The organism is Clostridium cadaveris, from assembly GCF_020911725.1.
GTDB classification, from domain to species: domain Bacteria; phylum Bacillota; class Clostridia; order Clostridiales; family Clostridiaceae; genus Clostridium_X; species Clostridium_X cadaveris.
In genome coordinates this window covers 232,501-290,171 of record NZ_CP076620.1, presented here as the reverse complement: position 1 = coordinate 290,171, position 57,671 = coordinate 232,501, and the positions used below count along the sequence as shown (strand labels likewise).

At 32.3% G+C, this 57,671-nt stretch carries 52 protein-coding genes, 1 tRNA gene, 2 rRNA genes, 1 pseudogene and 1 other annotated feature (1 of these 57 running past the window's edge); of the genes and pseudogenes, 8 read left to right on the top strand and 48 right to left on the bottom strand.

What is annotated here, in order from left to right:
- Positions 1-274 precede the first annotated feature (274 nt).
- From KQH81_RS01335 to KQH81_RS01300, 8 genes are all read right to left on the bottom strand, one after another.
- A complete protein-coding gene (locus KQH81_RS01335) occupies positions 275-1,777 on the bottom strand; it encodes a phytoene desaturase family protein (protein WP_178311726.1) in 1,503 nt (500 codons plus the stop codon).
- A gap of 94 nt (positions 1,778-1,871) precedes the next feature.
- Positions 1,872-2,888 carry a sensor histidine kinase gene (locus KQH81_RS01330; protein ID WP_178311724.1) on the bottom strand — a complete coding sequence of 339 codons (1,017 nt, stop codon included), beginning with the start codon at positions 2,886-2,888 and terminating at the stop codon, positions 1,872-1,874.
- Positions 2,885-3,556, bottom strand: a complete 672-nt coding sequence (locus KQH81_RS01325) for a response regulator transcription factor (RefSeq protein ID WP_178311721.1) — start codon at positions 3,554-3,556, stop codon at positions 2,885-2,887. The genes KQH81_RS01330 and KQH81_RS01325 overlap by 4 nt, the downstream gene beginning before the upstream one ends.
- Positions 3,557-3,726: 170 nt before the next feature.
- Positions 3,727-4,608: an anti-sigma factor domain-containing protein gene (locus KQH81_RS01320; RefSeq protein WP_180269215.1), complete on the bottom strand. Its 882-nt coding sequence runs from the start codon at positions 4,606-4,608 to the stop codon at positions 3,727-3,729.
- An 11-nt stretch (positions 4,609-4,619) separates the two neighbouring features.
- Entirely contained in the window at positions 4,620-5,273 is a 654-nt protein-coding gene (locus KQH81_RS01315) for a sigma factor (protein ID WP_027640239.1), read from the bottom strand.
- Positions 5,274-5,379: 106 nt separating this feature from the next.
- Positions 5,380-5,727 (bottom strand): hypothetical protein, encoded by a 348-nt coding sequence (locus tag KQH81_RS01310; protein ID WP_051196393.1) that lies wholly within the window; start codon positions 5,725-5,727, stop codon positions 5,380-5,382.
- A gap of 109 nt (positions 5,728-5,836) precedes the next feature.
- Complete coding sequence (locus tag KQH81_RS01305; protein ID WP_099335964.1) at positions 5,837-7,150, bottom strand: hypothetical protein; 1,314 nt, start codon at positions 7,148-7,150, stop codon at positions 5,837-5,839.
- Position 7,151: 1 nt separating this feature from the next.
- The gene (locus tag KQH81_RS01300; protein WP_027640242.1) at positions 7,152-7,712 is read right to left on the bottom strand and encodes a sigma-70 family RNA polymerase sigma factor; all 561 of its coding nucleotides are present in this window, start codon (positions 7,710-7,712) and stop codon (positions 7,152-7,154) included.
- A 239-nt stretch (positions 7,713-7,951) separates the two neighbouring features.
- Here KQH81_RS01300 and KQH81_RS01295 point away from each other — a divergent pair, with 239 nt between their 5' ends.
- Positions 7,952-8,203: a kinase to dihydroxyacetone kinase gene (locus KQH81_RS01295; protein WP_099335965.1), complete on the top strand. Its 252-nt coding sequence runs from the start codon at positions 7,952-7,954 to the stop codon at positions 8,201-8,203.
- A 1-nt stretch (position 8,204) separates the two neighbouring features.
- Positions 8,205-10,013 (top strand): glycerophosphodiester phosphodiesterase, encoded by a 1,809-nt coding sequence (locus KQH81_RS01290; protein WP_099335966.1) that lies wholly within the window; start codon positions 8,205-8,207, stop codon positions 10,011-10,013.
- 98 nt (positions 10,014-10,111) lie between these two features.
- Here the strand turns inward: KQH81_RS01290 and KQH81_RS01285 are convergent, their stop codons facing one another.
- The 14 genes from KQH81_RS01285 to KQH81_RS01225 all read right to left on the bottom strand — a co-directional run bounded on the left by KQH81_RS01285 (position 10,112) and on the right by KQH81_RS01225 (position 23,420).
- Positions 10,112-12,739, bottom strand: coding sequence for an LPXTG cell wall anchor domain-containing protein (locus KQH81_RS01285; RefSeq protein WP_180269216.1), 2,628 nt, complete (start codon positions 12,737-12,739; stop codon positions 10,112-10,114).
- Positions 12,740-13,096: 357 nt separating this feature from the next.
- A complete protein-coding gene (locus tag KQH81_RS01280) occupies positions 13,097-13,567 on the bottom strand; it encodes a dihydrofolate reductase (protein ID WP_027640244.1) in 471 nt (156 codons plus the stop codon).
- A 38-nt stretch (positions 13,568-13,605) separates the two neighbouring features.
- Positions 13,606-14,133 carry a GNAT family N-acetyltransferase gene (locus KQH81_RS01275; protein ID WP_099335968.1) on the bottom strand — a complete coding sequence of 176 codons (528 nt, stop codon included), beginning with the start codon at positions 14,131-14,133 and terminating at the stop codon, positions 13,606-13,608.
- Between the two features lie 196 nt (positions 14,134-14,329).
- Positions 14,330-14,455, bottom strand: coding sequence for a hypothetical protein (locus KQH81_RS17560; RefSeq protein WP_268254219.1), 126 nt, complete (start codon positions 14,453-14,455; stop codon positions 14,330-14,332).
- Positions 14,456-14,469: 14 nt separating this feature from the next.
- Positions 14,470-14,760 carry a hypothetical protein gene (locus KQH81_RS01270; RefSeq protein ID WP_230028731.1) on the bottom strand — a complete coding sequence of 97 codons (291 nt, stop codon included), beginning with the start codon at positions 14,758-14,760 and terminating at the stop codon, positions 14,470-14,472.
- A gap of 475 nt (positions 14,761-15,235) precedes the next feature.
- Entirely contained in the window at positions 15,236-15,577 is a 342-nt protein-coding gene (locus KQH81_RS01265) for a zinc ribbon domain-containing protein YjdM (protein ID WP_027640246.1), read from the bottom strand.
- An 88-nt stretch (positions 15,578-15,665) separates the two neighbouring features.
- Entirely contained in the window at positions 15,666-16,859 is a 1,194-nt protein-coding gene (locus KQH81_RS01260; protein ID WP_027640247.1) for a M20 family metallopeptidase, read from the bottom strand.
- A gap of 91 nt (positions 16,860-16,950) precedes the next feature.
- Complete coding sequence (locus KQH81_RS01255; protein ID WP_027640248.1) at positions 16,951-17,796, bottom strand: MetQ/NlpA family ABC transporter substrate-binding protein; 846 nt, start codon at positions 17,794-17,796, stop codon at positions 16,951-16,953.
- A gap of 13 nt (positions 17,797-17,809) precedes the next feature.
- A complete protein-coding gene (locus KQH81_RS01250) occupies positions 17,810-18,487 on the bottom strand; it encodes a methionine ABC transporter permease (RefSeq protein WP_027640249.1) in 678 nt (225 codons plus the stop codon).
- On the bottom strand, positions 18,480-19,493 hold the full coding sequence (locus tag KQH81_RS01245; protein ID WP_027640250.1) for a methionine ABC transporter ATP-binding protein: 1,014 nt from the start codon (positions 19,491-19,493) through the stop codon (positions 18,480-18,482). Before KQH81_RS01245 ends, KQH81_RS01250 begins: the two co-directional genes overlap by 8 nt.
- Before the next feature lie 45 nt (positions 19,494-19,538).
- Positions 19,539-19,804 (bottom strand) — a binding site (T-box leader).
- A 319-nt stretch (positions 19,805-20,123) separates the two neighbouring features.
- A complete protein-coding gene (locus KQH81_RS01240) occupies positions 20,124-20,513 on the bottom strand; it encodes a DUF3887 domain-containing protein (RefSeq protein ID WP_230028726.1) in 390 nt (129 codons plus the stop codon).
- Positions 20,514-20,584: 71 nt separating this feature from the next.
- A complete protein-coding gene (locus KQH81_RS01235; protein WP_230028724.1) occupies positions 20,585-21,343 on the bottom strand; it encodes a YhfC family intramembrane metalloprotease in 759 nt (252 codons plus the stop codon).
- Positions 21,344-21,365: 22 nt separating this feature from the next.
- Positions 21,366-22,670, bottom strand: coding sequence for a sensor histidine kinase (locus KQH81_RS01230; protein ID WP_099335970.1), 1,305 nt, complete (start codon positions 22,668-22,670; stop codon positions 21,366-21,368).
- Positions 22,671-22,715: 45 nt separating this feature from the next.
- The gene (locus KQH81_RS01225; RefSeq protein ID WP_230028722.1) at positions 22,716-23,420 is read right to left on the bottom strand and encodes a LytR/AlgR family response regulator transcription factor; all 705 of its coding nucleotides are present in this window, start codon (positions 23,418-23,420) and stop codon (positions 22,716-22,718) included.
- Between the two features lie 516 nt (positions 23,421-23,936).
- Here KQH81_RS01225 and KQH81_RS01220 point away from each other — a divergent pair.
- From KQH81_RS01220 to hydF, 4 genes are read left to right on the top strand one after another with little or no spacing between them, the layout of a single operon-like run.
- On the top strand, positions 23,937-24,185 hold the full coding sequence (locus KQH81_RS01220; protein ID WP_230028720.1) for a TM1266 family iron-only hydrogenase system putative regulator: 249 nt from the start codon (positions 23,937-23,939) through the stop codon (positions 24,183-24,185).
- 2 nt (positions 24,186-24,187) lie between these two features.
- Complete coding sequence (hydE, locus tag KQH81_RS01215; RefSeq protein ID WP_074845765.1) at positions 24,188-25,318, top strand: [FeFe] hydrogenase H-cluster radical SAM maturase HydE; 1,131 nt, start codon at positions 24,188-24,190, stop codon at positions 25,316-25,318.
- 16 nt (positions 25,319-25,334) lie between these two features.
- A complete protein-coding gene (gene hydG / locus KQH81_RS01210; protein WP_230028718.1) occupies positions 25,335-26,708 on the top strand; it encodes a [FeFe] hydrogenase H-cluster radical SAM maturase HydG in 1,374 nt (457 codons plus the stop codon).
- 20 nt (positions 26,709-26,728) lie between these two features.
- Entirely contained in the window at positions 26,729-27,925 is a 1,197-nt protein-coding gene (gene hydF / locus KQH81_RS01205) for a [FeFe] hydrogenase H-cluster maturation GTPase HydF (RefSeq protein ID WP_230028716.1), read from the top strand.
- A 120-nt stretch (positions 27,926-28,045) separates the two neighbouring features.
- Here the strand turns inward: hydF and KQH81_RS01200 are convergent, their stop codons facing one another.
- The 10 genes and pseudogenes from KQH81_RS01200 to KQH81_RS01155 all read right to left on the bottom strand — a co-directional run bounded on the left by KQH81_RS01200 (position 28,046) and on the right by KQH81_RS01155 (position 38,086).
- Complete coding sequence (locus tag KQH81_RS01200) at positions 28,046-29,356, bottom strand: 2-hydroxycarboxylate transporter family protein (RefSeq protein WP_230028715.1); 1,311 nt, start codon at positions 29,354-29,356, stop codon at positions 28,046-28,048.
- A 162-nt stretch (positions 29,357-29,518) separates the two neighbouring features.
- On the bottom strand, positions 29,519-30,196 hold the full coding sequence (locus tag KQH81_RS01195; protein ID WP_230028714.1) for a response regulator: 678 nt from the start codon (positions 30,194-30,196) through the stop codon (positions 29,519-29,521).
- Position 30,197: 1 nt separating this feature from the next.
- Positions 30,198-31,793: an ATP-binding protein gene (locus KQH81_RS01190; protein ID WP_027640260.1), complete on the bottom strand. Its 1,596-nt coding sequence runs from the start codon at positions 31,791-31,793 to the stop codon at positions 30,198-30,200.
- Between the two features lie 182 nt (positions 31,794-31,975).
- The gene (locus tag KQH81_RS01185) at positions 31,976-33,289 is read right to left on the bottom strand and encodes a M18 family aminopeptidase (protein WP_230028711.1); all 1,314 of its coding nucleotides are present in this window, start codon (positions 33,287-33,289) and stop codon (positions 31,976-31,978) included.
- An 11-nt stretch (positions 33,290-33,300) separates the two neighbouring features.
- A pseudogene (locus KQH81_RS01180) lies at positions 33,301-33,909 on the bottom strand (amino acid permease); the annotation flags it as partial.
- Between the two features lie 3 nt (positions 33,910-33,912).
- The gene (locus tag KQH81_RS01175) at positions 33,913-34,836 is read right to left on the bottom strand and encodes a sensor histidine kinase (RefSeq protein WP_407647324.1); all 924 of its coding nucleotides are present in this window, start codon (positions 34,834-34,836) and stop codon (positions 33,913-33,915) included.
- A gap of 20 nt (positions 34,837-34,856) precedes the next feature.
- On the bottom strand, positions 34,857-35,600 hold the full coding sequence (locus tag KQH81_RS01170; protein WP_230028709.1) for an ABC transporter permease: 744 nt from the start codon (positions 35,598-35,600) through the stop codon (positions 34,857-34,859).
- 12 nt (positions 35,601-35,612) lie between these two features.
- Positions 35,613-36,377, bottom strand: a complete 765-nt coding sequence (locus KQH81_RS01165; RefSeq protein WP_230028707.1) for an ABC transporter permease — start codon at positions 36,375-36,377, stop codon at positions 35,613-35,615.
- The gene (locus tag KQH81_RS01160) at positions 36,370-37,293 is read right to left on the bottom strand and encodes an ATP-binding cassette domain-containing protein (protein WP_230028705.1); all 924 of its coding nucleotides are present in this window, start codon (positions 37,291-37,293) and stop codon (positions 36,370-36,372) included. The genes KQH81_RS01165 and KQH81_RS01160 overlap by 8 nt, the downstream gene beginning before the upstream one ends.
- A 100-nt stretch (positions 37,294-37,393) precedes the next feature.
- Complete coding sequence (locus tag KQH81_RS01155; RefSeq protein WP_230028703.1) at positions 37,394-38,086, bottom strand: response regulator transcription factor; 693 nt, start codon at positions 38,084-38,086, stop codon at positions 37,394-37,396.
- 161 nt (positions 38,087-38,247) lie between these two features.
- Here KQH81_RS01155 and KQH81_RS01150 point away from each other — a divergent pair, with 161 nt between their 5' ends.
- Positions 38,248-38,544, top strand: a complete 297-nt coding sequence (locus KQH81_RS01150; RefSeq protein WP_230028701.1) for a GNAT family N-acetyltransferase — start codon at positions 38,248-38,250, stop codon at positions 38,542-38,544.
- 296 nt (positions 38,545-38,840) lie between these two features.
- Here the strand turns inward: KQH81_RS01150 and hcp are convergent, their stop codons facing one another.
- The 11 genes from hcp to KQH81_RS01095 all read right to left on the bottom strand — a co-directional run bounded on the left by hcp (position 38,841) and on the right by KQH81_RS01095 (position 52,266).
- Entirely contained in the window at positions 38,841-40,478 is a 1,638-nt protein-coding gene (gene hcp, locus KQH81_RS01145) for a hydroxylamine reductase (RefSeq protein WP_027640269.1), read from the bottom strand.
- 238 nt (positions 40,479-40,716) lie between these two features.
- Positions 40,717-40,792: transfer RNA gene (locus tag KQH81_RS01140), tRNA-Lys, on the bottom strand.
- A gap of 5 nt (positions 40,793-40,797) precedes the next feature.
- Positions 40,798-40,915, bottom strand: a 5S ribosomal RNA gene (rrf, locus tag KQH81_RS01135).
- A 133-nt stretch (positions 40,916-41,048) separates the two neighbouring features.
- Positions 41,049-43,952 (bottom strand): 23S ribosomal RNA (locus tag KQH81_RS01130).
- Positions 43,953-44,721: 769 nt separating this feature from the next.
- Positions 44,722-45,540 carry an undecaprenyl-diphosphate phosphatase gene (locus KQH81_RS01125; RefSeq protein WP_027639824.1) on the bottom strand — a complete coding sequence of 273 codons (819 nt, stop codon included), beginning with the start codon at positions 45,538-45,540 and terminating at the stop codon, positions 44,722-44,724.
- Positions 45,541-45,748: 208 nt separating this feature from the next.
- Positions 45,749-46,474: an ABC transporter ATP-binding protein gene (locus tag KQH81_RS01120; RefSeq protein WP_407647323.1), complete on the bottom strand. Its 726-nt coding sequence runs from the start codon at positions 46,472-46,474 to the stop codon at positions 45,749-45,751.
- Entirely contained in the window at positions 46,467-47,315 is an 849-nt protein-coding gene (locus KQH81_RS01115) for an ABC transporter ATP-binding protein (protein ID WP_027639822.1), read from the bottom strand. Before KQH81_RS01115 ends, KQH81_RS01120 begins: the two co-directional genes overlap by 8 nt.
- A complete protein-coding gene (locus KQH81_RS01110) occupies positions 47,308-48,396 on the bottom strand; it encodes a branched-chain amino acid ABC transporter permease (protein WP_230028699.1) in 1,089 nt (362 codons plus the stop codon). The genes KQH81_RS01115 and KQH81_RS01110 overlap by 8 nt, the downstream gene beginning before the upstream one ends.
- A gap of 6 nt (positions 48,397-48,402) precedes the next feature.
- Positions 48,403-49,296, bottom strand: coding sequence for a branched-chain amino acid ABC transporter permease (locus tag KQH81_RS01105; RefSeq protein ID WP_027639820.1), 894 nt, complete (start codon positions 49,294-49,296; stop codon positions 48,403-48,405).
- Between the two features lie 87 nt (positions 49,297-49,383).
- Positions 49,384-50,565 carry an ABC transporter substrate-binding protein gene (locus tag KQH81_RS01100; protein WP_230028697.1) on the bottom strand — a complete coding sequence of 394 codons (1,182 nt, stop codon included), beginning with the start codon at positions 50,563-50,565 and terminating at the stop codon, positions 49,384-49,386.
- 321 nt (positions 50,566-50,886) lie between these two features.
- Positions 50,887-52,266 carry a radical SAM protein gene (locus KQH81_RS01095; protein WP_027639818.1) on the bottom strand — a complete coding sequence of 460 codons (1,380 nt, stop codon included), beginning with the start codon at positions 52,264-52,266 and terminating at the stop codon, positions 50,887-50,889.
- Between the two features lie 218 nt (positions 52,267-52,484).
- On the opposite strand from KQH81_RS01095, the gene KQH81_RS01090 reads away from it, so the two are divergent.
- Positions 52,485-53,399, top strand: coding sequence for a hypothetical protein (locus tag KQH81_RS01090; RefSeq protein WP_178312341.1), 915 nt, complete (start codon positions 52,485-52,487; stop codon positions 53,397-53,399).
- A gap of 32 nt (positions 53,400-53,431) precedes the next feature.
- On the opposite strand, the gene dhaS is transcribed toward KQH81_RS01090, so the two are convergent.
- The 5 genes from dhaS to KQH81_RS01070 form a co-directional block, all read right to left on the bottom strand.
- Complete coding sequence (dhaS, locus tag KQH81_RS01085; protein WP_051196351.1) at positions 53,432-54,004, bottom strand: dihydroxyacetone kinase transcriptional activator DhaS; 573 nt, start codon at positions 54,002-54,004, stop codon at positions 53,432-53,434.
- A 170-nt stretch (positions 54,005-54,174) separates the two neighbouring features.
- Entirely contained in the window at positions 54,175-54,291 is a 117-nt protein-coding gene (locus tag KQH81_RS17705) for a hypothetical protein (RefSeq protein WP_407647348.1), read from the bottom strand.
- Positions 54,292-54,350: 59 nt separating this feature from the next.
- A complete protein-coding gene (locus KQH81_RS01080) occupies positions 54,351-56,396 on the bottom strand; it encodes a sensor histidine kinase (RefSeq protein ID WP_230028695.1) in 2,046 nt (681 codons plus the stop codon).
- The gene (locus KQH81_RS01075; protein WP_230028693.1) at positions 56,371-57,069 is read right to left on the bottom strand and encodes a response regulator transcription factor; all 699 of its coding nucleotides are present in this window, start codon (positions 57,067-57,069) and stop codon (positions 56,371-56,373) included. Before KQH81_RS01075 ends, KQH81_RS01080 begins: the two co-directional genes overlap by 26 nt.
- A 141-nt stretch (positions 57,070-57,210) precedes the next feature.
- Positions 57,211-57,671, bottom strand: partial view of an ABC transporter substrate-binding protein gene (locus KQH81_RS01070; RefSeq protein WP_230028691.1) — the 3' portion only. Its footprint extends 1,117 nt past the window's final position; the window shows 461 of its 1,578 coding nt (coding positions 1,118-1,578); its start codon lies off the right edge, out of view — the gene reads right to left on this strand; it ends in the stop codon at positions 57,211-57,213.

Genomic DNA, 57,671 nt, shown 5'->3' with positions numbered 1-57,671 from the left:
CTAAGTCGATGTAGCTTTTGTTAATATAAATTTCCACCTCCTAATCGTTTAAATCTTTCACATGTAATTGTTATCATTACGTTTGTAACAATAATAACTTATACTTCTTCACTTGTCAACATTTTATTTCTATTCGAAGATTATTTTTCTTTCATATGAAATATATTTATGTATTGTATAAAAAACAAAAACTTAAAACTCACACATTTGTTGACTTTAAATTTGCTTAACTCCCTGTTCCGAAAAAAAAGATAGACCTCTTTCAGTCTATCTTCTATCTTTTATATTCATATTCTTCATTCATTACCATGTCAGTTAAAAGCTTAGTTCCTTCTGTTATTATTGAAACGCCATTGCCTGGATGGGTAGATGCTCCTACAAAATAGAGCCCTTTAATCTTTTTAGATTTCATATGAGGTCTAAGGTATATGCTTTGAGTAAGTTTATGACTTAGACCGAATGCACTTCCGCAATAGCAGTTAAATTTATCTTTCATCTGAAGAGGTGTTAAGTAGTCTTCATACTCTATGTTGTATTCGATATCTTGAAGCCCATCAACTCTTCGAACTTGGTTCATGACTTTATTTCTGAAAGACGATATGGTTTCATCATCCCACATTTGCTTTCCACATTGAAGGTTTGGTACACGTACCATTATGTTTAAAACTGATTTTCCTTTGGGACATAGAGTGTCATCTATGGCACTTGGATAGTATAAATATAATGCTGGATGTTCAGGCAGTTCACCAATAAAAGGTGCTTCTAGTTCATCTTTAAAATATTGGTTTATATAAATATTGTGTACCCTTAAAGTATCATACTTTTTCTTTAGTCCTAGATAAATCATGAATACCGAGCAAGAGTATTTCTTCTTTTCTATGTGGTTTGTTGAGTACAGATTTCCTTCATCTATAGGTAGCCTAAATAAATTTCTTATGGCATAAGGAAAATCCGCATTACATATTACAGTATCTGTCCTATATATTTTTTCCCCAGCCTCTACACCAATTACTTCATTACTCTCTATCATTATCTCTTTGACATTGACATTCCGCTCAATTTTACCACCCATTTCAATTATTAGCTTTTCAAGTGCTTTTATGTAACTGTACATTCCACCTTTTATATAATATAGTCCATATATATGACAAATTGTTGGAATCATGGAGTAAAGATTTGACGTTTTATATGGATCAATTCCCATATACATAGCTTGAAACATCAGATAATTTTTAAATTTCTCGTTTGTTATGAGACTGGACAAATATTTATCTGTTGATTTTAAAGGCCTCATTTTTATAGCTTTGCTTATTACTGATGGAGTAATTATCTCACCAACCCTTGCCATTGGTTTCGTTAAAAAGTTTTCTTTTGTCATCATATACTTATTTAATGACTTGAATAAAAAGTTCATATACTCTTGAGATAAACCTTCTTGTAACTTTTCTAGAGAAATGCTCATATCTCTAAAGTCACTGTAAAATTCATAGTTTGTGTCGTCGTAATAGTTAACTTTGTATATGGGGTCAAGCTTTATGATCTCCATGTAATCCTCATAATTTTTCCCAACAGATTTAAAAATCTCTGTATATATATCTGGAGTCATAACTATACTGGCAGTCAGATCAAAGCTGAAGCCTCCCCCCTCCTTGATATTCACAACTCCTCCTATAGTATTTTCTTTTTCAAGTATAGTAACCTTACATCCCCTATTGAGAAGCCTTATAGCAGAGCATAATCCCCCAATTCCAGCTCCAATAATAATCACATTTTTCATATCAGTGTGCACATCCTTACAATATGAATATTTTATAAGATTATTATTCGCTAGATTGGCTAATTTATTCCACAAAGCCTTTTACTTCTTTTATTTAGTAACTATTTCTAATCATGTTTGATATAGGGAAAATCATTTTCACCTTTGTTCCTTTCTGCTTTTCTGATTCTACATGGATTCCTATTCCAAGTTTTTCACACAAACTTTTACATAAGTATAATCCCATACCTGTACTTTTACCAAAATATCTTCCATTTTCTCCTGTAAATCCCTTTTCAAACACCCTGTCTATGTCATTATCAGGTATTCCTACTCCATTATCTTCTATAGTAAGAATTAAAGAATTTTGGTATTCTTCAGTGTAGATTGATATGAATGGATCTTGAGTACTAGAATATTTTATAGAGTTGCCCACAATCTGATTTAGTATGAATTCGATCCATTTGCTGTCACTGTATACTGTCTTATCTAAATTTCTCATATCAATCTTTATTTTCTTAACTATAAAATCTCTATAATTTCTCTTAACAACATTTCGTACTGATGCCCCAATGTCAATCTTTTTTATTATGTAGTCTTTGCTTACATCTCTGCTTCTTGAATAATACAACACCTGTTCTATAAATCCTTCTATTCTATCCATTTGTATATCGATTTTGCTTGTTACGGGACTCTTGTTATTTTCAATTATCAATTTAGCAGATGCTATAGGCGTTTTTATTTCATGAACCCATGTCTCTATGTATTCTCTGTAGTCTTCTTGCATTTCTCTATAGAACTTCACGTTCTCATGCATATCTCTTCCCACTTCTTTGAAAAGTTCATTAAAAATTCTTCCTTCTATAAAATTTGCTTCATCCAATACTTCTGGAATTAAATACTTCTTATCTAATCCCTCTAAAATCTTCTCAATATGATTATAATATCTTTTATATTTAATAGCTTCCCATAACATATATGATAAAAGTGGTATGAACCATATACAAAATATTACTAATATAACTACATAATTTACTTTTATGACATTCATTACCCAGGAAATAACTACAAATAACGTCAAATTTATCACTATAATAATTAATTTGTCTTTAAAATATTCTACTATCTTCATGGCATTACGTACCCTAAGCCCCTCCTTGTTTCTATAGGATTGCCTACTCCAATTTCCTCAAGTTTTTTTCTAAGTCTTGTTATATTTACCGACAAAGTGCTATCATCAACAAAACATTCATCCTTCCAAAGATGCTCCATAAGATCATTCCTAGATATGATTTCTCCTTTTCTGCTTATTAAATAAGAAAGTATCTTTATTTCATTTTTAGTAAGTTCCAAAGTTTTGCTCTCATATGTTATGCTTGCATTTGAAAGATTTACTATAAAATCACAATAACTCAAAGTATTTGATGTATTTATTGATCCTCCTGCCCTTTTCAATATAGCTGCAATTCTTGCTAGAAGTATTTCAGTATTATAAGGCTTTGTTATAAAATCATCTGCGCCTAAATTCATGCTCATAAGCTCATCCATATCGCTATCTCTGCTAGTAACTATAATTATAGGAATTTCCGACTTTTTTCTAATTTCCTTGCATAGATAATATCCATCAAACACAGGGAGATTTATATCTAACAATATTAAATCGCCTTTTTCGTTTTCTATGTATTCAAGAATATTTTCAAATTCCCATGGTACTTTAATATCGTAACCATATTTAGATAAAAAGTTTGCAAGCTCTTCTCTTATTGCTTTATCATCCTCCACTATAATAATTTTTTCCATAAATTATTGCTCCTTTCATAAAGCCTATAGGCACAAGGGGATTTCTTCCCCTGTGCCTTTGTAATCATTTATTATGATATAAATATTTTATATCATACCTCAATATTTATTTAGAGAATTTTATTACTTAAACATTACATTTTTGTAATTTTAACATAAGATTATAGATTCTAATCATCTTGTTCACTTGCATCATCATCTGCATCATCTACCTCATCTTTATCGTCAGAGTCATCATCCTTATCATTGCTGTCCTCTATTTTGTCCTCAAGTTCATCCTGAATTTCTTCTTTCATTTCCTCATTAAGATACGGCGTGTTGGAATATTCCTTCAGAAGCTCCACAAGCTCAGGTACTGAAAGCTGTTCTAACTTTTCTTCTAGTACATCATCATCAAGTTTCAACATAGCTTCGTATTTTCCGAGAGAAACACCCTTTTCTTCTGCTATCTTTAGGTCATCCTTATTTCCTTTTAGATACATAACTTTGAAGTTTTGAAAATTATTATTTAAAACGTCTTTTATCTTATCCTCAAATTCCATATCTTCTTTAGAATTTAAAAATGTAAATCCAACTATTACTGAATCTTTATTTGTTATGTCAGACTTATTTAGGATAGTATTTCTCAAAATTCCACTGCCTTCTGCTAGCGTTTTTCCTTTAAGCTCATCTAAATCTAAGGCCTTACCATCCTCATTCAATCCTTCCGCTTTAACTATGGTTTGATTTTTGTCTATCTTAATTGATAAACTTGGATTGATATCAAAAGTTATCATAGCATATCCCTTTGCCATAGGGCTAACCCCCTTTAGTAATGGAATCATCATTAAAACTACTGCTGCCGCTGCTGCGATAAAAGCCATTATACGCTTTTGGGGATTTTCTTCTTTTTTCTCTAATGATCTACTCTCTACTATATCTTCTTCTGTAAAAAAAATCTTTTGACCAATTTCCAGCCCTGGTTTATTCAGAATTTTTGCTATAGTTCCATCTTCTTTCATGACCAAGGCATAAGTCTCTTTTACCTCCATAACCATACCTTTGAAATACATATTAATACCTCCTAGCATCTAATCCAGAGCCTTAAATTTCTATAATTTCTATATAAAATAATAACTACAGATAAAATAAATTCCTTGCTTCTTTTAATAACTTTTTCCGTAACAAGGTATTTTAACGAAATTCGCTTTATAGGAAGTCTTTTTTTAGTAAATATAAAATTCGTCATAGGTTCATCCTTACTTACCTTTTTCGATATCCCTATGGCATTTTTTCTTGTGTCCTCGTGTTTTGGTGATTTGTCTGCCAAATCTTCTAAAGTAATGTTAAAATCCTTTAATTCTTTTTTGAATTTTTCTATTTCTTCTTTTAGTATCTCATTATCCTCTTCAGATTCATCTTTTCCTTCTATTTCAATTCCCATCTCAGCAAGCTCATCAAAAGATATATTTATGTTGTTCTTTTTCTCTTTTATAATGTGATTCTTTACTCTACTAGATATAACAAGCTTTGCGAAAGACGAAAATATTCCTTTCTCCTCATCGTATCTCTCTACAGCTTCTGTAAAAGCCAAAAGTCCTACAGAAAATTCTTCATCATTTTCTATAGATACATATCTTCCTGTAGTTTCACTTATTGTCTTAAGAATAAGAGGCATGTATTCTTCTATTATTAAATTAACCTCATCATTGCCTAACGGCTTATTTTCAAATGCCATTAAGACTCCTCCTAAAAAAATTTGTAATCTATTAAAAATAGAATCTATATATTTATAGTAAACAAACTCTAGAAAATAATCTAGAGTTTGTTTGAATAAGGGAATTCTAGTCATTATCATATTTATCATCTATATCATGAAAATCATCGTTATCATCTACGTTGTCATTCTCATCATGATCTTCATCATCCTTATCATCTTGATCTAAATCATAGTCATCATCTGTGTCATCCCAGTCATCGCCATATTTTGCTTCTAATTCTGCATCCCAATCATCGCCATATAGTTCATCTAGCTTATCATCCCAATCTTTTCCGTAAGTCTTTTCAAGATTAGTTTTTATTTCCGCTAACTTTGCTACGTCATTTTGTGAATTTTTGTTTATTGCTGATGCCGATACAGTTGTTCCTCCTAAAAGTGCTGCTATTGCTACTATAGACAATATTTTTTTCATTTTGCTTTCCTCCTAATTATTCTGTCCAATTTCTTTTTCATTATTAAATACAAGGAGGACTTAATTTTTAGGTGCTTTTTTAATTATTTTTAGAAAAAATTTTTTAATTTTATTTAACTGTAAACTTCCAGTTTCCATTCCTTATTATAGTTATATTAACTATTTTCATGTCTAATTTGCCAATCAATTTTTCTTTAACAGAAAGATCCTCATAATCTACTCCCATTTTAATCTCTGTGTCATTAGGACCTGCTCCTATAGCCCATCCCTTTCTTCCAATGCTCATAATAGATATAATAGTGTCTTTCTTTCTATATTTTGATATATCAACAGTTAATTCTATTCTACCCTTTGTTCCTTCTATAGATTTTAAAAGTGCTTTTTCATTAAGCTCTTCTATGAATATATCCTTATTAATCTCTATTGTTTCTCCCTTCTTTGGTATAGGAATCTTCAAATTTACTGGATTTTTAAGCCTGTAATCAAGGATAATTTCACTAATATTGATCTGTAAAGGTTCTTTAACATCTTTTCCTACATAAAATTCCTTACCACTTCCATCAAACGGTGATGGTTGTAGCTGATAATTCTTACTGCTATTATTTCCTATAACATTGATATTTTCCTTATTATATCCTATATAATGTGCTCCATTTTGCTTTGTTTCCTCATCACTCCAGAAAGTTATATATGTGTTACTTTGAAGATGGTATTTATTTGCACCTATTAATATATCTTTGTCCGTATTATTTCCTCCAACCTCATCATAACTATTCTTCTCATCTGCTTTTACAAGTTTTATATCTGTTTCATGTCCATTAAATACTAAAGTAAATTCTTTCAAAAGCTCTTCAGTTTGAAAGGAAGTTGTTATAAAAGAATATTCTCCTCCTCCACCCTCTGCTCCTCCAGTAGGTCTTATTGTTTCTCCACCTAATGTCTTTATATAAATCTCATATCTTTCCTTCTTATCATATTCCTCTTTAGTTAAATTAATGTTACCAGTTCTATTCACCCATACTCCTACCTGAATGGATTTCTCCTTTGCAATAACACTCTTTATAATTATCTCTTCCTTTTCATTTTTAACGCTGATAGGCTCATTTAATACATAAAGCTCTTCCGTTGTACTCACAAGCCCTGCTCCCGCATTAAAGAATAGTTTATTCTTTATAGCGGCTATAACTTCTCGCCCTTTGGGCGATATTAATGTTCCCAATATAACAAAAGCTATCATAGCTACAGTTATCTTTTGCTTTCTACTCCAACCATTTACCTTCTTATATTTCTGTATACTGCTCTTAACTCTCTTTTTAAGCTTTTTCTTTTCTATATCATTCATGACAACTTCTGCCTCATCGCTCACATCAAATTCCACATCATTCAATAATTCATAGATGTCTTTTTCATTATTCAAACTCATGCTATCCCTCCTTACTTATATTTTCAAACTGTTCCTTCAACCTTTTCCTTCCTCTGCTTACCCTTGTATTTATATTGCTGACAGTAAGCCCTAGCGCATCTGATATTTTCTGTCCGCTATATCCAAATAAAAATTTCATGACAAAGATACTCTTATCTGGCTCCTTTAATTCATTTATGAGCTTCATAACATTTCTTGTTTCTATACCTTTTATGATGTTTTCTTCTAGATTTTCTCCGTTTGAAATACTGTTGTCTATTATCTCAGTATTTCCCTTTTCCGTACTGTATTTTCTGTAATAATCTATAGCTTTATATTTGCTTATGCCGCCAATCCAACTCTTGAAATTATCATTGTTTCCTCTAAATTTATCTATATTATTCCATACACTTAAAAAAACATCTGATATACATTCTTCAATTATTCCTTCATTTTTAAGAGGCTCCAGTACTCTTCTAACGATTCCATTAACAAGAGAACTGTATATATCAATTATATATTCCAGTGATTTCTCATCTTTACGCCTCATCTGGGTGAGAAAATTTTCTCTATCTATTCTCATATCTTGTCTCCTTTCTGAGATCTCTACTATATACAACGAAAGCTTTAATAAAAGCTTACACTAGTTATAAAAGAAATACTAAGTAATTTTTATGTAAGTTAAGAATAGCTTAAGTGAAAAAATTAATGAGTTAGTGGTATAATTTCTTTGAAAAGATCTTAAAAAACATTTATTTATTAATAATTTTCAACTCAAATAGACTATAATAAAAATATACAAAATATAAAAGGAGGATAACTATGCTTGAATATAAATTTGATACACAGTTATTAATTGAAGGAAAAAATCTATCAGAGGACGACATTAATGAATATATTACTAAGAATATAGAGGGCGACTGTCTCCTTGCAGTTGGTGATGATGAACTTATTAAAATTCATTTTCACACAAATACTCCTTGGAGAGTGCTAGAATATTGTGCTTCATTAGGTGAAATTTATGACGTTGTTATAGAAAATATGGAGCGCCAACAAAATGGATTAAAGGGCTAATATGAAAAGCATAACTCATGATATAAAAAATACACTAAAGAGTATCATATGGAATTGGAGAGTTCTTCTTATATTTGAGTTCCTATATAAAATACTTGGAGGTTTAATACTCTTTCCAATACTTCATATTTTCGTAAATTTCACGCTAAAAAGAGCAAAAACACCATATTTAGACTTAGAGACATTGAGCACTTGGCTATTGCATCCATTTACTATTCCGGTATTGATATTCTGCTTACTAATATTAGGTGTCTACATAATGTTAGAAATGAGTGTTATGGTTCAATACTTCTATAGTTCAAATCACAAAGAAAAGCTAAGCCTTTGTCAGCTATTGAAGATTTCAATAAATAAATCACTTCATGCCGCAAGACCTCAAAATTGGCTGTTATTGTTCTTTGTTATGATTTTATTTCCAATAACATCATTTACCTTAACCCCAGATACTTTGATCAATCTTCGTATTCCCGAATATGTTGTTGATTATTTTAGAGAAAGTGGCGGAATATATATCATCTATACTTTAATTGTAGTAATTGTCAATTTTATTGTATTTTACATGATTTACAGTATACCTATATTTATCTTAGAAGATGTGTCATTTTTAACTGCTTGTAAAAAAAGTTATGGTATGATGAAAAATAAATTTTTTAAAACATTATTTAAATACTTATCATGGATAATAGCTATACTATTGATTTTTCTTCTTATTTGCGGAATATTTCTTTTGTTTAGCATAATAAAGTTTAGATATATAGATTACAATGATTTTTCGGAGCAAAACTTTTTGATTAACTACATTCAGTTAAAGCAATATGCAACATTTATCTTCCGAATAGTAATATTCTCAGGAAGCTTTGCATTTATTATGAATAATTATTTACACCATATTGGTTATAATATTGACTTTAAAAAAGTAGAGAAAAAAAAGCCTAGAGTTTCAGTGGTTGTACTTAGTGTTGCTGAGCTTCTCCTTATGTTTACAGCTATAGGTTTTTATATAGATTATCATGGAAACGCATTTGAAATGTTCTCTTTAATTAGTCAAAAACGTGACATTGTGGCCCATCGTGCTGGCAGCTTATTTGCACCTGAAAATACACTGCCAGCATTAGAGAAAGCTATTAAAAGTAATGCAGATTATGCTGAGATAGATATCCAACAGTCTAAGGATAAAGAGCTTATTATTCTTCATGACACCAATTTCAAACGTACTACTGGTGTAAATAAGAATGTCTGGGATGTTACTTACGATGAAATAAAGACATATGATGCTGGCAGTTACTATTCCCCAGAGTTTGAAAATACGAGAATTCCAACTTTAGAGCAGATGATACAAAAGGCAAACGGAAAAATCAAATTGATGATAGAATTGAAGATTAACGGTCATGAGAGTAATCTTGAAGAAGATACTATAAATCTTATTAAAAAGTATAATTTTGAGAATCAGTGTGTCATTGCTTCTATGAATTTAGAGGTGTTGCACAAAATAAAAGAGCTAGACAAAAACATAAAAACAGTTTATATAACACCGATTATCTTTGGAGAGTACTATGGAATGAAAGATGTTGATATGTTCAGCATTGAATCAACTTTCATAGATAGAAATGTCATCTTTAGAATACATTCCAATGATAAAAAAGTCTTTGTATGGACAATAAATGAAGATGAAGCTATGAAAAAACTATTATCTTTACCTATTGATGGTATAGTTACAGACAATCCAGAACTAGCTGCGTATTATAGATCTGAAGGAGGCAGTGATCCTTTCATTTCTGCTTTAATGGAGGTCTTATTTCCTGATTATTAAAATTTAAAAAGAATTTTTTATTTAAATCAAATCTATCTACATTCCCTACAAAAAAGGAGCTACTGCATTAATTATTTAATGCTATAGCTCCTTTTCAATTAAGATATCTTTTTCTTTCTTAAAAGGAAAATACCTGCCGTTAAAACTCCAAAACCTAATATTTCTATTAACGAAGACATAAGGTCTCCTGTTTGAGGAAGTTTATTAATGTTTTGTCCTTTATCTAATGCTTCATCATTAGTAACTCCTGAATTTCCTCCTGCTCCTGGCTTTTCTGCTTCACTAGGCTTGCTTCCTGATCCATCATCTGGTTTTGCTCCTTCGTCAGGCTTGCTTCCTACACCATCTTCTGATAGTTTCTCATATATAATTTGGAATACCCTATCATTTTCTCCTATTGTTTCATCTTCTATTTTAAATTCAGGCACTTTATCTATGCGATATCCCTCAATTTCTTTCATTGGAAACTTAATTGCAGATAATAAGAACCATTCATAACCTTTATATTCTTCTGAAGGTGCAATTTCATTTCCATTTTTATCAATATATTGAAAAGTTACATTTTTTATAACTGGTTTCCTTAATCCACTTTCGCCTTTATTTACTACTTTCACTTCTACATATTGAGATTCAAAATTTTCTCCATCTGGTGCAACTTGAATTTTATATATACGATCTGTAGCAATATTTCTTGGACAAATAATTTCTAAAAGCTGATGATTTCCATTGCCAGTTATACCCGTTCCATCCATTGCCACCATTATAAAATGATCTATACTGTCGTAAGCTGGAATATTATAAATTGGCCACTCTACTCCATCTTCATCTATGATTCGTACCTTTGTTTTCTTTGCATCTAAATTAGTTCCATAAAGGTGAACTTGAATCTTTTTACTTTCTTGATTGATTGGGGTTTCTACATAACTTGGATTAAACATATCTGGAAGTACTCCGTAAGAATTAATTTTCATATTTCCTAGTGTTATATCATTTACATTTTTATCTGCCGGAAGTACAGAAACCATTGATAGTTTTGTAATATTCATATAGTCTAGTCCTTCTTGAACTACTGTACCATTTAAAGATAGTTTTAATAACCAACATTGAGTTTTATCTCCAGTGTTCTCTGGTACTTGGAATACTAAAACAGGAGTTTCTTTAGTTCCTTCCACTTTAACCTTAATTTCTTCATTAATTTGGCAAGTTCCAACATTTAATACCCTTCCTAAAATATTAGCTGATTCCAAATTATATCCATTCAATTGGATTCTAACTTCTCCACCTTTACTTGATAATACTTCATCTGTCAATATATCCATACTAAACACAACTGGACCATCCTTAATATGCCATTTTAAAGGTTTTACCAATTCATTATTTTTGGTTTGCAGTGCCTTCTTATCAACTACAATATTTTTGCTACCCAAAAGTGGTTCATATTTATTCTCCAATGTAATAATTACTTCATTTCCAGCAAACTCTATTTTGTCATTTTTTCCAAGTGGCTTCTCATTAAATCCATATGTTAATTTAATTTTTTCTTTTAATTCTGCTTCACTTCCAGTTGCATTTTCAACTTCTTGATCAAAAACCATAGTAATCACAGTTCTATCTGTATTAATATATAATGCCGTAGGTTTTAAATCTATTTCTTTTCTATTATCCTCATCTTTTAGCGGCATAACTATTACTAAAGTTTTTACTGAATTTACCATTTCATTATTATCTTTTATTCCAACTTGAATCTCATAAGTAACAGCTTTTGATGTTTTATTTTCTGGCAGTGTTAGAATTGCCTTTCCACTATATTCATCTATAAAAATATCAGTCACTACAACATCTTCTGAAGGCAATGTTTTAATTATAATATTATCATAAGAAAGATATTGTCCTTTAAACTGTAGCTGATATGATAATCCTGATACTCCAAGTGGTATAGCTTTTAATTCCGTCACCGCAGCTCCCTCAATTTTATTTGCTGCAACTGTGGCAAAAATTGTTGTATCAAACCAGCTATTTTCCATTCCCTTTGGAGTAACTTTAACTGAATATTTTCTTAATTCTTCACTTTTATTTTCTGGAAAGTTAATTTTAAAACTCTGAGTTTTATCTGTTTTCTTTGTAAACACAGCTTTTAATTCCTCATTTTCTTCAACCTTTACTGATATTTCTTCAGTAAGGCCTCTTCCATAAACTACAAATTCAACCTCTCCACCTTTACTACCAAGAGCAGTTTCAGATTTTGATTTAAACATATAAATTTCTGCATTGCTTTCTGGTTTTGGTATTTCACCTACATTCCCTGTTCCCTTTACTTCAACGACCTTACTATTTCCATAGGAATATCCACTTCCACTTTCATCAAAAAGAACATTATAGGTTACAGCCTCAACTCTTTCCGGAAAAATAATTGTTACAATTTGCTGTTCATCTTCACCTACAACCTTTACATTGACGTCATTTACCACACTATTGTTAGCTATAACTTTTACTAAAGTTTGATTTTTAACTAAGTTTTCTCCTCCAATGATATATTTCATTGTTCTTTCAGAGGTTAATTTAGAAGCATCTTCATAAACCTGCCAAATCTTTGATACTGCATATGTACTCTCAGCTACATTATGTATGCCTTCCTCACTGATGCCCATAGCCATAACACTAACAGCGCTTTGAGTAAACAACATAGTGGCTGCTATTAGTGATGAAATTATTTTTTTCCCCTTCATACCATTTCCCCCTATATGTAATTTATACCATAAATGGTTCATAATGATATTATCATGTTTTTTTTTGATATTCCAATTGTTTTTTTTAATGATTAAATTTTTTATATAGAAATTCTCTATAGTTGTTTCTCAAAATTACTGTACAATGAATTAACATATAAAAACATAAGCTGTCTCACTAAATCGCAAATGATTTTGGCATCAAGCTGCTAATCCGCAGTATATAACTGAGAATATATTTACAGCCAACGCAAAACTGCCAGTATAAAAAATTACTGACAGAAAAAGCTTTTATTTTTTAATTGTCTACTTCACAAAGAGCGATTCACATTAAACAACTTTTCACCTCTTAATTTTTTAACGCTTTCTCGTAAATGTCATATAAGTATATGGAATCTCTCCATAAAAATGTTCATCAATGTGTTTGTCAAAATCCTCTTCATTAAAATCAGGAAAATAGGTATCCCCTTCAACAACCTTATCAACAAGAGTGATATACATTTTATCAACAATGTGGATTGCTTCTTCGAATATCTTTTCACCACCAGATATATATACGTCCCTGTCTCCAGCAATGTCTAAAGCTTCTTTCAAAGATTTAGCTGTTATAAGATTTTCACCTTCGTAAGTTTTGGTAGTTGATAGAACTATATTAATTCTATTTGGAAGAGGTTTTCCGATTTCTTCGTAGGATCGCCTCCCCATGATAACAACATTATCAGTTGTCAGCTCCTTGTAACGTCGCAGCTCCCCTTTTATATTCCATGGGATTCTCCCCTTATTTCCAATTACATTGTTTTTAGAATGTGCAACTATTAATGCTATCATTATATTTACCTTTCTAAATTAATCATTTCAATTTATTATTATAGAACATACTCCAACTGGCAGTCACAAGGCTCTCTTTTCATATGTTCTTCATTATATTCGGTTGCTTCGACACAGCCCATGGCTTTGTAAAACATTTGGGATTCTACTGCAGAATGTGCTGATATATAAAGTTTTGATGCACCTTGTTCTTTTGCCCATTTAGCTGCCATATCAAATAGTTTTTTACCAATATCTTTTCCCCTAGAATCATAGGAAACATGGATACTTGAAAGGTCTAGATACTCCCTGTTTGAACCCAAAGGAGTACTTTCAACTGAAGCAAAGCCTTTCAACTTTCCATCTACAAAAGCTCCAAGGACAACTCCATAAGTTTTTATAGTATTTTTTAGATATGACACTAAGATTTCATATTCATCTTTACTCCATTGATCAATAAACGGATCATCTACTATTACCCATTGCCCATCTATTTTTCTACGACACTTTGTCACCTCTTGATATCTTTCAAAAGCTGAAAACAAATCTAAGTTCATTTCATCAATAATAATCTTTCTGTATTCCATAAACCATTTCCTTTCGATGATTTGTCTATTAAATTTCTATGCACTAGTTACATATTCTATAACATCCATAAATGACATCTGCAGAGTTTCTGGAATGTCTCTCCTTGATGTGAACCCCCCCTTAAGATTCTTCTCAATTATATACTGTATATACTTTTATATTTGAATATCTAAGGTATAGTTCACAAATAAATTTTCATATAAGCTTATTATCAAATACATTTGCTGTTGATAAAAATATTAGCTTTCCTCCTGTTTTTTCTTCTATATACTGTGCAGCTTGCTTATGACACGCTTTTTGAGCTTCATAATCTCCTCGCAAACTAGAAATAATTATCAGTTTTTAAGTATAGTTTTTTGTTTATGATATTCAACTATTTCTCCAATGAAAAAGGAAGTAAGAGTTCCTAGTACACTTAGTCTAGTTACAAAATTAATTGAATAACCTCTCTCAAGAATCCAAAAAATATGTCTAAGTGCTTCGAGTATTAACATAATTAGAGAAGAAACTATAGCAAGAAGAATACATATTTCTATGGATGGATAACAAAGTCTCCTTTGAGTAACTCTACCTAAGATATATCCAAAGATAAATATACCTATAAAGTAGTAAAGAGTAACAATCATTATAGAAAAACAAGGTAGTACTTCACAATATCTAGGAAAGTAGTATGAATTAAGAAAATACATTAAAGTAACGAAAAACGAGTAGATTAAAATGGAATGTAGGCTTTAAAAATTGATTTCATATTGTTCTTCCTTACTTAAACGATATTTTATCTTCATATGCTTTCATCTCCCTCTGTAATATATTATACATCAAATATTTTTCAAACATAATTTCTATATCAATATTTAAAATTTATTACTATAATATTTTTTATACTCACCATATTAAAATTACACTATAAATCTCAATCCTACCTACAATAAAAATAACAGAAATATTCCTCAAATCTTTTTTTAATAAGGATATTATAAAAAAAATCACATGTATGATTATATTATTAATCTACATGTGATTTAACTTGAGATTTTAACTTAATTAGATACTTTTGTACCTAGAAATGGAAACCTCGATTTTGCTCTTCTATCTTTTTATTTATATCTTTTTAACGAACTCAGATTTTAGAGACATAGCTCCAAAGCCATCTATCTTACAATCTATATTGTGGTCCCCATCAACTAGACGTATGTTTTTTACTTTTGTTCCCTTCTTTAAAGCAGAAGTTGCTCCCTTTACTTTTAGGTCCTTTACTATAGTTACAGAATCACCATCATTTAATATGTTGCCGTTGGCGTCTTTAACTATTCTTTCATCTTCACTAGGTTGGTTTTCTCCATTAGCTGACCATTCATGGGCACACTCTGGACATACAAATAAGCTGCCATCCTCATAAGTATACTCTGAATTACATTTTGGGCAATTTGGTAATTTATCCATATTTAATTCCTCCATCTTTTGCTTGAATCTATATTATAACAAATTTCAAAGGAAAATAAACATGAAAATTTTATCTATATACCATTGTCTATATTTGAGAAATCAAAGTTTTATGCTGCTCTTTTATTGATTTTAAAAGTTCTGAGTCTAGTATCAAATCTAGTGCTGTAAGGGACAATATCTTAGCTCCTAAGGTGCAGCTTTCTAGTGCCTTAGGCTTTATACACTCTTCTCTAAATTCTACAGTATGTCCTCCACATTTGACTTCTGTAACCCTCAAAGTCGGGTGAATTGTTGGAACTACTTGAGATACATTTCCTACATCAGTTGACCCAATTCCTGATTCCTTATGGTCAAGGGTTTCTCCAAAGTATTCTAAATGCTTTTTATATACTTCATCAAAAGCAGGAGTTGGAACTAGATTATCTACTTTGTTTTGATAACGGATGACTTTTCCCTTTGCTCCTGTTAATAATCCTGCTCCCTCTACTATTCTTTCTACCTTTGCAAATACATCGTTTAATGTGTTTCTTGAAGCAGACCTTAGATAGAAGCGCGCTTTTGCATAATCAGGAACTATATTTGGAGCACTTCCTCCATTTGTTATTATCCCATGGATTCTTACATCACTTGGAAGGTGCTGACGAAGTGCATTAATTCCATTGTACACTTGAATTACTGCATCTAAAGCGTTGATTCCTTGTTCCGGAATTGCTGCTGCATGAGCAGGCTTTCCGAAGAATTCTATATCTATAGGATCATTTGCAAGAGAAGTTCCTGTAAGCAGATTCAATGTTCCTGGATGTGCTATAAGGGCAGCATCAACATCTTTAAAATATCCCTCTCTCACAAAGCTCTCCTTTGCGCTTCCTTCTTCTCCTCCCTCCTCTCCAGGAGTTCCATAAACCCTTACTTCTCCGCCAATTTCATCTATAACTTTTGATAAGGCAACACCTGCAAAGGTACTTGTTGCTCCTATTATATTATGGCCACAAGCATGTCCTAATCCCTCAAGAGCATCATACTCTGCTAAAAAAGCTATAACTGGTCCTGGCTTGCCAGATTTCTTCACTGCTGCAAATCCAGTTCTGTGTCCTGCTGCATTATCTTCTATTTTAAAGCCCTCTTCTCTTAATTTATCCCCTAATACTTTACATGCAAAGAATTCATAGTTTGATACTTCTGGCTTTTCCCATATAGCTTTTGAAATATTTTCATACTCCTTCTTATGCTCTTCTATATATTTTATTATTTTATCTTGAATTACCTTTATATCTGCCATCTTATTTTCCCCCTAGACCTTTTTATTATCCACATATAATAAAACACTTAATCTACAACTTTTATATTTCAAAATATTCAAATCATTTATTTTAAAATACTGGAATACTTTGTCCACCAAACACCTTATTTATTATGTCCCTAGTTGCCTCTGAAGTATAAACTTCCTTTACCTTTTGAAGAACTTCATCATTTATATTTTCTTTTCTTACCGCTATAACATTGTAGTAATTTTCTGCTGTAGGACCATCTATATTTTCCACAGCTATTGCAGAATCCTTCAGTGTAAGTCCTGCTTGATAAGCAACACCATTGTTTATAATTGCAAAATCTACATCATCTAAAGAACGTGGTATCTGTCCTGCAGCCATTTCTACTATACTCAAATTGTGAGGATTCTTTTCTATATCCTTAACTGTTGGAGTAAGATTTAATGGATCTTTAAGAGTTATAAGTTCTAAGCTGGATAATAATTGAAGTGCCCTTCCTCCATTAGTAGCATCATTTGGTATTGCTACCTTCGCACCATCCTTAACCTCTTTTATATCCTTTATTTTGTTCGAATAAGCTCCCATTGGTGCTATAGACGTATAGTTTAAAATCTGAAGATCCATGTTGTGCTTTTTATTGTAGTCCTCAAGATAAATCTTAGTCTGGAATGCATTAAGATCTATTTCTCCATCATTTAAGGCTTCATTTGGTTTTATATAATCTGAAAATGAAACTATATCAAGTTTTATGTTGTACTCTTTTAATCTCTCATTTACATCATCCCAAACTCTATAGTCTGTTCCATTAACTCCAAGCTTTAATACTGTAACATCTCCATCTTTTGTTCCTAATATTTTAGTTTCTGGAGCTTTCCCTCCACATGCTGTCAATGTTAATCCTAATGAGCATACTGTTATAAATTTTAATAAGTTCTTTATTCTTTTCATATTTCTTCTCTCCTTACTTATTGTGATTACATTTTTTATATAGGCTGTCGCCAATTCCTTGTACTATATATACAAAGATTAATAAAATTACTATTGTTACTATCATCACATCTGTCTTGAACATCTGATAGCCGTATCTTATAGCAAAATCTCCAAGACCTCCTCCTCCTACAGTTCCCGCTATAGCTGAAAAGCCTAAAAGCGATACCAAACATAAAGTGATGGCTTGAATTATTCCACCTAGTCCTTCTTTCAAAATTACCTTGAAAATAATCTGCAATTCTGAAAATCCCATAGCTTCATAAGCCTCTATTATTCCCTTATCAACTTTGATTAGTGCTAGTTCTATCTGACGTGCCATTGTTGGAATACACACTATGGTAAGTGGAACTATTGCTCCTTTAACCCCTATGGTTGTCCCAGATATTGCCCTTATAAGCCCTGGTATAGCAGCTATAAGTATTACAAATGGAATTGAACGTATTGTATTTATGAGTTTTGATAAAATTGAATATAAATATTTGTTTTCTAGTATGTGGTTCTTTCCTGTAACCAGCATAATAACCCCTAGGGGTAATCCTATCAGCGTTCCATAAAGTCCTGCACTTCCAACCATAATTAAAGTTTCCTTTAAGGCTTTTATTAAATCCGGTGTAAGTTCTATTACATTTGGTATTAATTCATTAAACATTTGCTACCACCTCAACCTTTGCTCCATTTTCACTCAAATAATCTATTGTATCTTTAACTTCAATTGATGTTCCTCTTATCTCAACTATTAGGTTTCCTATCATAGAGTCACATAATTTTTCTATGTTTCCATATAGGATGTTTATAGTTCCCTTTGACACCTTCATAGCATTTGATATAAGCGGAGTGTCCGTTATATCTCCAGCAAAGCTTATCTTGAACAAGTTTTTCTTTGTGTCTTGAACTTTTTCTAAAAATTCGTCTGTATGCATTGTCTGAGCTATGAATTCTTTTGCTATCCTTGTTTTAGGATCTGAGAATATTGAAATTAAATCACCTTTTTCTACTACCTCTCCCTTTTCCATGATTGCGACCTTATTACAAATGCTCTTTACAACTTCCATCTGGTGAGTGATTATCACAACAGTTATTCCCATTTGATCATTTATCTTTTTTATAAGCTTTAAAATCGATTTTGTAGTGTTTGGATCTAGAGCTGAAGTTGCCTCATCGCAAAGAAGAATCTTTGGATTTACGCTTAGAGCTCTTGCTATGGCAACTCTTTGCTTTTGTCCTCCACTTAGCTGGCTTGGATAAGCTTCCACTTTATCTTCTAAGTCGACTATTTTTAGAAGTTCTATAACTTTCTTATGTATTTCCCTTTTGCTTAGTCCTGTATGATTTTTAAGGGGAGCTGCTATATTTTCATATACGCTTATACTATTCATCAAGTTGAAATGTTGAAAAATCATACCTATATCTTTTCTCACTTCTCTAAGTTCTTTCTTTCCTAAGTTTATAAGCGACTTTCCCCCAACTACTACCTCCCCCTCATCTGGTTTTTCTAAAAGATTGATACACCTTATAAGAGTACTCTTTCCTGCTCCGCTATACCCTATGATTCCGTATATATCTCCTTCTTCAATATTAAGAGTCACATTTCTTAATGCATGTACTTCTCTACCATCTGCTTTAAATGTTTTGTTGCAATTTTGTATTTTTATCATGCTGATATCCCCCTTTTGAAAATAAAAAAAGCTTTCGTCCCTATACAAAAGGACGAAAGCTGTAAACTTCGTGTTACCACCTTAATTCATCAATATCTCACAATATTAACCTCTTCGAGTACCATCATACTCTATCGCTTTAACGGGCGAACTCGTCATAATTTAAAGATATTATCCCAAATGAAGGGTAATATCAATTCAACTATGCAACTCCAAGACCATTTTCAGTAGTTATTATCTTTATCCTGTTTCACTAAATCAGGACTCTCTGTGAAAGTTTTAGTACTTACTTTTCTCTTCATCGTCTTTATCTTAGTACAAATAATACTCTTGCATATCTCTTTAAGTCAATGTTTTTTATTTATTTTGTAACATCGCATAATATCATATATAAATCAAAGACTTATTTTTGTAAAATACTACGAATTTTCTTTTTTATTACCATCTTTATCAAAATTTCTTTTCAATGCTCGCTCTGTGGGAAAAATGGAACCAACTAAGAAAATAAGTTGTATAATGCAAATATTCTATATCCAAAACCCCATTCTTATATCACCCCTCATATAAACATTGCTAATCACAAAATCATACAATTGTTAGTAAGAATTCAATATATATTTAAGACATTATCTATTTTATAAAGAGACCTATTATCTCCATGTCAGTATTGTAGTTCACAGAAAGCTGCATTTTGCTATTTTCATATTTAGCAACAATTACAACTGATGCGGTATTATCCTTACCAGATACAACCTCTTTAGATATGCTGTCGTAGTCACCTAATTTTTCAGATATAGGCTCCCATGCACCCTTTAACACTTCTGGAGAAATCTTGTCTTTTGTACCTTCTACAACTTTTGCGTTAATTTTGTCATACTCTTTGTCATTTAAATTTTTTAATACCTCTTCAGCTGATACCTTTAATTTTGCCTCATCAAATTCAGAATTAAGTTTTGATCCACATGCTACAAGTCCAAATGCAATTCCAATAATACATATTATAGCCATCAATTTTTTCATAACTCATCTCTCCCTCTCTCAATTAGTTAATAAGATTTTTCTTCTCTTTCATATCTATCATTTGATTGAAATCATTCTTCTAATAACCTTCTAGACTTGAAAATCCATACTACCGATAGTATTGCCATAATTCCTATAAAAACTTCTATCCCTATAACACTCACCCCAAACACACTGGTCAATATGACTATTGGAGAGTCTACTAACATGTGTAAAAATACTGCAAGTACCACATATTTGAAGCATCTCTTCTTCACTGCATACAATACTAAAATACTAAATCCAATTTGAATTATCATGGCGAAAATTCTTTCAATTCCCCCCATAAGTATCAAATATGGCGATGTGTTTAAAAACTGATTCTTTATTGCCTCTGTGACTCCAATGCTTAAATAGCTACCATTATTTATGCTCAAAGCTACGACTAAATTATTTATATTTGTAACGCCACAGATTAACATAGCCTCTATTCCACCATGACCTATCCCATAAGCTACTCCATCTACAAATCCAAACTTTCCCTTAAGTGCTGTTGAAAAAGCAAGATATCTGCCAAGCTCTTCGGCAAGTCCCGCTGTAAGTCCTAAAAATATTCCGTATGTCCAAGGATTCATACTTATATTTATAAACCACTCCATTGACGGAAAAACCTGATTTAAAAGAGGAACCCTTATTAAATACTGGAATATTATAAATACTGCTGCACCCATTAATGCTGATTTAATAACTTTTTTCTTCTTAAAACTTAGATATATAACAAGTCCTATTGGGATTCCAAAGCTTATAACTAAATTTATGATTATGACTATAAAAGTAGATATTTCTATCATAAAAACACCTCTTTCATTTAATTTATTCCTCTATAGGTATAAATAAATTCACTTTGAACTCATCTTCTTCTCTTTCTATTCTCATATGCCCATCGTACTTTTCAAGTGCCATCTTTACATTTCCAAGACCTAATCCTTCATGTTTTTTCTTGCTAGACATTAGCTTTTCGCTGCCATCTAAAGTCTTATCGTTACAAGAATTGATTATTGATATTACTATAAACTCCTGAACCTTATTTGCTTTCAATAATATATAAGGATTCTGCTTGACATCTTTAGCTGCAGCTATGGCATTATCCAGCAAATTTGCAAAAATAGTGGTTACATCTATCTCCCTCATGAAATCCAAGGAAACATCATTAAGCTTACAGCTCATGTCTATTCCATATGTGTTTCCAAGCTCTACTTTATCGTTTATCACTATATTTAATACCGAATTAGTGGTGTAATAATCTTGATTAAAAGAATTTAAAAGTTCCATGATATCATCACTATATTTTTTACCTTTATAATGTTCTTCCATATCATAAAGCCGTTCCATAGACTGAAGATGATTCTTCATATCGTGAATAATCTTTCGTGAGCTTTCATACTTTTTCTCTAAATTATTGTAGTACTCATACTGAAGATCTGCCTTTTGTTCATACAATGCAATTTCATTCTTAAGATCATTATTTTGCGATATAGTTTGAAATAAATAAGTTAAATATACGTTTAAAAATAAGATAAAAATTATATTAATAACTATAAGTGCAGTCAAAATAGGATACATTATATACTGAGTTAAAGTAAGCATAACCATTATATTTAAAAAGCTGAATAGAGGAAGAAATATAAAATTAAACACTTGAACCTTATTTAATCTTTTAATCTCCTTCTTTCTAAAGAATTCTAAAAATAATCGATAACTGCATAGAACTATAACTTGGGCAGTGACCAGCATCAAGCTAGAATACCACGCATTTTTGTAGTAAAAGGTATCACTCCACATAAAAACCACATTAAATATTGGAACTACTATAAATTCACAAATACCTATACACAAAGAAAATAAGCCATAATATATCATATACATCTTTTCTTTATTAAAAAGAAAGTGCCCCATAAGAACATTTAATATACACATCATCACTGTCTTTTGAATTGGATAGTTGAATATGCTGACAGATGTTACAAGCAGTACATGTATCAAAATCATAATTCCGTATACCCATTTGGTCCTATATATATTTCTCTTAAGCTTTCTCATAAAATTAAAGCTAACAAAGGTTGTACATATGCATGTAAGAAATGATATGCATAGGATTACAATTAATTCATAAAACACTATTCTTCCCCCTTAAATCTTCATACTTAAGCTTTCTGCCTTTCATCATCCTATTAAATGCTCTAAAAATATATTGAGCTGCTCTCTGAAATAAGGTGACTTTTTCTGAGATAGGGGTACCATCTTGCCATTAGTGATTAGAATGTCATAACCTTTTACCTTTTTCACATGAAATAGATTTACACAAAAACTCTTATGAGGCATTATAAATCCATACTGTTCCATATCATTAGCTATATCATTTATCTTTTTCCTCAAAGTATATCTACCCTTTTGAGTTTCCATATATATTCTTCTATCACTGTACTCAAAATAATATATTTCTCTAGCTTCAATCCTCACTATGCCCTCTTCTGTAGAAAACTCCAACATATCTTGTATAGTCTCCACTTCATTTTTGTAGGATATAACTTCATGAATTTCATTTAAAACTTCTTCTCTTTTGATAGGCTTCTCAAGATATCCAAAAGCATGAAGAGAAAATGCATATTTTCTATAATCAGAAAAGTTTGTCACATAAATTATATAAACTTTCTTATCATAGCTTCTTATACACTTTCCAGTTTCTATACCATTGATTCCTTCCATATCTATATCAAGAAATATTATGTCATAGTATTTCTTCTTCTCTATCAGAACTTCTCCGCTGTTATAGGTATCTATAAAGCAGTCATTTAATTCTCCTTTTATTATTTCTTTCATATTTTTTATTACATTCATGTCATCATCACATATAGCTATCTTAAGCATGCTCTCACTCCATTTAATAAATTCTACCGTAGATTTATGATTTCATTATATTTGCACAAATTCTAGAATACAATAGACTTTGCATAATATACAGAATTACTGCATAAGTTACAGCACGAGTTATTTACCGAATATAAAACCTTACCTTAAAAGGTTAACTTTTCATTTGAAGCTAGTCATGATAGATTATATAATATATAATATAAATTATGGTAAATTATATTCAATTATTAAGAGATACGTCTTTTTATGATTGTTTATAATTTTCAAAAACAACTTTAATCTAACAGAAAAGAGAAATCTAATCTGAAAGAAAATAATTAATGGCTTTAATTTTTATAGCATGTTAGTTATATTAATTAATATGAAGTATGGTTGATTTTATCAGCTTTATTTTTCATAGAATTAATATTGGTTAATAGCCTAGTTTTCTTTTAGAACGTAAGAAAACTAGGCTTTTTTATTTGGATTAATTATTGGAAATGTTAGATTTTAAAAATAAGGGAGGCGAATATTATGAAAAAGATAGCTGTAATAAGCGCAATTTTAGAAGATCCTTCAGTCTGTCAGAAGGAATTTAACGAAGTTGTTGCGACTTTTAGGGGGAATGTACGAGGCAGAATGGGTATCCCCTTCGAGGAAGGAGTTTCTGTTGTCTCTATAACTGTAGTCGGTAAATTGAACGATATTAATAGTCTTACAGGGAAACTTGGAAATATACAAGGGGTTACGGTAAAAACTGCTATATCAAAAATGGAAATTTAAATATGGGAGTGATTAATATTAAATCAAAAGAAATCATTGATAAACTATCCAAAAGCAACAATGCTTCAAGAGAAGAACTTTTGTTTTTAATTGACAATTTAAACAATGAAGATAAGGAATACCTTGTGGAAAAGGCTCATGAAACTCGAATGAGGACATATGGAGACAGCGTTTATATGAGAGGTCTTATAGAGTTCACAAATTTTTGTAAAATGGATTGTGTGTACTGCGGTATTAGAAGAAGCAATAAAAATGCAGATAGATATAGATTAACCTACGAAGATATAATGGAATGCGCTGATATAGGTGATAAATTAGGTTACAAAACTTATGTGCTTCAAGGCGGTGAAGATCCTTACTTTACTGATGAAAAAATGGTTGAAATTATCAAAGGCATAAAAGAAAGATACCCTAATAATGCTGTAACATTATCTTTAGGCGAAAGAAGCTATGAGTCCTATAAAAAAATGTTTGAGGCAGGTGCCGACAGATATCTTTTGAGGCATGAAACTGCAACAAAAGAACTTTATGAATCTTTGCACCCAGGAGCAAACTTTGAAAACAGAAGAAATTGTTTGAAAAATTTAAAGGAAATCGGATATCAAATAGGTGCTGGGTTTATGGTTGGAATACCAAATCAGACTAATGATGATTTGGTAAATGATTTAATATTTTTAAAAGAATTAGATCCTCATATGTGCGGAATTGGGCCATTTATTCCTCATAAAGACACTCCGTTTAAAAATGAAACAGCAGGAACAGTAGATAAAACTACAACAATGCTGGCTTTGACAAGGCTGCTTCTTCCCAATGTTTTATTGCCTTCAACTACTGCTCTTGGAAGTATTGATCCTACAGGCAGAGAAAAAGGAATAAAAGCAGGTGGAAATGTTGTGATGCCTAACTTGTCACCAACTAGAGTCAGAGAAAAGTACTCCTTGTATGATGGAAAAATATGCACTGGTGATGAAGCTGCCGAATGTAGAATGTGTATAGAAAACAGAATAAGGAAAGCCGGCTTTAGAGTTGAAGTAACAAGAGGTGACAATGTCCTTTGGGCAAAATCAAACAAAGTAAATGAAACTAGCAAAAATAAGGTAAAAGTTCATAACCTTATAATTAATAAGTTATAAAAGGAGATTTTGAATTATGTTTATAGATCATGAGTATATAGAAAGAATTTTAGACGAAGCAAAATCAGCCACTAAAGAGGATATTCAAAACATTTTAGAAAAAGCTAAAAAGAGAAATGGATTATCTCACGAGGATATAGCTGTTTTACTTCAAGCAGATGATAAGAATTTAAAAGAAATGTACAAGATAGCTGGAGATATAAAAAATTCTATATATGGAAAACGTGTTGTCATCTTTGCTCCACTTTATGTTAGTAATTACTGCGTAAATAACTGTGTTTATTGTGGTTATCAGCGTTGTAACAGCTTTAAGAGAAGAAAACTTACACAAGAAGAAGTTAAAGATGAAGTTAAAATACTTGAAAAAATGGGACATAAGAGATTAGCTTTAGAGCTTGGTGAAGATCCTGTTAATGCTCCAATCGACTATGTCTTAAAGTGTTTAGACACTATATACAAAACTCAAAATAGTAATGGAGAAATAAGAAGAGTCAACGTAAATATAGCTGCAACAACAGTTGAAAATTACAGAAAGCTTAAAAAAGCTAACATAGGCACATATATATTATTCCAAGAAACCTACCACAAACCTACTTATGATAAAATGCATCCAAAATCCATAAAAGGAGATTACAACTATCATTTAACTGCATTTGATAGAGCTATGGAAGCTGGTATAGACGATGTTGGTGGAGGAGTGCTTTTTGGTCTTTCCGATCCTAAATTTGAAGTTCTAGCTTTAATGATGCACAATGAGCATTTAGAGGAAAAGTTTGGTGTTGGCTTTCATACAGTTTCTTTCCCAAGATTAAAGAAAGCAAAAGGAATGGATTTAGAAAGTTTCCCAAATTTATTAGATGACAATATGTTTAAAAAAATAGTAGCAATTACAAGAATAGCAATACCATTTACAGGAATAATAATGTCTACCAGAGAATCTGCTGAGATGAGAAGAGAATTATTAAAATACGGAGTTTCTCAAGTAAGTGCTGGTTCAAGTACTGGTGTTGGTGGATATAAAGAAAGAGAAGAAGGCAAGGAAGATGAACAGTTTAAAACATCAGATGAAAGAACACCATTGGAAGTTCTAAAATCTCTTTTAGATGACGGCTATATTCCAAGTTACTGCACTGCCTGTTATAGAAAAGGAAGAACTGGCGAAAGATTTATGAAACTTGCAAAGTCAGGAAATATCCAATATGTCTGTGAACCTAATGCAATGATGACATTGATGGAATTTGCTTTAGATTATGGCGACAAAGAAATATTAGAAAAGTCCGAAGCCCTAATCAAAAATGAGATAAACAATATTAAAAGAGATGATGTTAGAGAACTTGTAAAAAACAACCTTGAAAAATTAAAAAAAGGTGAAAGAGATCTTTATTTGTAATATGAAATAGGAGGTTCCCTATGAATACAGCTCCAAATTCAAACAGAAAACATATAGCTATATATGGAAAAACTAATTCAGGAAAATCTTCCTTGATGAACAGATTGTTGAATCAAGAAATATCTCTAGTTTCCGAATTAGAAGGTACTACTACAGATCCAGTCTTTAAGGCAATGGAGCTTATCCCAGTAGGACCAGTATTATTTATAGATACTGCAGGGCTAAATGACAACAGTGCTCTTGGAAAAATGAGAGTAAAAAAAACCTTGGAAATTTTAACGAGAACAGATTTAGCCCTCTATGTAATGGATAGCACTGATTTAGATTTTAGTTCCTATAAAGAAATGAAGTTAAAGTTTAAAAAGTACAATATTCCTTATATAACAGTTATAAACAAAATAGACACACTACATCCCGAGGAATTAAAAAAAATAAAATCACAATTCCAAGATGCTGTTTTTATATCCACATATGAAAATCAAGGTCTTGAAGAACTAAACGCATTAATTATAAATAAATTAGAAGATGCAGAAAGTGAAATTCCTATACTTGGAGATCTAGTTCCATACAATGGAAAAGTAATATTAGTAGTTCCAATAGACTCGGAAGCTCCAAAAGGTAGAATAATACTTCCACAAGTGCAGTGCATAAGAGATTGCCTTGACCATGGAATAAAAAGCTATGTTGTAAGAGATACCGAACTAGAGTCAGCTTTAGAAGATATCAAAGATGTTGATTTAGTCATAACTGATTCTCAAGTTTTTAAAAAAGTAGATGAAATTGTACCCAAAAATATGAAGCTTACTAGCTTTTCCATGTTATTTGCAAGACACAAAGGAGATATTAATGCCTTTGTAGATGGGGCAATTAAAATTCGAAATTTAAATAGAGATTCTAAAATACTTATCTCTGAAAGCTGCTCACATAATGTATCACATGAGGATATAGGAAGAGTTAAAATCCCTAAGATGTTAAACAAATATACAGGGTTTGATCTTCACTATGAATATAGAGTTGGTCATGATTTTCCAGATGATATAGAAAAGTATGATTTGATAATTCATTGTGGAGCCTGCATGATAAACAGAAAAACTGTATTGAACAGAGTCAAGCTATGCAAAGAGAAGGGAATTCCTATAACAAACTATGGTGTTTTAATAGCATATTTGACCGGAATCCTTGATAGAACTATGTTAATTATGGATAACAATATTTAAATGCAAGGAAATGTTAACTATTTACACTAGCAATTGATCTTATATCAATAAAAACTGTACCTCCAAATTCAGATAAAAAAACTGGCTTTTAGAGGTACAGTTTAGTTTTATACTATAATTTTACATCATAAATATCCTCAATAGGAAACTTGATAAAAGCATCATAAAGGCGCCGCCTATTCTAGATGAAATCTGTCCAAAAGGCATTAGTTCCATTCTATTAGCTGCTGATAATACAGCAACATCTCCTGTTCCACCCATGTTTGCCATGCAAAGTCCAGCGGTAACAGATGCCTCTATTGGATAGAAACCAACAAGTTGACCAACTACTGCAGTTCCTATTATAGCTCCTATTACAGTAACCAGTACAAGTATTACATATATTCCAGAGAATGCTTCAGCAATCTGTCCTAAATTTGTATAAGTTACTCCAACTCCAACTAAAAGTGCTGGTGTCAAATTAGTCATTATAAATCTAAACCATTGATAGCAACAAATCTCAAACTTTTCAGGCATTAGTCCTAAAACTTTGATAGCTGCAACTGATAAGATCATCCAAGCATAAGCATGAATTGATGGTACAAATTTAGCGATAATTGTCCCAACACAGAAGAATACAGTGGCAATCAAAAGACCCTTACCTAAATTCTCAAATGTAACTAGTGCTTTATCTTTTAAATTTTCTTTTTCACTGTCAGATACATCATTTTTTACATTTCTTAAAAGCTGTCCTTCTCCAGATAGCTTTGGCATTTTTTTGCCTATCTTATTTAGTAACCCACCTAAAACTATAGCTACTGCATTTCCAAGCGCAACTGCGGGAACCATAACTGACAACAATTGTTCAGCACTTTGCCCAGTCTGACTTGCAAAAATTTGAGATAAAGGAACTGCACCTGCACCCATTCCTCCTCCCATTATTGGAATTGAGATAAAGAACATGGCTTCCTTTCCACCATATCCAATTAAGCTTCCAACCAAGTAAGTTAGTCCTAGCGCTGCTATAACTCCACCTATTATTGCTGGTAAATATCTTAAGGCAGCATTTATTAAAATTTTTCTGTTCATTCCCAAAATACTTCCTGTAATCAATGCAGCTATATAAAAATCTAAAAATCCATTATTTTTCATAAAGTTATTTACAATTGATACTGTACCTTCATTTATTATTCCAAAATAGACTAAAGCTGCTGATCCAAATATTACGACTATAGCTCCTCCACCTAAATAACTTCTAACTATAGGCATTCTATTTCCTATTTCATTAAGAATCGTACCTACAACTATCATAAAAGCAAATGCTCCTATCATTCCTTTAGGAAGTGTTCCAAACATTACAGAAACTATCACTACAATTGCAAGAACTCCAAACATATACCATGGCATTCCAAACAATTCATATGTGCTTTTCTTCTCATTGACATCAATCATCTTATTACCCCCATCTATTGTTGTTTTAGTAACACTAATTGTTTTATGTATTTATTGTAAACCTATTCATAATTAACTAACATATTAAATAACTTTTTACATAATAAAATAAATAAAAAAAGTTTTGTTATGATTTTAACAAAACTTTTCTTAAATACATTTTCAGTTTTCACTTAATTTGCAATATTTATATGTAGGTCGTCCTACTGTACCATATTCCAATTTTAATACTACCTCATTAATGTTTGTAAGATACTCCATATATTTTCTAACCGTTACTACCGAAATCCCTAAATCATTAGCTATTTCCTCAGATACTATTATCTTTTCTTCACTGCTTTTAATGTAGTTTCGTATATGCTGTAACGTTCTTTTATTCAAACCTTTTGGTATATTCATATCAGTTACAGACCTTCCAATGGTCTTATCAATATCATGTTGAGTCATTAATTTTTCACTTCCATGAAAAATCTGAAATCTATTTTTATAAGCATCTAAAGTATTCTTAAATCTTTCATATCTAAATGGCTTAATTAAATAATCTACTGCTCCAAATTTAAATGCTCTATCTATCATTCCAATATCATCTGCTGCTGTTAAGAAAAAAGCATCAACAAGGTTTCCATTCTTACGAATTTCTGTAAGAAGATCAATACCGTTTATTATAGGCATATAAACATCCAATATCAAAAGATCTACTTTTATAAACTTTAATTTCTCCATGGCCAAACTTCCATTAGAAGCAGTAGCTTTTACATTAAAGCCATCAATACTTTTAACATATTGACATATAATATCCATAACCATAGGATCATCCTCAACAATCATTACATCAATCATTTTAAATCCCCTCCTTAGCATTATATGGTATTATTACAGTAAATTTTGTGCTTACATTCTCAATAGAATCTACATATACATGACCCTTAAAATTGTTTATTGCTTGTTGTACTAAGTATAATCCTGTACCTCTATCGTCACCCTTTGTAGACACACCTCTTTTAAACATATGGTCTTTAATGTCCGCTGAAATTCCTGGTCCATTATCCTCAACTTCAATTTTGATATTTGTATCGTCTTCATATATAAATATTTTAATCCATCCTTCATTTTTCACGTCTTGTTTCAATGAATCTAATGCATTATCTATAAGATTTCCTATTATAGTTACCAGCGAATGACAAAGGACCCTATTGTGTATCTTATTGATATAGCTCTTGTTATATATATTTAAATCTATATTTTCTTCTCTACACTGATATATTTTTCCTATTATTAATCCACTAATAACTTCATCATTAATATTTTTCATAATATACTTTAATGTAGATTTTTTATTTTCCTCAATTTCTATTATGTAGTCTATAGCTTTTTCTACTTGCCCCATCTCTAAAAGTCCCATTATTACCTGAAGTTTATTAGAAAATTCATGATTATTCGCACGTAGAGCTTGTATCATCTGTTTTGCCCCCGTCAATTCTTCACCTAAATGTATTAATTGAGTTTTATCTCTAAAGCTAGCAACAGCTCCAACTACCTTTTCGTTTTCTATTATAGGTATTCTATTAGTGATTATAAGTTTGTCATTTATGGCCTGTTCCATATTATATTCTGCCTCTCCCCTATAAATAACACTCATTAATCTTGTATGGGGGATTACATTTTCTACAGATGCGCCTTTAATTTTTTTATCCGTAACTCCAAATAAATTTCTTGCACTTTCATTCATTAAAGTTATTTCACCTTTATTATTTATAGCCACTATACCTTCACGAATAGCTTCTGTTACGCTGCCATGTTCTCTATATAACTGAGCTAATTCTTCCGGTTCCATTCCAAGTAATATCTTTTTTGTATTTTTGGACAAGATTACTCCGCAAATGCTTCCAACAAACACACCTGTTATTAAAAATATCAATGACATGATGAATACTTCCTTTTGCTTTTCTCTAAAGGCTGTACGCATTGATCCTACTACTACATAGCCAACTTGAGTGTTTTCTTTATTAAATATGGGGACAAATCCTCTTATTGATATTCCCAAAGTTCCTTTATTTTCAGTTATATACTTTTGACTTTTAGTAATTACATCGATTTCATCTCCGCCAACCATTTTTGTTCCAATAAGCTTTTCATTGGGATGAGAATATCTTATTCCATTCATATCACATACTACAATAAAATCTATATATACTACATGTTTTGAAATATTGTTAGCTAGACTTTGAATTTCTCCTTTATATTCATTTCCCTCTAGCTCTTCGTGAACCAATGAGGTCTGAGCCACAGTGTCTCCAATATTCAACAAATTCTTTTCTAAATCATTGAAGTTCTTCTTCAAAATAAGTTTTGTTGTCAGTCCTGTAGTAATAATCGTAGAAAGTAATATGATAAAAATTATAGCTAGAGTCATCTTCGTCTGAAACTTAATCTTCATTGTTATCCTCTGATTTCGTAATTAATTATATGTTTCTTTAAATAAAAATAACATATAAAATACCATGTTATATAATATAAATTATACCATACTTTGTAATAAAAAAATAAACCCGAATACCAAAGTACTCAGGTTTATTCCACAGTTCGTCATATATAAATAAGTTAATTTAAAGATTAAACTTATTTAATTATAGAATATTGTCCATCTTCGACAGCCTCTATACATGAGTTATAAAAAGCTTCTACAGCTTTTACCATGTATTCAAGGTCTTTAGCCCCTGCAGTTTCATAAGTTGAGTGCATTGCTAATTGAGGCAGTCCAATATCTACAGTATTTAAAGAAACTTGTGAGTTTGATATATTTCCTAAAGTTGATCCACCTAACATATCTGAACGATTAGTGAAACTTTGGCATGGAACACCTACAGATTCACATATATTCTTGAATATTGCAGATGAAACTCCATCTGTAGTGTACTTTTGATTTGCATTGTATTTTATTACAATACCTTCATTCATATACACTCTATTAGTCGGATCTGACTTTGAAGGATGATTTGGGTGAACAGCATGAGCATTGTCAGCTGATAGCATGAAGCTTGAAGCTACTGTAGTATAATAGTCCTCCTCACTTCTTCCCATAGCCATATTTATTCTCTTTAATGTATCATATAAGAAAGTTGAGGCAGCTCCCTGTTTTGTTCCACTTCCCACTTCTTCATTATCAAATACACAATATACAGATGCACTATTTTCTGACTGTCCCTTTAAGAAACCTTGAAGAGATGTAAATGCGCACTCTAAATCATCTAGCTTTGCACATAATATAAACTCTTCGTTTAATCCAGCAACTGTTCCATTCATTCTGTTATATAAGAATAAATCTGTTCCCAATATGTCCTCTACTTTAACTCCTGCATTTTCTGCTACTAATTTTAAGAAAGAATCTTTTGCATCGTTGCTACCATAAAGAGGAAGCATGTCCACTTGTGCATTATAAGCATAGCCATCATTAGCTGTCCTATTCATATGGATAGCTACGTTAGGGATTACAACTAAATCCTTATCTATATTTACTAGATGAGTTTTAACTCCGTTTTCTCCCTTAACTAATATTCTTCCTGCGATTGATAATGGACGGTCAAACCATGTTGAACATAGCATTCCACCATATCTTTCAGTGTTTAATTGAACGTATTTACTATTTACCTCAAGCTCTGCATTTTCCTTAATCTTAAAAGTTGGTGCATCACTGTGGCTAGCTACTATATGGAAACTCTTGTAAGCCTTTGAAGGTATCTTAAAAGCTATTACAGAAGATAGGTTTCTAGTAACATAATACTTCTTTCCCACTTCTAAACTCCAAGTTTTTCCCTCCAAAAGTTCTACAAAACCTTCGCTCTTTAGCTGATCCTTAATTGCTTCTATAGCATGGAAACAGCTAGGAGACTTTTCAATAAAATTAAATAATTCTTTTACGTACTTTGAACTCATAATCTTACCTCCTATTTTGTAGATTGAACTGTATTTTTATTCTTCCTTTCCTTTTCAGCTAATTTAGGCATTATTAAACCTAAGCTTATTAGTATAAATGGTGTTACTATATTTAATACTAATTGGAATGGATCTTTTGAGTACATACCGCCTATACATGCAAACGCTGTAAATACAAAACACCATGCACCAAGTATCATCCCTAGAGTTCTGCTCTTAGTAAAACGATATTCAGCCTTAAATTTATCTCCAGCTTTCTTTAGTGCAATGTATGCTGCAAATACCCATAAGTAACGTAATGGCATACATACTGCATTTAATTTAACTAACCACTTAACCATAGCATCAACGCTTCCAATTCCAAAAGCAGGTATTATGATTAAGATAGATACGATCAATGCTATAAGTTTGTTTCCATTAACATATGAACCGTATTTATTTTGAACAAACATCTTTTCAGGGATGTATTTTCTATCTGTGCTATCAAGTAAAATACGTAAAGGTGCATCTATTGATAGTATCAAAGTATAGATCTGTCCAATAAAGTTAGTTATAGCATATATTATAACAAATAAATTACCAACATTATAGTATCCGCCTAATTTTTGGAACGCATAATATCCTCAATTTGTTATATAATTATTCACTTTTTTCCTCCATTTTATTTTTATATATAGCTTTTCTCCTACCTTTTCAGCCCATATTTCATGACCCATTTTTTCTACTAGGCTTTTAGTTATAGCCAGTCCAAGTCCTGTATTCTGACCTGTTCTCATTCTATCTGCTGTAAAAAACCTATCAAATATTTTCGGAACATCCTCATCTTTTAAATCACAAACATCGTTAGAAAATTCTGTTAATACATATTTACCTTCATTTTTTAGAACTATACAGAATGAACTTTTTGCATATTTTAATGCATTTTGCATCAAATTAGTAAAAATTCTTGCAATTCCCTGCTCATCTCCATTTATAAAACCTATATTTTCTTGTATATTTATTTTTGGTTCTAACCCTTTATTTTTTAAATCATCATAAAATAATGCTATAATTTCGCATAAATTTTCACTTAAATTTATATCTTCCATAATCATTCTATACTCATCAGCTTGAATTCTAGATAAATCATAAAAATTTGATATAAGTTCTTTTAATGTCGTAGAACGCCTCTCTATTATACTCATATATAGTTTCTTGTCGTCTTCATCAGTGTCATCATCCTCCAGAAGCTGCATATATCCCATTATAGACGTAAGCGGTGTTCTTAAATCATGAGACATATTTGCTATAGACTGTCTCAATTCTAAGTCCTTTTCCTTATATTTAAATTCTATCTCCTTCTTAATCTTTATAGCATTATTGATTTCCATTATAAGTCCCTCTAAATTTTTATTTGGATAAGATATTTTAAGTAGTTCATTAGTATTACGTTTATTTATTTCAGATAAGCTCTCTTTTAATTTATTTATTTCTCGTTTTCTTAAAATTAGAAGGTTTATAGTAATACAAAGTAATGCTATTAAACCTATTATAATAATATTTTGCATGACTAAAACCTCCATAAAAATCACTTTACTTCCGAATTTCTAAATATTAAATATCCAATAAAATTGAATATGATAGCCGTTACTATTCCAACTATAGCTACATTGATTAGTTCGTTGTTTCCTAGAGTATAATCGTTGAATATCTCTATTTGCGTATATAAAAGATACTCATTCAATTTGCTGAATTTGCTCCATATAGATATAGATAAAAACATTATAAATTTTTTAGATGCTAGAATAACTATGATGTAAGTAAATATTCCCGAAGTATTATTTTTTAGTATAACGCTTAAAGCATTAGCCATAGCTAATCCACCTAAAAATACAGGTATTATAGCTAGTAGCCTTTTTAAAAACTCATAGAATAAAGTATTGTCATATCCATTTTCCCATTTTAATAAAGAGAATCCTATGAGAAATGATATAAAAACTACTGCACAAACTATAAGTGCCAAAATTATTTCTGATATACATTTGCTCAAATATATTTTCCCTCTCGATATATTTGAGGAAATCACATTCTTAAGTGTACCTTCTTTATATTCATCTTCAATGAAAACTGAAAATACAAATACTAAAATCAATATTATTTCTACGCCCTTAGGTATCACATTAATTAAAACATATTCCTTAGATGCAGGATCATTTCCTATAGAGAGAAAAAACTGTACTAATATTGTAAGAAAGCCTATTATTCCAGCTGCCAAATATCCAAATGGCCTATGAATAAATCTATATAAATCCGCCTTAACTAGATTAATCATTTCTCTTCCTCCTTACTTAATTTCCTGTTTATTGAAAATAAACATCCCTAGAAGAGTAAATAATGTAGCATAGATTAACCCAGTAACAATCACCGGTATATAAGTACTTTTCTCTGCAAACGCATTTCCTACATAACCTATATTATAAGTTATTAAAAGCCTCTGTATCCATTCAACCTGCGGTGCAATGGTCTTTTTGAGGAGAAATATAACTACAGATATTTGAAGTATTATAAAATAATATATAACTGATACTACAGACTCATTTTTTATTAATACACTTAGAAAATTTATTAATGCTATCATTCCAACATAACCCACCGATACTACAGCGAACCTCATTAAAAAATCTCTAACTAGAGAAATGCTATATTCATTTCCTGCTTCAATAGTACTGATCATTAAAAAGAAAGCTATAAGGCTTACCACTGACACTATGAAAGCTAATATCACTTGTACTATAAATCTGCTTAAAAATATCTTATATTTATTTACATTAGAGGATAATAAATTCTTTATAGTTCCTGCTTTCAAGTCATCTGTCATTACAACTGAAAACAGCATTAAAATGTAAGTAATAAACGGAAATCCAAACCCTGCAACTTTGATAAAGGCTTCTCTAGAATACCCCTCTTTAGCTACTATAACATCTACGATTAAGTTTCCTTGAGATGAATATATAACAAAAGCCATAGCCGATATTAATGCCCCAATTACAACATATATAAATGGTCTTTTATAATATTTATAAAGTTCTGCTTTTATAAGCTTAATCATTTTTCTCCCCTCCTACAAGTTCTAGGAAGTACTCTTCTAAACTGCTTCCTACTCTTTCTAAAGAGGATACCATTACCCCTGCATTTAATAATGCCTTATTCACTACATGAGGCTCGTCCAAATAAGCATATACCTTTATTAAATTATTATTTAATACTTCATAGTCTTTGCACTTTAACTTTTCTTCTAATATAGCAGCAGCACTCTCAGCATCATCCACTTTTATGGATAAGCAATGCTTGCATCTCTCCTCTAATTCTTGAGCTGATATCTCTTGTACTAATTTCCCATCATTAATAAAGCCATAACAGGTAGCAAGCTGTGAAAGTTCTCCTAAAATATGACTTGATATTAAAATGGTGGTATTCCTAATCCTATTAAGCATCAAAAGTAAATCTCTTATCTCCTTAATTCCCATAGGATCTAATCCATTTATAGGCTCATCTAAAATTAAAAAGTCAGGACTACCCATTATAGCCAATGCCAATCCTAGTCTCTGCTTCATACCAAGAGAAAAGCCTTTAAACTTCTTCTTTCCTGTATCAATCAACCCTACAAGCTTTAATGCTTCATCTACGCAATTCTTATCTACTATTCCTCTTTGGATTCTGTAATACTCTAAATTTTCTTTAGCTGTTAAGTATGGATAAAACGCAGGAGTCTCAACGATGCATCCAACCCTCGTATGCATCCTTATCCTATCTGGTTCATTATTAGCATCAAACAGTTCAAAATCTCCACTAGTTGGACTAGTTAATGATAGTGCCATTCTTATAAGTGTTGTCTTTCCTGCTCCATTCTTTCCAACTAATCCATATATGTCACCTTTTTTAACTGTCATACTAACATCAGTTACAGCAAGTTTATTTCCATAATTTTTGCTTATATTCCTAGTAGCAAGTATATTTTCTCTCATAAAAATCTATCCTTTCTTAATTACTTAGTTTCTTTCTATAGGTCTATTCTAAAGGCAATAGACCAAGATACCTTAAAGAAAACATTAAGAAAGTCTTAAATTACTCCGCAAGTTTAAATCCTATTCCCCATACAGTTTTTATATAATCATTTTCTTTATCTATAGAAGCTATCTTATTTCTCAAATTACTTATATGTACATTTACTGTATTATCATCGCCCAAAAATTCATCATTCCATACATGTTCAAAAAGATTTGCTCTAGTAAATACCTTCTTAGGATTACTCATCAAAAGCTCCAATATTGCAAATTCCTTGGCTGTAAGCTGTAGTTCTTTGCCTCTAACTGCAACTCTGACTTCCTCCATATCCAATTCTATTTCTTTATATTTAAGTGTTTTCTTAACCTCTGCTTTAGAAAACTTGGTATACCTTCTAAGCTGTGCCTCAACTCTTGCAACAAGCTCTAAAGCATCAAATGGCTTGGTCACAAAATCATCTGCTCCAAGTTTTAAAGCATTTACCTTATCTTCTGAGCTTGTCTTAGCCGAAATTACTATTATAGGCATATTCTTTTTCTTTCTTACTTCCTCTATGATTTCCTCTCCAGTCATTCCGGGTAGCATCAAATCTAGTATCACCAGTTGAAAGTCAAACATATCAAGACACATCCTTGCTTCTGTACCTGAAAATGCCTGTCTCACATTAAAGCCATTCTTCATTAGAATCTTATTTATAAGTCTATTTATATCCTGATCATCCTCAACAACTAAAATATTTAACTCCTTAGACATCCCTTTACCTCAATTCCGTTTTATTCTACACATCAATTATAGCCAACATCTCTTAAAATTGAAAATAATTTATATTATGTCTGTCCAATAGTTCGAGGACCTAATATCTTTTATTAAATACGAAATTAGATAACTCTTAATTTTAAGGAAGGGGTATAGTAATGGATAGAATTTATTTTGAAAAATTTCTTTCTAATGATGATTTAACAGAAGCAGAAATCGAGTATATGTTATTACCTAACTATTGGAGACAAGGTTATGGAAGTGAAATTACAACGAAATTACTGAAAATTGCTAGAGAAGTAGATAGTATACAAACACTTGTAGCCAATGTGAAACCAGATAACATAGGTTCGAAAATAATATTATTAAAGACTGGTTTTGCACACTGCAAATTTTTCGAAAATCTTGATAATGGCTCTCCCGTAGAAATGTTTAATAAAAATATTGTACACTAATATTAGATGATGATATACGTTTATTGAGCAAAACATATCGTCTCCAAACTGCAAAACAATAATATCAAATTTAAATGAAAAGTATTTTTAGAACTCAATATTTTTATGATTTATAGACAATTACAAAAGCCAGAAATACCTCTAAGTGTATTTCTGGCTTTTCTTAAATTTCATTTTATAATAAAGTAAGCAATATTCCAAAAGTTACAGTCATATATTAAAATTTCTACGAAGTCAGAAGTAGAAATCTCCATAACTTTTCACTATTAACTGCTCAACTTTTAATTTATTCTCTATTATCCTAAGAAAATCTCTAAATCATTTTCTACATTAGTTATACCAGCGATACCAAAATTCTCTACTAATACTTTAGCAACATTTGGTGATAAGAATGCTGGAAGCGTTGGTCCTAGGTGAATATTCTTTACTCCTAGATATAGCAATGATAATAGTACAATTACAGCTTTTTGCTCATACCACGCTATATTAAATGCTATTGGAAGTTCATTTATATCTTGAAGTTCAAAAACTTCCTTTAGTTTTAATGCTATTAATGCAAGTGAATAAGAATCATTACATTGTCCTGCATCTAAAACCCTTGGTATTCCATTTATGTCACCTAAATTTAATTTATTATACTTATATTTTGCACAACCAGCTGTAAGTATTACTGTATCCTTTGGAAGGGCCTTTGCAAAATCTGTATAGTAGTTTCTTGATTTTGCTCTTCCGTCACAACCTGCCATAACAAAGAATTTCTTTATAGCTCCTGACTTAACTGCTTCCACTACTTTGTCTGCTAGTGCAAATACCTGATTATGAGCAAATCCACCTATGATTTCTCCTTTTTCTATTTCTGTTGGAGCTTTACATCTCTTTGCATGTTCAATTATCATTGAAAAATCTTTATCGTCTTCACTATTTCCTTTTATATGTGTACATCCCTCGAATCCTGCTGCTCCAGTTGTATATAATCTATCCTTATAGCTGTCCTTAGGTGGAACTATACAGTTTGTTGTCATAAGGATCGGTCCATTGAAGCTTTCAAATTCCTCTTTTTGTTTCCACCAAGCATTACCATAGTTACCTGCAAAATGAGAATATTTCTTGAAAGCTGGATAGTAATGAGCTGGTAACATTTCTGAATGAGTGTATACGTCAACTCCTGTGCCTTCTGTTTGCTTTAAAAGCATTTCTAAATCCTTTAAATCATGTCCTGATACAAGTATTCCAGGATTGCTTCTAACCCCTATATTAACCTTAGTTATTTCAGGATGTCCATAAGTTCCTGTATTAGCACTATCCAATAATGCCATACCGTCTACCCCAACTTTACCAGTTTCTAATGTTAAAGCTATAAGTTCGTCTATAGTTAAGCTATCATTTAAAGTTTTAGCTAATGTTTCTTGCATGAATGCATTTACATCTTCATTATCATATCCTAAAGCATTCGCATGTTTCATATATGCAGATAGTCCTTTTAATCCATATATAATAAGCTCTCTAAGGCTCCTTATATCTTCGTTCTTTGTTGACAGTACTCCAACAGCAAATGATTTTCTATCCATTTCTGACTTTGTAATAGCATTATATAATGCTGCTTCCGACAAGTTTTCTTTGTCATCTAATTGAGCTAATAATTCTTCTTTCACTCTTAATGTTTCTTTAACTCTTCCATAGAATACTTCATCATCAAAATTTGCATTGGTTATTGTTGTGAATAGATTTATAGTTATTAGGTGATTTACTTCAGCACCTACTTTTTTCCCTTCTTTTCTAAGTCTTGAAGTTACTTCTGATAATCCCTTTGTTGCATATATTAATAAATCTTGTATTCTAGCTAAATCAGGTGATTTTCCACACACACCAAACTGAGTACATCCTGTACATCCAGCTGTTTCTTGACATTGATAACAAAACATTTTATTTTCCATTGTTATACCTCCATTTTATTATTAGTTTTTAGATATTTTTATATCTTAATACATCCTAAAATCTTTACTATAACCAAAGTATATATATTTATCTTTTTTTAAGCGGTAACCTATGTTACAAAAAAATAAAAACTCATGATAATTTAAATATCATGAGTTTTAGATAAATTGTTAGTTATTCAAATATACTTTTTCTTAACATAGAAATAAAAAAAACCATCTCTTAATTGAGATGGTTTGGTGGCTCACCGGGGAATCGAACCCCGGACACCATGATTAAAAGTCATGTGCTCTACCGACTGAGCTAGTGAACCACATTACCTGGCGACCACCTACTCTCCCACAGAGCCTCCCCTGCAGTACCATCAGCCGTAATTTGCTTGACCTTCGTGTTCGGAATGGGAACGGGTATTACCAAATTACGCATCATCACCAGATGCTTAGTTTTTCCTAAATCTTTGATTTAGATGAAAAACTGTACTCCTCACTTCAGTGAGTGAGTTTCCTTTGAAAGAACTTAATTATTCTTTCAAAATTGCACACAGATTTTCTTTTCTATCTTTGTTTTCTTTGATTAAGTCCTCGACCTATTAGTATGAGTCAGCTGAATACATTGCTGCACTTACACCTCTCACCTATCTACCTTGTGTTCTTCAAGGGGTCTTACTAACTTACGTTATGGGAAATCTCATCTTGAGGGGGGCTTCACGCTTAGATGCTTTCAGCGTTTATCCCTTCCCGACTTAGCTACCCAGCTATGCTCCTGGCGGAACAACTGGTGCACCAGAGGTCAGTCCATCCCGGTCCTCTCGTACTAAGGACAGCTCCTCTCAAATTTCCTACGCCCGCGACGGATAGGGACCGAACTGTCTCACGACGTTCTGAACCCAGCTCGCGTGCCGCTTTAATGGGCGAACAGCCCAACCCTTGGGACCTACTTCAGCCCCAGGATGCGACGAGCCGACATCGAGGTGCCAAACCTCCCCGTCGATGTGGACTCTTGGGGGAGATCAGCCTGTTATCCCCGAGGTAGCTTTTATCCGTTGAGCGATGGCCCTCCCACGAGGTACCACCGGATCACTAAGCCCGACTTTCGTCCCTGCTCGACTTGTTGGTCTTGCAGTCAGGCTCCCTTCTGCCTTTGCACTCTTCGAAGGATTTCCGACCCTTCTGAGGGAACCTTTGGGCGCCTCCGTTACTTTTTTGGAGGCGACCGCCCCAGTCAAACTGCCCACCTAACAATGTCCCGTCACCAGCTTCATGGTGCCCGGTTAGAATCCCAGTACTGTCAGGGTGGTATCCCAAGGGTGGCTCCACAGGACCTGACGATCCTATTTCTCAGCCTCCCACCTATCCTGTACAGACAATACCGGAACTCAATGCTAAATTGCAGTAAAGCTCTACGGGGTCTTTCCGTCCAATCGCGGGTAGCCAGCATCTTCACTGGCACTACAATTTCGCCGGATTTGCAGTTGAGACAGTGCCCAAGTCATTACGCCATTCGTGCGGGTCAGAACTTACCTGACAAGGAATTTCGCTACCTTAGGACCGTTATAGTTACGGCCGCCGTTTACTGGGGCTTAAGTTCACACCTTCGCTTATGCTAAGTGTTCCCCTTAACCTTCCAGCACCGGGCAGGCGTCAGCCCCTATACATCAGCTTTCGCTTTAGCAGAGACCTGTGTTTTTGCTAAACAGTTGCTTGGGCCTATTCTCTGCGACCATATTTCTATGGCACTCCTTCTCCCGAAGTTACGGAGTCAATTTGCCGAGTTCCTTAACTGCAATTCTTCCGATGGCCTTAGGATTCTCTCCTCACCTACCTGTGTCGGTTTGCGGTACGGGCACTACTTTGCTCCCTAGAGGCTTTTCTTGGCAGCGTGGAATCAGATACTTCAGCCACTTGGGCCTTCCCCATAACACCTCAACATTGTAAAGACGGATTTGCCTATCTTTACTGTCTAAGTGCTTAGACTAACATCCATTAGTTAGCACATCTTATCCTCCTGCGTCACCCCATTGGTCATACGCTTATAGTGGTATCGGAATATCAACCGATTGTCCATCACCTACGCCTTTCGGCCTCGGCTTAGGTCCCGACTAACCCTGAGCGGACGAGCCTTCCTCAGGAAACCTTAGGTTTTCGGCCAGTGAGATTCTCACTCACTTCTCGCTACTTATGCCAGCATTCTCACTCCTATGTCGTCCACTGCTCCTTTCGGTACAACTTCTTCCAACATAGGACGCTCCCCTACCGCGTACATCTAGTGTACACCCATAGCTTCGGTGGTAGATTTTAGCCCCGGACATCTTCGGCGCAGGATCTCTTGACTAGTGAGCTATTACGCACTCTTTAAATGAGTGGCTGCTTCTAAGCCAACATCCTAGTTGTCTTAGAAATCCCACATCCTTTTCCACTTAATCTACACTTTGGGACCTTAGCTGATGGTCTGGGCTGTTTCCCTTTTGACCACGGATCTTATCATTCGTAGTCTGACTGCTGAGATTCAAGTTAGTGGCATTCGGAGTTTGATAAGGTTCAGTAAGCTCTATGCCCCCTAGCCCATTCAGTGCTCTACCTCCACTACTCATTCTCAACGCTAGCCCTAAAGCTATTTCGGGGAGAACCAGCTATCTCCAAGTTCGATTGGAATTTCTCCGCTATCCACAGTTCATCCCATGGTTTTTCAACACCAACGTGGTTCGGTCCTCCACGAAGTTTTACCTTCGCTTCAACCTGACCATGGATAGGTCACCTGGTTTCGGGTCTACAGCATGCAACTTTTCGCCCTTTTAAGACTCGGTTTCCCTTCGGCTCCGGACCTTAAGTCCTTAACCTCGCTACATACCGTAACTCGCTGGCTCGTTCTACAAAAAGCACGTCATCACACATATAAAGTGCTCTGACCGGTTGTAGGCACACGGTTTCAGGTTCTATTTCACTCCCCTCCCGGGGTTCTTTTCACCTTTCCCTCACGGTACTGCTTCACTATCGGTCATCAGGTAGTATTTAGCCTTGGGAGGTGGTCCTCCCTGCTTCCCACAAGGTTTCACGTGTCTCGTGGTACTCTGGATCAGAACTTAGAATATTATCTTTTCGCTTACGTGGCTTTTACACTCTGCGGCCCAACCTTCCAGTTGTGTTCGACTAAGATTACCATTCATTTTATGTCCTGTCCTCAACCCCAAGAATAAATTCTTGGTTTGGGCTCTTCCCCTTTCGCTCGCCGCTACTTAGAGAATCGATGTTTCTTTCTCTTCCTCCAGGTACTTAGATGTTTCAGTTCCCTGGGTTTACCTTCCTGCAACTATTTATTCATTACAGGATACATGGGGTTTCCCATGTGAGTTTCCTCATTCGGAAATCTTTGGATCTCTGCCTATTTGCGGCTACCCAAAGCTTATCGCAGCTTATCACGTCCTTCTTCGGCTCCTGATGCCAAGGCATTCGCCGTGCGCCCTTTATAACTTAATCGTTATTTGAAAATCATAATAAGCGGCGTCCTGCTTCGTCAGTTTGTCGCTGTGGTACTCATTTGCATAAGCAAACTCCGTTCCTCGCTCCTTCACTTCCTTGCATTACTTGCTTCTTGTTATTTTCATTCTTCTTAAAAAATACCCATCAGAATATCTTTCAGAAGTTCTATATCATAATCTTCATGCGTTTGAAGATTGTAATATTTCTCTTGTTACAAAGAATAGTTTCAATATTTCTATGTGCAATTTTCAAAGAACTTTTAAATCATTAAAACTTGTTTTGCTTTGTAAATTATTTCTAACTCAGCATCACTAATTTTAAATTATTTTATTATTTTCGGTGATTTGTTTTTCACCGTGTCGTTTTTCAGCGACAAGTAGTATTATATAGATTATTAGCTCCACTGTCAACAGTTTTTTATATATTTTTTTCTTATTTTTGAAGTTTTAAAAATAAGACTATTTAAAAAAATATATACAAGGAGGTTTAAGCCTTGATATATCTAGATTTTTATTCCTCCTCTTGTGGATTTAACAATCTAATGCTAAATATAAAAACTTGTTTTTCTAGAGGTTCTTTTATAGTATGTTGAAATTGTAAGGCTAATATTCAATAAAAATAAAATTAGTTTTTTATTTCTAAATATGCTTATTCTTTTCTTCATCTTTTTGTTCGTAGTATATTTTAGGATCAAAATATTAATTTCCAATGCATAATCTAGAATATAAATTATCCCTTGAACATAAAACGCTCAAGGGATAATTTATTATTTTAAGAAATAAAAATATGCAAGTACTATTATTCCTAATACGATTCTATAGTATCCAAATGCCTTAAAGTCATGTTTCTTTATGTAATCCATAAGGAACTTTATAGCAAATACAGAAACTAAAAATGCTGCAACTGAGCCTGTTAAAAGTATTGCCCATTCAAATCCACTAAATACAAAACCTGCTTTATAAAGTTTTAAAGCGCTTGCTCCAAGCATAGTTGGTATAGCTAGGAAGAATGAGAATTCAGCTGCTACAAATCTTGAACATCCAAGAATAGTTGCTCCTATTATAGTTGCTCCTGATCTTGACGTACCTGGAATTAATGCAAGCATCTGGAACATACCTATTAAAATTGCAGTTTTGTATGTCAATGCTGGAAGACTTGTTGTAGTTGGTCTTTTGTTTCTATTTTCTATAACTATAAATAAAATTCCATAGATTATAAGTGTAAGTGAAACAGTTGTTGCGTTATAGAACATTGCATCTATTTTATCATCAAATAGAACCCCTATGATTCCTGCTGGAATTACTGCCACTATTACTTTAAACCATAGACTTACAGTTTCTCTTCTTTCTCTCTTTGTCTTTGTTGTGTCAAATGGGTTCAATTTTTTAAAATACAAAAATAACACTGCTAAAATCGATCCAAATTGTATTACAACTAAAAAAGTACTTACAAAAAGGCTTGAAAAGTTTAGCTTTATGAACTCATCTGCTAGTATCATGTGTCCTGTACTACTGATTGGAAGCCATTCTGTTATACCTTGGATTATTCCAAAAGCTATGGCTTTGATAAATTCTAAAATCTCCATAAAACACCTCTTAATTCTTATATTCAATTATTTTATTATAAACTAAAAACATTAAAATACAAAGTAATTATACCTTATGTTCTTAAAAATGTAAAAAAGGACAGCTTTTCTAATTAAAGTATGATATTATTCTTTTGAAGAATATCATACTTAATAATTTCCAGCTATCCTACTTAAATATTAATGTTGGTTTCTGCTGTAATAGAACTTATTTATTTCTAGATTTTCCTAAATACGCAGCCTTAACTGACTCATTATTTAGAAGTTCTCGGCCTGTACCTTTCAATGTTATATTTCCTGTCTCCATAACATAACCTATATCTGCAGTTTTCAATGCTAAATTAGCATTCTGCTCTATAAGCAGTATAGTAACCCCTTCTTTATTTATCTTCTTGATTATTTCAAATATCCCCTGAACTACAAGAGGAGCAAGTCCTAAAGATGGTTCATCCATCATTATAAGTTTAGGTCTGCTCATAAGAGCTCTTCCAACCGCAAGCATTTGCTGCTCTCCACCCGAAAGTGTACCTGCCATCTGCCACGACCTTTCTTGAAGTCTTGGAAAAAGTTCATATATCCATTTGATGTCATCATCTAAGCTGTCCTTTCTCATATAAGCTCCAACTCTTAAATTTTCTGATACCGTAAGGTTAGGAAATACACGTCTTCCTTCTGGAACTAAAGTTATACCTTTTTCTACAATTTCATTTGTAGATTTCCCTACAATTTCCTCTCCATCAAACTTTATAGAACCCCCAGCGGTTTTTACGAGTCCAACTATAGAACGAAGTATTGTACTTTTCCCAGCTCCATTAGCACCTATAAGGGTAACAACTTTTCCTTCTGGAACCTCAAGATTTATACCCTTTACAGCTTTAATTCCACCATAAGAAACGCTCAAATTTTCAAGATTCAACAAAATCTTATCACTCATCTTCCTGCACCCCCAAATAAGCATCTATTACACGTTTATTGTTTTGAATCTCTGAAGGTGTCCCTGATGCAATCATCTTACCAAAATCAAGAACGTAAATTCTTTCAGAAATCTCCATAACAAGATCCATGTGGTGCTCAATCATAAATACAGTCAATTTAAATTTATCTCTTACATCTTTTATAAATGCTGTAAGTTCATCAGTTTCCTGTGGATTCATTCCAGCTGCAGGCTCATCTAAAAGAAGAAGAGTAGGGTCTGTTGCTAACGCTCTTGCTATTTCCAGGTGCCTCTGCTGACCATATGGAAGAGAACTGGCAATGTCATCTTTGACTCCAGCTAGTCCAAGTATCTGAAGAAGTTCCATGGATTCTTTTCTGTTCTTCTGCTCTTCTTTATAATTGATTCTGAAAGTTGCAGAAAGAAAGTTTGCTTTGGATCTCATATGTTTTGCTATAAGAACATTTTCAAACACAGTAAGATCCTTAAAAAGTCTTATATTTTGAAAAGTACGGGCAACCCCTAAACGTGTTATCTCATCAGGTGTTTTTCTGATGGCATCCTTTTTCTCATAAACCTTTCCATTTTGCCCTTTATATATCTTTTTTACAGTTCCCCTTGGATGATTTCTAATTATCACATTTTCATTGAAAGCAACTTCTCCATTTGTTGGGGCATAAACTCCTGTTATTACATTGAAAGCTGTAGTCTTTCCAGCTCCATTAGGTCCTATAAGCGCTACTATTTCTCCTTCGTTGACTTCTAAAGAAAAGTTATCTACTGCTACAACACCACCAAACTGCATGGTAATATCAGTAGCCTTTAATATATTCTTAGCCATCTATACTACCTCCTTTGGATTGTACCTTTGAGAACTTTCCTTTTATCCTTCTACACCAGTCTGCAATCCTATCCCATGAAAATTCCTTATTTCCCATAATCCCCTTGTTATAGAATAGTACCACAATCATAAGCAGTATTGAGAATACAACCATTCTTAATCCTGCACGGAATATTGGAATGTTCATTCCAAATAGAACTAAAGGCTCATCAAAGAAACGAAGCCACTCTAATCCCATAGTTACTACAAAAGATGCTATGATAGTTCCTGTTACGCCTCCTAATCCTCCAAGCACGATCATTAGAAGAAAATTGTAAGTTAGTGTAAAGTAAAATTGTTTTGGATCTACTGTAGTTAAAAGTAAAGCAAATAATCCACCTGCTATACCAGTGAAAAAAGCACTTACAGCAAAAGATAAAGCCTTGTGTTTTGCAAGATTTATTCCCATAGCTTCTGCTGCAACCTCATCCTCACGAATGGCTTTAAATGCACGTCCATAAGAAGAGTTTATCAAAAGTACCATTATCCCTATACATACAATGGCTACTCCAAACGGAAGCCACATGGTCTTTATACCTGGAATACGGTTTATACCTAAAGCACCATTTGTGATACTTTGTGTATTAGTGAATATTATTCTTATGATCTCTGAAAACCCTAATGTTGCAATAGCAAGATAGTCACTCTTAAGTTTTAAAACTGGCCAACCTATTATAAGAGCTGCTACAGCCGATATAACTCCCCCAAGTATTACAGCTGCAAAGAAAGGTAGTTCTATATTTATAAGCCATGGTGCCATGGGTTTTATATAAAATATAGATGATCTAAGGTCTACGGGTACTGTGAATACAGCTACAGTAAAAGCACCTATTGCCATAAATCCAGCTTGTCCCAGTGAAAATAAACCAGTAAACCCATTTACTAAATTCATTGAGACACTGACTATAGCATAAATTGCACTTAAATTTAAAATACGTTTTACATATGCATTGCCTATTATATTATTGTCTACCAAAATTATTACTGTTACAGCAGCTGCAATGAGTAAAACTGAATATATGACTTTATTTTTCTTTTTCATTTATCATCACACCTTATCTGTAATTTTTTCGCCTAAAAGTCCTGTAGGCTTAACAAGAAGCATTACTATTAATAATATAAATGCAAATGCATCTCTATACCCAGTTAATGTAGGCAGAAAAGCAACCAGCATTGTTTCTCCAAGTCCTAAAACTAATCCTCCAAGAACAGCTCCTGGTATGCTGCCGATTCCCCCAAATACAGCAGCTACAAAACATTTTAGTCCAGGCATTACCCCCATAAGTGGGTAAATGGATGGATATTTTGTTCCCCAGAAGATTCCTCCTACAGCTGCTAGAAAAGAACCTATAGCAAAAGTTATTGCTATAACTTTATCTATTTTTATTCCCATAAGCCTAGCAGTTTCAAAGTCTTTAGAAACAGCTCTCATAGCCATTCCAATTTTTGTTTTATTTACGATATATAGAAGAATTATTAGAAGTACGACTGTAACAATGGGTGTAACTAAAGATCCCATAGGTAATGAAACTTTCCCCATTGTCACTATCTTGGCCAATGCACTTAGCTGCGGAAATCCTCTTGGAACTCCTGTAAAAAGATATGTTGCTAGATTCTCTAACAAGAAAGATACACCTATAGCTGATATCATAATAGACATACGAGGCGCATCACGTAATGGTCTATATGCAAATCTTTCTGTAACAACCCCTAAAACTACTGTAAGTATTATAACTATAGGAATTGCAATAAACCACGGTAAACTGAAGTTTATCATTGCAAATATCATAAAGTATCCTGCCATCATAAAAATATCCCCATGGGCAAAGTTTATGAGTCTAAGTATGCCGTACACCATGGTATACCCTATGGCAATAAGTGCATACAAGCTTCCTAGAGATATTCCATTTGCAAAATGTTGCATAAAAATATCAAATGTCATCATATTCTATAGCACTCCCCCCTTAATTATTTAAGCCTAAAAGGTGGCGCAGCAGTTTTGCTCCACCACCCTTATTATTTACATCAGCTAATTTGCAACTTTTACCGTATCAAGATATGTGAACTTACCGTCTTTTACCGTCTTGATAACAGCCAGATTTTTCTTTGCATCTCCATTTTTGTCAAAGCTGATAGCTCCAGTAACCCCTTCAAAATCCTTAGTTTCTACAAGGGCTTTACGTATAGCTTCACCTTCAGTAGATCCAGCTCTCTTTATAGCATCTAATAAAACAATATAGGCGTCATATCCCAAAGCAGAAACTGCAGGTATGATACTTTGATATTGTGTAAATTCTTTCTTTATTCCTGGAACAAACTTTTTAGCTTCTGCTGTAGCAGCTTTATCATTCTCATCAAAAAACGTAGAGACTACTATTCCTTCAGCATCTTTTCCAGCAACATCTATGATAGCTGGATTTTCCCATGTATCTCCTCCCATTATTGAGCAAGTTATTCCAAGTGCTCTAGCTTGTTTAATAACTAGTGGGGCTGTCGCAACCGATGAAGGTGCAAAGATTACATCAGGATTAGCAGCTTTAACATTTGTGAGTATAGAATTAAAATCTTGTTCATTTGTTTGGAAAACTCCTTCTGATACAATAGCTTTTTCATCTCCAGTTAATTTTATAAAAGCTTGTTTAAAAAAGTTTCCAAGTCCTGTTGAATAGTCATCTCCATTTTGAGTTATAACAGCAGCAGTCTTTGCTCCCTTTTGAATTGCATAGTTTGCCATAACTGTTCCTTGGAATGGATCTAAATAACATACTCTAAAATAAAAGTCATTTCCTTGAGTAACCATTGGGTTTGTACAAGAACATCCTATAGCAGGTATTCCAGCCTTCTTAATTATATCTCCCGCAGCTATAGAAACCCCTGAACCATAAGAACCTAAAATGGCACAAACCCCCTCCTTTTCTATAAGACGAGTAACTGCTGTTGTGGCTTCTCCTTTATCTGATTTATTGTCAACTATAACAAGTTCAACTTTTTTGCCAAGTACTTCTGAATAAACTTTGTTTGCATACTTAATTCCATCAAGCTCTTGAGATCCTCCTCCACCATTTTCACCTGTCAATGGCTGAAAAACTCCTATCTTGATAACATCACTATCAGTAGTTTTCTTCCCCTCATCCTTTTCCCCTCCACATCCAGCTAATAATGTTGTGCCTAATGTTAATGCTAAAGTCAAGGCGATCACGCCTTTCTTCATAAAGAGCCCTCCTATTAAATTATTCTTAAATTTTATTTGTTTATAATTATGCATTTATTGATGAATGTATGACTAAATAACCGTAATAATAGTGTTTTTATATTTTTTATGAGGTTTTTTTATAAAACCTTCCATTCGCATAGTTCAAAATAACTTGGATATTAGAAGAACAGAGCAAAGAAATCTTACTATTTTTATTCTTTTATATAAACCTATTATTAGTATAAAATCTGTTTATCTAATCAATAAAAAGAGTCCCATAGGACAAACTTTTTGTTTAATCCTATAAGACTCTTTCATTTATTAAAAAATATATGTCACTTATTTATTACAGCATACTTCACATGTACTGCATGGATGAGATTCTTCCCATAGGCGATCTGCTGTTGGTTTCCAGTTTTCTGCTGCCTCCTTACATTTTGCTGAAAGTTCATTAACATTTTCTGGGCTCTCTAAATCAGTAGATTTTGCTCCTGATATTTCAACTACATTTGTCAATGCTCCTGGATTATCTAATAATGGGCAAGGACGAAGATGATTACAGTTGAATGGTTGATTATTATGATATGCCATAAAAAGTGGAGACTTATATGCTTCTAACAAAGTTTTCTCATGGATATTTGAGTCAGAATAGTGTATAAATGCACAAGGTTCTATATCACCATTTGCATTTATATGAAGGTATCTACGTCCCCCTGCTATACATCCATCAACATATTCTCCATCATTCCAGAAATCCATTGTAAATATTGGCTTTGTTTTTCTAAATTCACGAATCTTACGATACATAAACTCACGTTGCTCAGGTGTTACCATAAGTGAAGGCACAGCTGCATTTCCTACTGGCATATAGGTGAAGAACCATGCGAATTTAGCGCCTTTTTCAATCATATCATCAAAATACTTCTCACTGCCTATTACTTCAGTATTCTGGCTTGTATAACAACATGATATACCAAATGGCAATTTGTTTTCTTTTAATATTTCCATTGCTCTGCATACTGCTTTATAAGTTCCTTTTCCTCTTCTAAAGTCAGTAGCTTCCTCAAATCCCTCTACGCTTATTGCAGGTACAAAATTCTTAACTCTAAGCATATCACGTGCAAATTCTTCATCAATTAAAGTTGCATTTGTAAATGCAAGGAACATAGCATCTGGATGTGCTTCACAAAGTCGTATTATATCTTTCTTTCTTACAAGAGGCTCTCCTCCAGAATAGATATACATATACGTACCAAGCTCTTTACCTTGTCTTATAATACTATCCAATGTGTCGTAATCCATATTTAGTTTGTTTCCATATTCAGCAGCCCAGCATCCTATACAATTTAAATTGCATGCACTGGTAGGGTCCATAAGTATAGCCCATGGTATACTGCATCCAAGTTTCTTTCTATTCTCTTCTTCATGACGACATCCTTGTATACCTGCATTGATAATAAAATTTTCAAAAAATGTCTTTCTTACCCCATCATCAATGTCAGTCCACAAACTTTTTACTAATCTATACCAATTGTTATCCTTGTCCTCAAGGATCTCGTGGAACATTTTTCTTTGAGGCTCAAATGTATTATATCTATCAAATTTATCGGCCCAATTTAAAAGTTTTAGCATATTTGTGTCTGGGTCTTTATCAAGATAGCCAAGTGCTTTTTTTAGTCCAAACTCCTCTATATGTTCTCTCAATGTTTTTTCTAACATTCTTGTCTCCCCCTTACAACACTTTATAATTCACTTTACCCACATGATAGCATAGGAAATTTTAGGTTTCATTTGACAAAAATGAAGATTTGTTTAAATTTTGTACAAACACCCCAATTTGACCAAAAACTAAACAGCAATAGTGTTTTGTACATACTACTTTAAGGAAATATATACTAAAATTTAAAAGAAGAAAATTATTATAAAGGATGATAAAAATGTCAACAAATCAGTTTCTTATCAAAACTGTGGCTGAAACCATGGTTTCTAAAATAATAAGAGATATAAAGACAGGCACTAATAGAAGTCTTAGGAATTCTATAGATTTAGGGCTTTATTTTTCAAAAGGACCTATTCAAAAAGAATTTTTTGGATTAGCAAAGTCTATAGCTCATAACTCAAACAACATGTATCTTCCTTTAATTAAAAGAGCTTTTGAAAGTGTAGATGAGCGAATTATAAAAACTGTAGGATTAAATTTAGGAATTTCATCATTCACCATCGGAGCAAAGCAAATTAAAGAACTATATGATATAGGCAAAGAACCGCAAATGTGGCTTCAAATTCTTGATGATGATATATTAGAAGACACTTCTGTATTTAAAGATAGATTACAAAACTTCAAGAGCTGTGGCATATATACTTTCGCCATCGACAATATATATGATGATGATAAAATAAGAAATGTTATTGCTATAGCCTCTCTTTCGAAAGAGTCAACCTTCTTTTTGAATATAAAAATGAATTATCTAAGCGACAATATCTTAACTGAGCTTAAAACTTCAAAAAATATTATAATCTTTATAGCACAAAATAAAGAAGAAATAAATAGAGACATATTTTATAGCTTAAGAAAATCAAAGCTTCTCTACGGATTTTGTAAGTATTATAATGACTTTAAAAATATGGAGTCTGAAGAAGTTTACTTGAAAGAAATGATAAGCTTAGGCTGTCTTTTCGGGGTATACATAGATACTCCTGACACTTTTAATGATTATGAACATATTCGTTATGAAAAAATCTGTAATAGTAGAATCACTGGAAAACTTCCCATTATATTATATGACTTCTATCGTGACTGTAACTTTATTCAAGAAGCAATGCTTCATAAAAAACATCTAATAGAAGAGTAACTCTATACCCGAAAGTCTAAAATTTTATATTACTATTCAGGGGTTTCCTCTATAGATGATGCTACCTTTTGAAATAAGCTTCCGTTAATAGTCTTTTCAAGAAGTTTTATAAGTGGCACAGGATCTGTTTTCATTCCATCTTTTGCCCATTCAATTATACTACCAACTAAAGCATAGGAATAAAACTTCGATATAGCCTCAATCTCAAACTCAGATAAGCTTAAAGCATTATTGGAATCTTCTAATATATTTTTAATCAATATTTCGTAATACTCCATAAGACATTCACTAAAGGAATTTTGTCCTTCTGTTCGAATTGCATTTATATAAAACTTACGATTTTCCTGCATATAAAGGCAAAGCTCTGTAAGACCATCAGCCCAGTGAAGTACATCAACTACATTGCTAATTTTAGGCGTTATTTCTGTATAAAAAATCCAATTAACTAAATCAAACTTGTCCCTAAAATGATAGTAAAAAGTATTTCTGCTAATTTTACAGTGTTTTGATATATCACCTACCGAAATATGTGAAAGAGGTGTTGATTGCATCATTTCCTTTAATCCATCAGCAAGAACATGCTTTGTCAAATCAGCTCCTGGCATTTATATCATCTCCTTTTTTGTGAATATTATAATAAGTATATTATAATTCAGTATTATAATATACTTACAGATTTTTTCAAATAATATGACTATTTTTTCCATAAAATTAGAGCCCGCTCAAAAATGATTTTCATCTCCATGAGCAAGCTCTTTATAATTAATATGTGTTTTTATTCAGCTTTCATATTATCCATATATTTTTTAAATGTAACTGTAACTTTAAATAAGTCTCCATCTATATCTATTTTTAAAGTTCCATCTTGAAGCTCGGTTAAGCTTTTTGCTATAGATAATCCAAGTCCAGAACCTTCTGTATGCCTTGAACTATCACCTCTCCTAAATCTTTCTAGATATCCTCTTCAGTAAAATCCATCTCGAAAGCAGATATGTTTCTCATTACAATCTTCACATCTTCTTCTGTAGGAATAACCTCAACATACACCCTTGTATTATCCATAGAATACTTTAAGACATTAGAAAAAAGATTTTCTAAAACTCTCCAAGTTCTTTTTCCATCTATATTTACATAAGCTTTCTCCTCTGGAAGCTTTACTACAAACTTTAAGTTAGAACGTGATATCTTTTCCTCAAACTCACCTAAAGTTTGACGCACCAGTGATACTATATCCGCTTTTTCCATATTTAGTTCCATAGTCTTTGATGCTGCTTTTGATGCTTCAAATAAATCCTCTATAAGAACTTTTAATCTTGCTGATTTCTTTGTAATTATATCTATATACTTACTTTTCTCTTCTTCAGTAGTATTTTCGTCTTTTAAAAGGTCTATATAATTTATTATTGAAGTAAGAGGTGTTTTTAAGTCATGTGAAACATTAGTTATCAGCTCTGTCTTAAGCTGTTCATTTCTAGTTGCACTACTTATAGCTTTCTCAAGTCCATCTTTTATATTATTTAAATTCTCAGCAGTTAATCTTAGGGTTGCAGGCCCTTCTTCTTTTATGGTCTGATGAAAATCTCCTTGCCTTATTCTAGAAGAAGCTTTATATATGTTAGTCATGCATTTATCAATTTTAAGCCAATATACCATAACAATAATTACATATATAGCTATCATAACATTTCCCGCTATAATAAAAGGAAAATTATAATAACCTTGATATAAAAGCGCAATCGCAATTCCTATCCATATCAATGATATTACAAAATTTAATATAACAAACTTTCTTCCTTTAATATTTAGATAAAAACTCTTCATCTTTGTACCTAATATGCATATTAAGCTATGACTTTTTATATATTCATGGTCTTTTGTTTCTTTTGTGTTTTTTATAAATAAGTATATTAGAACAGATATTAAAGCTACCATAAGACTATACATTATAATCTCATACCAAGTACTTGATATAAGAAGAATATTATTAGTTACTCCATAACTGTAATAATAAATAGATGATCGTATAGCTTTAATAGTTATGATTCCTCCGGCTACTATTCCTATAATACTTATTTCTATTGGAATCTTTCTGTATATTTTATTTAATAGAGCAAAATCATTATTATAAATAATTCTTGTTTTCCATAAATACACAGTACTTAGAATAGCTAATACCATAAGAACTGAACATAATATAGCTATATTTTTAATTATACCCAGTGCATTATTACTTTGATATTTTGCTTGATAGATATAATCATTTGAATAATCTACTATATTTTTATCTACTTTATATATTTTAATTACTCCCGAATTTGATGAGTTCATAGTATACTCATACGCTAAATTAGCATTTTCACTGCTATAAGGATAAATTCTTGAATTCAGTCCTGATTGAATAAAAAATTCATAATCATCAACCTTTTCTCTTGTGACAGCCGCTTCTTCAACGTCCTTAGTTTTCATATTAGTTAAAGTCTTGCCTGTATCAACATTTTTAACAAGAAACTGTAAATTGACAGAAGAATTCACTATATTTCTAAACTCATTTGCTGTATGTTCTGCATTTAATCTTATTTCTCTTTCAAGATTTTTTAGATCATCCTCATATCTCTTTATAATATCATTTTTTTTCTGTTCTTTTATTTTTTCATATTCCTCACTGCTATCTGCTTCAATGGTGCTAGATTCAAATTCTTTTATTTCCCAATCATATTCTTCTTTTCTATAAATTTTTCTATTTTGAAATTCTGATTCTATATATCTTTCATCAATCTTCCCCTCATTATCTAGGGCATTTAAGCTTATTGATAAGGTAGAATCTAACTGTGCCATATTATTTATAAAATTATGAGATATATATGGATTTTTATAAAGTCTATATTGTCCCCAAGCTCCAACACCTGATAATATTGTAACTGTTATAGAAAAAAATATAATTATCCATGCTATGTTTCTAAATAAATTGGATTTAGATTTTTTCAATTTTGTATCCAATCCCCCACACCACCTTTAAATATCTTGGTTCCTTTGGGTTTATCTCTATTTTTTCTCTAATCCTTCTTATATGAACTGTTACAGTATCTACATTAAATGCTGGCTCATTCCATACTTTTTCGTATATATCATCAAGTGAAAATACATGTCCTGGATTCTCCATTAAAAGATTCATCATCTTAAATTCAATAGGTGTAAGCCTTGTAAACTTTCCATCAACAAAGAACTCCTTAGTTTCTCTGTTTAGTTCCAAACCTCCAACTATGAGTTTTTCACTATCGATTTTCTGTGATTCCTGTGTAACCATACTGCATCTTCTGAGAAGGGAATTTACTCTTGCTAAAAGTTCCAATGGATTAAATGGTTTGCATAAATAATCATCAGCACCCATATTAAGTCCAAGTATTTTGTCAGTATCCTCAGACTTAGCCGAAAGAATTATTATAGGTATGTTTTTACTTTCTCTTATCTTTATGATTGCTCTCATTCCATCAAGTTTCGGCATCATTATATCCATTATTATTAAATCTATTTGATTTTTCTCTAGTATATCCAAAGCTTCTAAGCCATCGAAAGCTTTAAACACTTTATATCCAGAATTGCGTAGATATATCTCTATAGCTTCTGTTATTTCTACTTCGTCATCTACTACTAAAATATTTTTCTTATCCATTTTCTCCTCCAAAGCTCCATTTACTTCCCTTTCATTATATAGGATTAGAGAGTTTTACCCAATGGCTATTTCTATATTTAGTATACAAGATAGATTTTAAAATTCATGGGTTAAAAACCTTACAAATTCCTTTCAAACTTGCTACTCTATATATAATTTTGACCAATCCTTAAACATTACGATTCCCTCCGATCTAATAGCTTCATCTAAACCACGCAAACTTTTTTTTGCTATCATAAGATTTTCCTCATAGTCTATTGTATAAATAGCAGCATCATCTGCAATCAATTTTTGTATTTTCTCATAGATATTTTTTCGTTTTTCGTCATTCAATTCTTTAAAACCTTCATCCCAAAGCTTATCTATTTCTGTATTACTATAGCCGCTTGTATTGTATATCGAACCTGTTTCATATATGTATCTATAATCATTGGGAGAAAGCCCTAAATTATATCCGGTTATATACATATCACATTCTTTATCATTTTTAAATAATTCCTTATAAAAGCTATTGTTATCATATGGTATTATATCTACATCTATATTTAAAACTCTTAGTTGACCTTGAATAGCCAGTGCATATTCTTTATGAGCAAATCTTT

Bases quoted from the DNA above. Each gene is read 5' to 3' on its own strand.
- KQH81_RS01335 (WP_178311726.1), bottom strand. From the start codon at position 1,777: ATGAAAAATGTGATTATTATTGGAGCTGGAATTGGGGGATTATGCTCT.
- KQH81_RS01330 (WP_178311724.1), bottom strand. From the start codon at position 2,888: ATGAAGATAGTAGAATATTTTAAAGACAAATTAATTATTATAGTGATA.
- KQH81_RS01325 (WP_178311721.1), bottom strand. From the start codon at position 3,556: ATGGAAAAAATTATTATAGTGGAGGATGATAAAGCAATAAGAGAAGAG.
- KQH81_RS01320 (WP_180269215.1), bottom strand. From the start codon at position 4,608: ATGTATTTCAAAGGTATGGTTATGGAGGTAAAAGAGACTTATGCCTTG.
- KQH81_RS01315 (WP_027640239.1), bottom strand. From the start codon at position 5,273: ATGGCATTTGAAAATAAGCCGTTAGGCAATGATGAGGTTAATTTAATA.
- KQH81_RS01310 (WP_051196393.1), bottom strand. From the start codon at position 5,727: ATGAAAAAAATATTGTCTATAGTAGCAATAGCAGCACTTTTAGGAGGA.
- KQH81_RS01305 (WP_099335964.1), bottom strand. From the start codon at position 7,150: ATGAGTTTGAATAATGAAAAAGACATCTATGAATTATTGAATGATGTG.
- KQH81_RS01300 (WP_027640242.1), bottom strand. From the start codon at position 7,712: ATGAGAATAGATAGAGAAAATTTTCTCACCCAGATGAGGCGTAAAGAT.
- KQH81_RS01295 (WP_099335965.1), top strand. From the start codon at position 7,952: ATGCTTGAATATAAATTTGATACACAGTTATTAATTGAAGGAAAAAAT.
- KQH81_RS01290 (WP_099335966.1), top strand. From the start codon at position 8,205: ATGAAAAGCATAACTCATGATATAAAAAATACACTAAAGAGTATCATA.
- KQH81_RS01285 (WP_180269216.1), bottom strand. From the start codon at position 12,739: ATGAAGGGGAAAAAAATAATTTCATCACTAATAGCAGCCACTATGTTG.
- KQH81_RS01280 (WP_027640244.1), bottom strand. From the start codon at position 13,567: ATGATAGCATTAATAGTTGCACATTCTAAAAACAATGTAATTGGAAAT.
- KQH81_RS01275 (WP_099335968.1), bottom strand. From the start codon at position 14,133: ATGGAATACAGAAAGATTATTATTGATGAAATGAACTTAGATTTGTTT.
- KQH81_RS01270 (WP_230028731.1), bottom strand. From the start codon at position 14,760: ATGATTGTTACTCTTTACTACTTTATAGGTATATTTATCTTTGGATAT.
- KQH81_RS01265 (WP_027640246.1), bottom strand. From the start codon at position 15,577: ATGGATAAATTACCAAATTGCCCAAAATGTAATTCAGAGTATACTTAT.
- KQH81_RS01260 (WP_027640247.1), bottom strand. From the start codon at position 16,859: ATGGCAGATATAAAGGTAATTCAAGATAAAATAATAAAATATATAGAA.
- KQH81_RS01255 (WP_027640248.1), bottom strand. From the start codon at position 17,796: ATGAAAAGAATAAAGAACTTATTAAAATTTATAACAGTATGCTCATTA.
- KQH81_RS01250 (WP_027640249.1), bottom strand. From the start codon at position 18,487: ATGTTTAATGAATTAATACCAAATGTAATAGAACTTACACCGGATTTA.
- KQH81_RS01245 (WP_027640250.1), bottom strand. From the start codon at position 19,493: ATGATAAAAATACAAAATTGCAACAAAACATTTAAAGCAGATGGTAGA.
- KQH81_RS01240 (WP_230028726.1), bottom strand. From the start codon at position 20,513: ATGAAAAAATTGATGGCTATAATATGTATTATTGGAATTGCATTTGGA.
- KQH81_RS01235 (WP_230028724.1), bottom strand. From the start codon at position 21,343: ATGATAGAAATATCTACTTTTATAGTCATAATCATAAATTTAGTTATA.
- KQH81_RS01225 (WP_230028722.1), bottom strand. From the start codon at position 23,420: ATGCTTAAGATAGCTATATGTGATGATGACATGAATGTAATAAAAAAT.
- KQH81_RS01220 (WP_230028720.1), top strand. From the start codon at position 23,937: ATGAAAAAGATAGCTGTAATAAGCGCAATTTTAGAAGATCCTTCAGTC.
- hydE (WP_074845765.1), top strand. From the start codon at position 24,188: ATGGGAGTGATTAATATTAAATCAAAAGAAATCATTGATAAACTATCC.
- hydG (WP_230028718.1), top strand. From the start codon at position 25,335: ATGTTTATAGATCATGAGTATATAGAAAGAATTTTAGACGAAGCAAAA.
- hydF (WP_230028716.1), top strand. From the start codon at position 26,729: ATGAATACAGCTCCAAATTCAAACAGAAAACATATAGCTATATATGGA.
- KQH81_RS01200 (WP_230028715.1), bottom strand. From the start codon at position 29,356: ATGATTGATGTCAATGAGAAGAAAAGCACATATGAATTGTTTGGAATG.
- KQH81_RS01195 (WP_230028714.1), bottom strand. From the start codon at position 30,196: ATGATTGATGTAATGATTGTTGAGGATGATCCTATGGTTATGGATATT.
- KQH81_RS01190 (WP_027640260.1), bottom strand. From the start codon at position 31,793: ATGAAGATTAAGTTTCAGACGAAGATGACTCTAGCTATAATTTTTATC.
- KQH81_RS01185 (WP_230028711.1), bottom strand. From the start codon at position 33,289: ATGAGTTCAAAGTACGTAAAAGAATTATTTAATTTTATTGAAAAGTCT.
- KQH81_RS01175 (WP_407647324.1), bottom strand. From the start codon at position 34,836: ATGCAAAATATTATTATAATAGGTTTAATAGCATTACTTTGTATTACT.
- KQH81_RS01170 (WP_230028709.1), bottom strand. From the start codon at position 35,600: ATGATTAATCTAGTTAAGGCGGATTTATATAGATTTATTCATAGGCCA.
- KQH81_RS01165 (WP_230028707.1), bottom strand. From the start codon at position 36,377: ATGATTAAGCTTATAAAAGCAGAACTTTATAAATATTATAAAAGACCA.
- KQH81_RS01160 (WP_230028705.1), bottom strand. From the start codon at position 37,293: ATGAGAGAAAATATACTTGCTACTAGGAATATAAGCAAAAATTATGGA.
- KQH81_RS01155 (WP_230028703.1), bottom strand. From the start codon at position 38,086: ATGTCTAAGGAGTTAAATATTTTAGTTGTTGAGGATGATCAGGATATA.
- KQH81_RS01150 (WP_230028701.1), top strand. From the start codon at position 38,248: ATGGATAGAATTTATTTTGAAAAATTTCTTTCTAATGATGATTTAACA.
- hcp (WP_027640269.1), bottom strand. From the start codon at position 40,478: ATGGAAAATAAAATGTTTTGTTATCAATGTCAAGAAACAGCTGGATGT.
- KQH81_RS01125 (WP_027639824.1), bottom strand. From the start codon at position 45,540: ATGGAGATTTTAGAATTTATCAAAGCCATAGCTTTTGGAATAATCCAA.
- KQH81_RS01120 (WP_407647323.1), bottom strand. From the start codon at position 46,474: ATGAGTGATAAGATTTTGTTGAATCTTGAAAATTTGAGCGTTTCTTAT.
- KQH81_RS01115 (WP_027639822.1), bottom strand. From the start codon at position 47,315: ATGGCTAAGAATATATTAAAGGCTACTGATATTACCATGCAGTTTGGT.
- KQH81_RS01110 (WP_230028699.1), bottom strand. From the start codon at position 48,396: ATGAAAAAGAAAAATAAAGTCATATATTCAGTTTTACTCATTGCAGCT.
- KQH81_RS01105 (WP_027639820.1), bottom strand. From the start codon at position 49,296: ATGACATTTGATATTTTTATGCAACATTTTGCAAATGGAATATCTCTA.
- KQH81_RS01100 (WP_230028697.1), bottom strand. From the start codon at position 50,565: ATGAAGAAAGGCGTGATCGCCTTGACTTTAGCATTAACATTAGGCACA.
- KQH81_RS01095 (WP_027639818.1), bottom strand. From the start codon at position 52,266: ATGTTAGAAAAAACATTGAGAGAACATATAGAGGAGTTTGGACTAAAA.
- KQH81_RS01090 (WP_178312341.1), top strand. From the start codon at position 52,485: ATGTCAACAAATCAGTTTCTTATCAAAACTGTGGCTGAAACCATGGTT.
- dhaS (WP_051196351.1), bottom strand. From the start codon at position 54,004: ATGCCAGGAGCTGATTTGACAAAGCATGTTCTTGCTGATGGATTAAAG.
- KQH81_RS01075 (WP_230028693.1), bottom strand. From the start codon at position 57,069: ATGGATAAGAAAAATATTTTAGTAGTAGATGACGAAGTAGAAATAACA.